At 39.4% G+C, this 57,671-nt stretch carries 52 protein-coding genes and 1 riboswitch (2 of these 53 running past the window's edge); of the genes, 29 read left to right on the top strand and 23 right to left on the bottom strand.

Translation table 11 applies throughout. The annotated features are described in order from the left end of the window. The 4 genes from BSO02S_RS03885 to BSO02S_RS03870 all read right to left on the bottom strand — a co-directional run. Positions 1-792 carry the 5' portion of a PhnE/PtxC family ABC transporter permease gene (locus BSO02S_RS03885; protein WP_096190871.1) on the bottom strand. 846 nt of this gene lie to the left of the window's left edge, so only the first 792 of its 1,638 coding nucleotides appear in the window; it begins with the start codon at positions 790-792; its stop codon lies beyond the left edge, outside the window. Beyond that, a complete protein-coding gene (locus tag BSO02S_RS03880; RefSeq protein WP_066062715.1) occupies positions 789-1,547 on the bottom strand; it encodes a phosphonate ABC transporter ATP-binding protein in 759 nt (252 codons plus the stop codon). Before BSO02S_RS03880 ends, BSO02S_RS03885 begins: the two co-directional genes overlap by 4 nt. A gap of 14 nt (positions 1,548-1,561) precedes the next feature. Continuing rightward, positions 1,562-2,461 (bottom strand): putative selenate ABC transporter substrate-binding protein, encoded by a 900-nt coding sequence (locus tag BSO02S_RS03875; RefSeq protein WP_066062711.1) that lies wholly within the window; start codon positions 2,459-2,461, stop codon positions 1,562-1,564. 203 nt (positions 2,462-2,664) lie between these two features. Next, on the bottom strand, positions 2,665-4,218 hold the full coding sequence (locus tag BSO02S_RS03870) for an ABC-F family ATP-binding cassette domain-containing protein (RefSeq protein WP_066062708.1): 1,554 nt from the start codon (positions 4,216-4,218) through the stop codon (positions 2,665-2,667). A gap of 206 nt (positions 4,219-4,424) precedes the next feature. Here BSO02S_RS03870 and BSO02S_RS03865 point away from each other — a divergent pair, with 206 nt between their 5' ends. Further along, entirely contained in the window at positions 4,425-4,895 is a 471-nt protein-coding gene (locus BSO02S_RS03865; protein ID WP_066062705.1) for a hypothetical protein, read from the top strand. 145 nt (positions 4,896-5,040) lie between these two features. After that, positions 5,041-5,262, top strand: coding sequence for a spore germination protein (locus BSO02S_RS03860; RefSeq protein ID WP_066062703.1), 222 nt, complete (start codon positions 5,041-5,043; stop codon positions 5,260-5,262). A 20-nt stretch (positions 5,263-5,282) separates the two neighbouring features. On the opposite strand, the gene BSO02S_RS03855 is transcribed toward BSO02S_RS03860, so the two are convergent. Beyond that, positions 5,283-6,587 carry a nucleobase:cation symporter-2 family protein gene (locus BSO02S_RS03855; protein ID WP_066062700.1) on the bottom strand — a complete coding sequence of 435 codons (1,305 nt, stop codon included), beginning with the start codon at positions 6,585-6,587 and terminating at the stop codon, positions 5,283-5,285. After that, the gene (locus tag BSO02S_RS03850) at positions 6,584-7,180 is read right to left on the bottom strand and encodes a xanthine phosphoribosyltransferase (RefSeq protein ID WP_066062696.1); all 597 of its coding nucleotides are present in this window, start codon (positions 7,178-7,180) and stop codon (positions 6,584-6,586) included. Before BSO02S_RS03850 ends, BSO02S_RS03855 begins: the two co-directional genes overlap by 4 nt. Before the next feature lie 129 nt (positions 7,181-7,309). Continuing rightward, positions 7,310-7,411, bottom strand: a riboswitch (purine riboswitch). A 210-nt stretch (positions 7,412-7,621) separates the two neighbouring features. On the opposite strand from BSO02S_RS03850, the gene BSO02S_RS03845 reads away from it, so the two are divergent. The 3 genes from BSO02S_RS03845 to BSO02S_RS03835 all read left to right on the top strand — a co-directional run bounded on the left by BSO02S_RS03845 (position 7,622) and on the right by BSO02S_RS03835 (position 11,201). Next, positions 7,622-8,620 (top strand): NAD(P)H-dependent flavin oxidoreductase, encoded by a 999-nt coding sequence (locus tag BSO02S_RS03845; RefSeq protein ID WP_066062693.1) that lies wholly within the window; start codon positions 7,622-7,624, stop codon positions 8,618-8,620. 354 nt (positions 8,621-8,974) lie between these two features. After that, the gene (locus BSO02S_RS03840) at positions 8,975-10,165 is read left to right on the top strand and encodes a glycine C-acetyltransferase (RefSeq protein WP_066062689.1); all 1,191 of its coding nucleotides are present in this window, start codon (positions 8,975-8,977) and stop codon (positions 10,163-10,165) included. 91 nt (positions 10,166-10,256) lie between these two features. Continuing rightward, positions 10,257-11,201 (top strand): L-threonine 3-dehydrogenase, encoded by a 945-nt coding sequence (locus tag BSO02S_RS03835; RefSeq protein ID WP_066062686.1) that lies wholly within the window; start codon positions 10,257-10,259, stop codon positions 11,199-11,201. A gap of 96 nt (positions 11,202-11,297) precedes the next feature. Here the strand turns inward: BSO02S_RS03835 and selD are convergent, their stop codons facing one another. Further along, positions 11,298-12,356, bottom strand: coding sequence for a selenide, water dikinase SelD (gene selD, locus BSO02S_RS03830; protein ID WP_425320378.1), 1,059 nt, complete (start codon positions 12,354-12,356; stop codon positions 11,298-11,300). Positions 12,357-12,497: 141 nt separating this feature from the next. Here selD and BSO02S_RS28430 point away from each other — a divergent pair, with 141 nt between their 5' ends. Continuing rightward, positions 12,498-12,737, top strand: coding sequence for an Rdx family protein (locus BSO02S_RS28430; RefSeq protein ID WP_342351992.1), 240 nt, complete (start codon positions 12,498-12,500; stop codon positions 12,735-12,737). Between the two features lie 87 nt (positions 12,738-12,824). On the opposite strand, the gene BSO02S_RS03820 is transcribed toward BSO02S_RS28430, so the two are convergent. Further along, positions 12,825-13,229 carry an Hsp20/alpha crystallin family protein gene (locus tag BSO02S_RS03820; RefSeq protein ID WP_066062677.1) on the bottom strand — a complete coding sequence of 135 codons (405 nt, stop codon included), beginning with the start codon at positions 13,227-13,229 and terminating at the stop codon, positions 12,825-12,827. A 103-nt stretch (positions 13,230-13,332) separates the two neighbouring features. Here BSO02S_RS03820 and selA point away from each other — a divergent pair, with 103 nt between their 5' ends. Continuing rightward, positions 13,333-14,748 (top strand): L-seryl-tRNA(Sec) selenium transferase, encoded by a 1,416-nt coding sequence (gene selA / locus BSO02S_RS03815; protein ID WP_066062673.1) that lies wholly within the window; start codon positions 13,333-13,335, stop codon positions 14,746-14,748. A gap of 21 nt (positions 14,749-14,769) precedes the next feature. Here selA and BSO02S_RS03810 read toward each other — a convergent pair whose 3' ends face one another. Continuing rightward, complete coding sequence (locus tag BSO02S_RS03810; protein WP_066062670.1) at positions 14,770-14,907, bottom strand: small acid-soluble spore protein P; 138 nt, start codon at positions 14,905-14,907, stop codon at positions 14,770-14,772. Between the two features lie 110 nt (positions 14,908-15,017). Here BSO02S_RS03810 and BSO02S_RS03805 point away from each other — a divergent pair, with 110 nt between their 5' ends. Continuing rightward, positions 15,018-15,287, top strand: a complete 270-nt coding sequence (locus tag BSO02S_RS03805; protein WP_066062667.1) for a hypothetical protein — start codon at positions 15,018-15,020, stop codon at positions 15,285-15,287. Positions 15,288-15,319: 32 nt separating this feature from the next. On the opposite strand, the gene sspO is transcribed toward BSO02S_RS03805, so the two are convergent. After that, on the bottom strand, positions 15,320-15,472 hold the full coding sequence (gene sspO, locus BSO02S_RS03800; RefSeq protein WP_066062664.1) for a small acid-soluble spore protein SspO: 153 nt from the start codon (positions 15,470-15,472) through the stop codon (positions 15,320-15,322). 325 nt (positions 15,473-15,797) lie between these two features. Between sspO and acnA the strand changes: the two genes are divergently transcribed. Both acnA and abc-f read left to right on the top strand, forming a co-directional pair. Next, positions 15,798-18,506 (top strand): aconitate hydratase AcnA, encoded by a 2,709-nt coding sequence (gene acnA, locus BSO02S_RS03795; RefSeq protein ID WP_066062661.1) that lies wholly within the window; start codon positions 15,798-15,800, stop codon positions 18,504-18,506. A 331-nt stretch (positions 18,507-18,837) separates the two neighbouring features. Beyond that, positions 18,838-20,577, top strand: coding sequence for a ribosomal protection-like ABC-F family protein (abc-f, locus tag BSO02S_RS03790; RefSeq protein WP_066062658.1), 1,740 nt, complete (start codon positions 18,838-18,840; stop codon positions 20,575-20,577). A gap of 58 nt (positions 20,578-20,635) precedes the next feature. On the opposite strand, the gene BSO02S_RS03785 is transcribed toward abc-f, so the two are convergent. After that, the gene (locus BSO02S_RS03785; RefSeq protein ID WP_066062655.1) at positions 20,636-21,667 is read right to left on the bottom strand and encodes an NAD-dependent epimerase/dehydratase family protein; all 1,032 of its coding nucleotides are present in this window, start codon (positions 21,665-21,667) and stop codon (positions 20,636-20,638) included. 185 nt (positions 21,668-21,852) lie between these two features. On the opposite strand from BSO02S_RS03785, the gene mtnA reads away from it, so the two are divergent. The 9 genes from mtnA to BSO02S_RS03740 all read left to right on the top strand — a co-directional run bounded on the left by mtnA (position 21,853) and on the right by BSO02S_RS03740 (position 28,709). Then, positions 21,853-22,902: an S-methyl-5-thioribose-1-phosphate isomerase gene (gene mtnA / locus BSO02S_RS03780; protein WP_066062651.1), complete on the top strand. Its 1,050-nt coding sequence runs from the start codon at positions 21,853-21,855 to the stop codon at positions 22,900-22,902. Positions 22,903-22,923: 21 nt separating this feature from the next. Further along, positions 22,924-23,718 (top strand): class II aldolase/adducin family protein, encoded by a 795-nt coding sequence (locus BSO02S_RS03775; RefSeq protein WP_066062647.1) that lies wholly within the window; start codon positions 22,924-22,926, stop codon positions 23,716-23,718. Between the two features lie 152 nt (positions 23,719-23,870). Continuing rightward, complete coding sequence (locus BSO02S_RS03770; RefSeq protein ID WP_066062644.1) at positions 23,871-24,407, top strand: TlpA disulfide reductase family protein; 537 nt, start codon at positions 23,871-23,873, stop codon at positions 24,405-24,407. 306 nt (positions 24,408-24,713) lie between these two features. Continuing rightward, entirely contained in the window at positions 24,714-24,845 is a 132-nt protein-coding gene (locus BSO02S_RS03765; RefSeq protein ID WP_066062641.1) for an FbpB family small basic protein, read from the top strand. Between the two features lie 71 nt (positions 24,846-24,916). Further along, positions 24,917-25,060, top strand: coding sequence for an acid-soluble spore protein N (locus tag BSO02S_RS03760; protein WP_066062638.1), 144 nt, complete (start codon positions 24,917-24,919; stop codon positions 25,058-25,060). Positions 25,061-25,203: 143 nt separating this feature from the next. After that, positions 25,204-25,419 carry a small acid-soluble spore protein Tlp gene (gene tlp / locus BSO02S_RS03755; protein WP_066062635.1) on the top strand — a complete coding sequence of 72 codons (216 nt, stop codon included), beginning with the start codon at positions 25,204-25,206 and terminating at the stop codon, positions 25,417-25,419. 131 nt (positions 25,420-25,550) lie between these two features. Next, positions 25,551-27,875, top strand: a complete 2,325-nt coding sequence (locus BSO02S_RS03750) for an AAA family ATPase (protein ID WP_066062812.1) — start codon at positions 25,551-25,553, stop codon at positions 27,873-27,875. 12 nt (positions 27,876-27,887) lie between these two features. After that, on the top strand, positions 27,888-28,334 hold the full coding sequence (locus tag BSO02S_RS03745) for an acyl-CoA thioesterase (protein WP_066062632.1): 447 nt from the start codon (positions 27,888-27,890) through the stop codon (positions 28,332-28,334). 57 nt (positions 28,335-28,391) lie between these two features. Then, positions 28,392-28,709 carry a hypothetical protein gene (locus tag BSO02S_RS03740; RefSeq protein ID WP_066062628.1) on the top strand — a complete coding sequence of 106 codons (318 nt, stop codon included), beginning with the start codon at positions 28,392-28,394 and terminating at the stop codon, positions 28,707-28,709. Positions 28,710-28,757: 48 nt separating this feature from the next. On the opposite strand, the gene BSO02S_RS03735 is transcribed toward BSO02S_RS03740, so the two are convergent. Both BSO02S_RS03735 and plsY read right to left on the bottom strand, forming a co-directional pair. Then, positions 28,758-29,915 (bottom strand): CapA family protein, encoded by a 1,158-nt coding sequence (locus BSO02S_RS03735; RefSeq protein ID WP_066062625.1) that lies wholly within the window; start codon positions 29,913-29,915, stop codon positions 28,758-28,760. A 119-nt stretch (positions 29,916-30,034) separates the two neighbouring features. Beyond that, a complete protein-coding gene (gene plsY / locus BSO02S_RS03730) occupies positions 30,035-30,619 on the bottom strand; it encodes a glycerol-3-phosphate 1-O-acyltransferase PlsY (protein WP_066062622.1) in 585 nt (194 codons plus the stop codon). A 181-nt stretch (positions 30,620-30,800) separates the two neighbouring features. On the opposite strand from plsY, the gene BSO02S_RS03725 reads away from it, so the two are divergent. The 8 genes from BSO02S_RS03725 (at position 30,801) to BSO02S_RS03690 (ending at position 43,984) form a co-directional block, all read left to right on the top strand. Then, positions 30,801-32,540: a glycosyl hydrolase family 18 protein gene (locus BSO02S_RS03725; RefSeq protein ID WP_066062619.1), complete on the top strand. Its 1,740-nt coding sequence runs from the start codon at positions 30,801-30,803 to the stop codon at positions 32,538-32,540. Between the two features lie 337 nt (positions 32,541-32,877). Further along, complete coding sequence (locus BSO02S_RS03720; protein WP_142303719.1) at positions 32,878-34,083, top strand: PAS domain-containing sensor histidine kinase; 1,206 nt, start codon at positions 32,878-32,880, stop codon at positions 34,081-34,083. A gap of 117 nt (positions 34,084-34,200) precedes the next feature. Next, complete coding sequence (locus BSO02S_RS03715; RefSeq protein ID WP_066062613.1) at positions 34,201-34,614, top strand: CoA-binding protein; 414 nt, start codon at positions 34,201-34,203, stop codon at positions 34,612-34,614. A 301-nt stretch (positions 34,615-34,915) separates the two neighbouring features. Beyond that, complete coding sequence (gene parE / locus BSO02S_RS03710) at positions 34,916-36,895, top strand: DNA topoisomerase IV subunit B (RefSeq protein WP_066062610.1); 1,980 nt, start codon at positions 34,916-34,918, stop codon at positions 36,893-36,895. Then, the gene (gene parC / locus BSO02S_RS03705) at positions 36,892-39,330 is read left to right on the top strand and encodes a DNA topoisomerase IV subunit A (RefSeq protein ID WP_066062607.1); all 2,439 of its coding nucleotides are present in this window, start codon (positions 36,892-36,894) and stop codon (positions 39,328-39,330) included. Before parE ends, parC begins: the two co-directional genes overlap by 4 nt. 99 nt (positions 39,331-39,429) lie before the next feature. Continuing rightward, positions 39,430-40,188 carry a YybI family spore inner coat protein gene (locus BSO02S_RS03700; RefSeq protein ID WP_066062604.1) on the top strand — a complete coding sequence of 253 codons (759 nt, stop codon included), beginning with the start codon at positions 39,430-39,432 and terminating at the stop codon, positions 40,186-40,188. Positions 40,189-40,361: 173 nt separating this feature from the next. Beyond that, positions 40,362-42,089: an ABC transporter ATP-binding protein gene (locus BSO02S_RS03695; RefSeq protein ID WP_066062602.1), complete on the top strand. Its 1,728-nt coding sequence runs from the start codon at positions 40,362-40,364 to the stop codon at positions 42,087-42,089. Next, positions 42,086-43,984: an ABC transporter ATP-binding protein gene (locus BSO02S_RS03690; RefSeq protein WP_066062599.1), complete on the top strand. Its 1,899-nt coding sequence runs from the start codon at positions 42,086-42,088 to the stop codon at positions 43,982-43,984. Before BSO02S_RS03695 ends, BSO02S_RS03690 begins: the two co-directional genes overlap by 4 nt. A 648-nt stretch (positions 43,985-44,632) precedes the next feature. Here BSO02S_RS03690 and xerS read toward each other — a convergent pair. From xerS to pdxS, 4 genes are all read right to left on the bottom strand, one after another. Further along, positions 44,633-45,718: a tyrosine recombinase XerS gene (gene xerS, locus BSO02S_RS03685; protein ID WP_066062597.1), complete on the bottom strand. Its 1,086-nt coding sequence runs from the start codon at positions 45,716-45,718 to the stop codon at positions 44,633-44,635. Positions 45,719-45,805: 87 nt separating this feature from the next. Further along, positions 45,806-46,636 (bottom strand): hypothetical protein, encoded by an 831-nt coding sequence (locus BSO02S_RS03680; RefSeq protein ID WP_066062594.1) that lies wholly within the window; start codon positions 46,634-46,636, stop codon positions 45,806-45,808. A 562-nt stretch (positions 46,637-47,198) separates the two neighbouring features. Beyond that, a complete protein-coding gene (gene pdxT, locus BSO02S_RS03675) occupies positions 47,199-47,789 on the bottom strand; it encodes a pyridoxal 5'-phosphate synthase glutaminase subunit PdxT (RefSeq protein ID WP_066062591.1) in 591 nt (196 codons plus the stop codon). Between the two features lies 1 nt (position 47,790). Further along, entirely contained in the window at positions 47,791-48,675 is an 885-nt protein-coding gene (gene pdxS / locus BSO02S_RS03670) for a pyridoxal 5'-phosphate synthase lyase subunit PdxS (protein ID WP_066062588.1), read from the bottom strand. A gap of 105 nt (positions 48,676-48,780) precedes the next feature. Between pdxS and pdxR the strand changes: the two genes are divergently transcribed. Next, a complete protein-coding gene (pdxR, locus tag BSO02S_RS03665; protein WP_096190870.1) occupies positions 48,781-50,172 on the top strand; it encodes a MocR-like pyridoxine biosynthesis transcription factor PdxR in 1,392 nt (463 codons plus the stop codon). Positions 50,173-50,295: 123 nt separating this feature from the next. On the opposite strand, the gene BSO02S_RS03660 is transcribed toward pdxR, so the two are convergent. Continuing rightward, the gene (locus tag BSO02S_RS03660) at positions 50,296-51,159 is read right to left on the bottom strand and encodes a D-alanyl-D-alanine carboxypeptidase family protein (protein WP_066062584.1); all 864 of its coding nucleotides are present in this window, start codon (positions 51,157-51,159) and stop codon (positions 50,296-50,298) included. Between the two features lie 179 nt (positions 51,160-51,338). Continuing rightward, the gene (locus BSO02S_RS26090; RefSeq protein WP_235846856.1) at positions 51,339-52,172 is read right to left on the bottom strand and encodes a peroxiredoxin family protein; all 834 of its coding nucleotides are present in this window, start codon (positions 52,170-52,172) and stop codon (positions 51,339-51,341) included. 781 nt (positions 52,173-52,953) lie between these two features. Here BSO02S_RS26090 and BSO02S_RS03650 point away from each other — a divergent pair. Beyond that, positions 52,954-53,211, top strand: a complete 258-nt coding sequence (locus BSO02S_RS03650; protein WP_066062581.1) for a DUF2533 family protein — start codon at positions 52,954-52,956, stop codon at positions 53,209-53,211. Positions 53,212-53,534: 323 nt separating this feature from the next. Here BSO02S_RS03650 and ftsH read toward each other — a convergent pair whose 3' ends face one another. From ftsH to BSO02S_RS03630, 4 genes are all read right to left on the bottom strand, one after another. Beyond that, on the bottom strand, positions 53,535-55,385 hold the full coding sequence (ftsH, locus tag BSO02S_RS03645) for an ATP-dependent zinc metalloprotease FtsH (RefSeq protein WP_066062578.1): 1,851 nt from the start codon (positions 55,383-55,385) through the stop codon (positions 53,535-53,537). 51 nt (positions 55,386-55,436) lie between these two features. Next, complete coding sequence (locus BSO02S_RS03640) at positions 55,437-56,045, bottom strand: TetR/AcrR family transcriptional regulator (protein WP_066062573.1); 609 nt, start codon at positions 56,043-56,045, stop codon at positions 55,437-55,439. A 295-nt stretch (positions 56,046-56,340) separates the two neighbouring features. Continuing rightward, entirely contained in the window at positions 56,341-56,775 is a 435-nt protein-coding gene (locus tag BSO02S_RS03635) for a DUF6526 family protein (RefSeq protein ID WP_066062570.1), read from the bottom strand. 17 nt (positions 56,776-56,792) lie between these two features. Beyond that, positions 56,793-57,671: the 3' portion of an ABC transporter permease gene (locus BSO02S_RS03630; protein WP_066062567.1), read on the bottom strand. 222 nt of this gene lie beyond the right edge of the window; only the last 879 of its 1,101 coding nucleotides appear in the window; its start codon lies off the right edge, out of view; its stop codon occupies positions 56,793-56,795.

Raw genomic sequence — 57,671 nt, 5'->3', positions numbered from 1 at the left:
TAAGCCTTTTCGGACAAAATTACTCCAAATATCGACGAACAGGACGAGGCCAATTAGAAAAAATATATATGTCCAGACTTGATTATATCTCAAATCGGCAAGCGATAATTGAATTTGGTATCCAAGACCGCCAAGACCGACAAAGCTCATAATTGCCGAAGAACGAATTGAACATTCAAAGCGGTACATGGTATAGCTGATCATATCTGCCCAAATCAATGGAAGATAACCGTAAATAAGTGTTTGTATCCTTGTTGCACCTGCTGATTTTAAGGCTTTGATGGGCGGGTCGGGTACATCATTTAACATATCAGCAAAAATCCGACCAAGGATTCCTCCATATGGAATTGCAAGGGCTAAAATAGCCGCATAGGGGGAAAGTCCGACGGCGGCAACGAACAGCCATGCCCAAATGAGCTCGTGAATGGACCGAGTCAACCCTAATATACCTCTAAAAAACACTTTAGACGATAGCCGGGCAAGCCTGCTGGAAGTTAATGTACCAGAAGCGAGAATTCCAACGATAAATGCATAAATAACGGCCAGTGACATACCAGCAACGGCATAAGCTAACGTTATCCAAGCGGAGGAAAGTCCTTTACCCAAAACATCTGCTGACAGGTCAGGGTGAATAAGACCCTCAAGAATTTGCAGCATTGTCGGAATTCCGCCAGCATGGAAAACGTCCGCATTCCATTTGATTGAAAACAAGCTCCACACAAAAACGGCCAGCAACAGTAATGTAAGGAAGAAACGGTTATGCAAGCGGAATACGGGTAATTGTTTCATCATCTTGAGCTTGCTCCTTCTAGCTGATATAACTCTGCTAAGAGGTCATCGGTTACCTTTTCTGTCGGTAAATCAAAAAATATTTCACCATTTTTTAAAGAAATAATCCTGGTAAAATATTTACGAGCATATTCTACGGAATGCAAACTAGCAATTAACGTTTGTTTTTCCTCAAGCACAATTTTGATTAACATGGCTAACACATCATCGGCTCTTGCCGGGTCAAGGGAGGCGACAGGTTCATCTGCTAGAATCATTTCCGGTTTTTGCACCATTAATCGGGCCATTGCCACGCGCTGTTGTTCGCCTCCAGATAAAGAGGAGGTAATTTCAAACGTTTTATCCGTAAGCCCAACTCTTTCAAGAGCCTTAATAGCTATTTCTTTGTCCCGTGGCAGAAGCAAGGAGAATAACGCTTTTATTACACCCCAGTCAGCCAATTTGCCAGCCAAAACATTATGAATAACGGCAAGTGGACCAATCAAATCAAATTGCTGGCGGATGACACCGACTTTTTTCGCAAAGAGTTTGCCTTTTTTATAGGAGGAAAGGGGCTTTTCATCAATTAGAAGTTCTCCGCTTTGAAGAGGAATTAAACCGGCAATGGAATTTAACAATGAGGTTTTACCTGCACCGCTCGGTCCTATCAACGCCACCAATTCCCCTTGCTTTATAGAAAAAGAAAGGGAAGATAGGGCTATCTTCCGCTCATAGTGTTTCGTTATGTTTTTTGCCTCAAGCATTGTTTTTGACGACATTTCTACGTCACCTACTACTTAATGATCTTTAGTTCTTTCGCTACTTCTTCAATCTTTTTGTAATTATCGTTTTTCGTTTCAACAAAGCTGTCGGTTTGGAATAGATTTGCTATTTCTTTTTGATCGCCAGTAATTGATAGAAGTGCGTCTTTTACTTTTTGCTTCGTACCTTTTCCAAAAACATCTTCGACATTGCTGTTAATGGTCCAGTTATAGTCGTAATAAGCTGGTGTAGTGTAGAATACCTTTACCTTCTTCGTGTCAACTTTTCTTTCTTTTACAGCTGATTCCCAAACGGCTTCATTTAATGCTCCTGCCTTGAAAGCACCTGATTCAATTAATTTGTAAGTTGTATCATGGGAGCCCGAGAAGTTAGGTTTACCATCAAAGTCTTTATTAGGGTCAATTCCAGCTTCTGTTAAAAAATAACGTGGCATTAAGTGCCCAGAAGTAGAGCTTTCGCTGCCGAATGTAAATGATTTCCCTTTTAAGTCTTCGAGTTTATTGATTTTAGAGCCGGCTTGGGTAATAAAGACAGAATGGAACTCAGCATCGCGCGGTCGCTGTACAATCGATTCTGCCTCTGGGACAAGGTTTCTTGCTTGTACACTTGTTAAACCGCCGAACCAAGCCATATGGATTTCCCCGCGTTGAAAACCGGTTACTAGTGCTGCATAATCAACGGAGGGTACAAATTCAACCTTCATACCTGTTTTTTCGCTTAGATAGTTAGCGACCGCCGTCATTCCTTTATCAAGATCAGCAGCATTCTGGTCAGGAATCGCTCCGATTTTAAATACTTCTTTCGTTGTTGAATCTTTTTTTCCCTCACCCGTTTTTTCATCCTTTTGTCCACATGCAGCCAGTGAAAACACAAGCATAACAAGAATAAGGGCAGAAAGCCATTTCTTCATTAATTTAGCACCTCGTTAGAATAATTTGTTAACAGTAGAAAAACTCAGACTTTCATATTATAAATAAAAGTTATCGTAAAATAAATTCAATTTATCTATTTGATCAATGAAAGGTAATCGGTTTTTTATATAGGTAAATATTGGGCGTTCCATAATAAAATAAAACCCCTGCAATTAACAGGGGCGGTAGTGCGTGTTTTCACTTAAACGGTCTGTTGCGACCATTCTTCAACATTCCATACTTTGGTAATCCAACCATCGTAAAAATCAGGTTCGTGGCATACTAGAACAACAGTACCCTTGTATTCTTGTAAGGCACGCTTTAACTCTTCCTTTGCGACGACATCCAAATGGTTTGTCGGCTCATCGAATAAAATCCAGTTACTCTCATTCATCATCAGCTTGCAAAGGCGAACCTTTGCTTGTTCTCCACCGCTCAGCTGATTCATTGGGCGGGAGATGTGCTCATTTTTTAATCCACAGCGGGCAAGTGCGGCACGAACTTGGTGCTGATCCAACGAAGGAAAGGCATTCCAAACATCATCAATCGGCGTAATTCCTGCAGCTTTTACTTCTTGTTCGAAATAAGAAGGGTAGAGGAAATCACCCCGTTCAACCTTACCATTCAGAGGCTCAATTTTACCAAGCATCGTTTTAAGGAGCGTTGATTTTCCGACCCCATTACAACCGATGATGGCAACCTTTTCTCCACGCTCTAATGTCATATTCATTTTCGGCAGAAGCGGGTGATCATAGCCAATTTCTAATTCTTTTGCTTCAAAAACATAACGGCTGCTGCTGCGTGACTCTTTAAAACCGAAGACAGGCTTCATTGCCGTTTCTGGCCGGTCAATCCGTTCGATTCGATCTAATTGCTTTTGACGGCTCTTTGCGCGACCTGTCGTCGAATAACGAGCCTTGTTTTTGGCAATAAAATCTTCTTGTTTTTTGATGAATTCCATCTGTTTTTCATAGGCATTAATATGTTGATTTTTATTAATCTCCGCAAGTTCCAAGAATTTTTCATAGCTTGCAGTGTAGCGGGTTAGCTTAGAGAATTCTAATTGAAAAATAACATTTGATACAGGATTCATAAACTCTGTATCATGGGAAATAAGAATAAACGCATATGGATACTCTTTTAAATAGTTAGTTAACCAACGAATATGCTCCACGTCTAAATAGTTTGTCGGCTCATCGAGCAGCAGAACCTTTGGTTGTTCTAAAAGGAGCTTAGCCAAGAGAACCTTGGTACGCTGGCCGCCGCTAAGTGCTGCCACGTCACGGTCTAAACCGACCGCATCAAGACCTAATCCGCGCGCTGATTCTTCAATTTTGATATCTAAAGAATAGAAGCCACCTGCGTCAAGTGCGTCTTGGATTTCACCCATTTTTTCCAATAGGACTTCGAGTTCTTCCGGCGTGGCGTCAGCCATTTGCGCAGTTACTTCATTTAATTCCTTTTCTTTTTCAAAAAGGGGCAGGAAGGCGTCGCGGAGCACATCACGCATTGTTCTACCCGGAGTCAATACGGTATGTTGGTCCAAATAGCCATAATGAACACCCGGTGTCCATTCAACACGGCCGCTATCGTGAATCAATTGCCCAGTAATAATATTCATTAAAGTAGATTTACCGACGCCATTTGCACCGACAAGTCCAACATGGTCTTCTGCTAATAATCGAAAGGAAACGTCCTTAAATAACGTGCGGTCCCCAAAGGTATGACTTAAATTTTCTACATTGAGTAAGCTCATTTTTTCGTAATCCTCGCTTTGTTCAAGAATTAATACATTAGTGCATCATACTAGATTTTTGAGGTTTCGACTAGATTTTTATTGATATTATTACTGTAAAATATTTGGGAACTTTTTTGTGATAGAGTAGTTTTTTCTTAGTTGCATAATGGAATGTATTGATGCTAATAAGAATGGACAATTTAATGAAAAAAAGGATAAGATTAATGATAGGACTCCTAATTGCCATTTTCACATTTAATTATATCGCTTTTAAAAAAAATAAAAGACTCTCGTCCAATCAAATCGTTCATATTTGGACATTTACGATTGCTTTTCAGTCATTGTTTGATACTTTTATTGAATTTAAATACCACGGGTACTGGTATTTTACAAAAGATATTGATTGGACAGGCTTGCTTCCGCATATATTCATCGTTCCAGCAGCTAATATGATTTTTTTAAATTGGTTTCCTTTTAAAACAAAAGTCATAAAACAAATTTCTTATCTCATCGTTTTCGTGATTGTTATTTTGATTTATGAAGTTATCACCTTGCTTCCCGAGCCATGGGGCTTCTTTCATTATGGCTGGTGGAAGCTGTGGCATGCAGCAATTTTAGATCCTTTTCTGTTGATGATTGTCCTAGGATATTATAAATGGATATGCAGGCTGGAAAAGATAGCCTGTAGGCAGTAAAAGACAAATATAAAAACCTATTGGGCCGTAGAAGCGGCTCTTTTTGCTGTTATATTGTAATATTTCATCCTATTACTATAGAAGCATAAACAAGCTAACCAGCTTGGACATACATTAATAGAGAGGATAGGAAGGAGGGGATTTTTTGGCGGCCAATCAAAATGGAATTAATATTGGTACCATTTCGGGTGGTATTGTTAACTTTGGCGGGGCTGTTTATATTTCACCGATATCGGTCACGAAAACTGCCGCTGGTTCTGGTGGGGAAAATCAGGGAGCTGCTGTTACAACAGCCTCAGGATTAAGTGCATCTAATCAGACAAGTATTGCGGACTTAATTGATTTAATCAGACGGAGAATTGAATAACTCCGGCTGATTAAACGATCTTATGATGCTTTTAATTCTTGTGAAATTTGGCTTTGTTTAACTGGTTTTGCTGCATTGAAAACGATATTTAGGAATATCGCCGTCAAGCTTCCCGCAACAATCCCGCTATTTGTGAATATTTTTATGCTTTCCGGAAGCTGAGCAAATAAATTCGGGACAGTCGTGACGCCTAAACCTACACCAACGGAACAGGCGATGATTAACAGATTTTCTTGGGAGGAAAAATCTACTTTACTTAGCATTTTAATTCCGGAAGCAATCACCATCCCAAACATCGCAATCATGGCACCGCCAAGGACTGAGGTAGGGATAACCGTTGTTAAAGCAGCGATTTTCGGCACAAATCCTAGCAAAATCAGAATACCAGCTGCTGTATAAATAACATTCTTCCCTTTTACGCCTGAAAACTGGACGAGCCCGACATTTTGCGAGTAAGTCGTATAAGGGAAAGAATTAAATAGGGAGCCAATCACACTCGCCAGACCTTCGGAGCGATATCCTTTTACTAAATCCTTTTCTGTCAGTTTTCTTCCCGTGATGTCACTGAGCGCAAAATATACGCCTGATGATTCAACTAGACTTACAATCGCGACAAGGGTCATAGTAATAATTGGTGCAAGTTCAAATGAGGGTGTCGCGAAATGTAATGGACTTAGCATATGGAACCACGAAGCTTCCCCGACAGGAGAAAAGTTTACTTTTCCCATGAATAAAGCAACAATTGTTCCGGCGATTAATCCTAATAAAATCGAAATGGCACGAATAAACCCCTTAAAGAAACGGTAAAGAATAATGATGAACAGTAACGTCCCAAATGCAAGTGCAATATTAGCTCCCGCCCCAAATTCAGGACTTCCTTGACCACCTGCAACGTTATTCATAGCAACAGGGATAAGGGTAGTCCCAATAATCGTTACAACGGAACCAGTAACGACAGGAGGGAAGAACCGAATCAGCTTTCCAAAGAATGTTGCAATAAGCATGACGATGATTCCTGAAATAAGAATAGATCCGTAGATAGCTGAAAGACCATACTGCCCGCCAATCGCAATGATTGGACTGACGGCTGTAAACGTGCAGCCAAGCACAATTGGCAGGCCAATACCGAAATAGCGATTCTGCCAAACTTGTAAAAGAGTGGCGATCCCGCTCGTTAGAATATCCAGAGATACCAAATAGGCTAATTGTTTATCGGAAAAATGAAGCGCCCCGCCAATAATCAGCGGTACGATGACAGCCCCTGCATACATGGCTAACACATGCTGTATTCCTAAAGAAGCAGTTTTTATTGGATGTTGGTTCATTGGACAGTTTCCTCCATTTTTTCACTTTTAAATGTAACTTTTCCATTTGAAAGGGAGGCAATCCTTGCTAAGGATTCAACCCTAAATCCCATTTCCTGCAACGTATCTGCCCCAGGCTGAAAAGACTTTTCGATAACAATCCCAATCCCATTAACCTCGGCACCGCTTTTTTGAACAATCTTTACTAAACCCAATGCAGCTTCTCCGTTAGCAAGGAAATCATCAATGATGAGGACACGATCATTTTCATGAATATATTTTTTTGAAATGGAGATTTCATTTGTTTCGTTTTTGGTAAATGAATGAACGCTGGCACTAACTAAATCTTCCGTTAATGTCAACGATTTTCTTTTTCTCGCAAAAATAACAGGAATATTCATATAAAGTCCTGCCATGACAGCAGGGGCAATCCCTGAAGATTCAATCGTCACAATTTTTGTAATGCCTTCACCTGCAAAAATTGTTGCAAACTCTTTCCCGATTTCAAGCATTAACTGCGGGTCAATTTGGTGGTTCAAGAATGAATCAACTTTTAAAACATTTTCCGATAAAACCATTCCATCTGCAGCGATTTTTTCCTCGAGTAATCTCATGTTTGTTTCTCCTTTTTTAAAAAATAAAAGCCCAAAGGTCATTGCCTCACATCAAAAATTGAGTGAGGCAATGACCTTTGGGCTACTTGTCCGAAAGGATTGGAAGAAGTCCCTCTAAATTAAAGAGCGATTTTCCCATTACCCACCCATAGTCAGATTGTTAACGGCAATCCGGTAGAAACTTGCGGGCCATATCCCCGCGATTATATGAGTGAAACCTTATGAATTTATTCACATTATACGCATAAAAAAATTGTAAATCAACCTTTTTTTATAAAAAGACGAACGTTTGATGTCTGAAGTTTAAAATTGTTCGTTGTTTGAAGGCGTTTTAATTAGCTAAAATAAAAGGGGATTCCCATTATTGAATAACCATTCATTTTCAGGTACTATTATAACGAGTGACTTATTCAGAAAATTCCAAAATGGAGTGTGGACCGTTTGAGAAAATCAATTCCTGAAAGCTGGTGGGCACAGCTGAAGTTACCTGTAATTTCGGCGCCGATGTTTCTAGTATCTGGACCAGAGTTAGTAAAAAATTGCTGTTTGAATGGGGTGATTGGCTCGTTTCCTGCCCCTAACGCCAGGCTGATTGAGGTACTTGATCATTGGATGAGTCAATTAAATGAAGAGCTTGAACATGCCAGGGTAAATGATCCTAACAGCAAAATTGCTCCATGGGCATTGAATATGGTGGTACATAGTTCCTATAGCCGGCTTCAGGATGAGCTATCCTTGATCAAAAAACATCAGCCGCAATTAGTAATCACTTCATTGGGAAGTCCGAAACTAGTAGTTGATATTGTCCATGAATATGGAGGTTTAGTATTCTCGGATGTCAGTGATTTGAAGTTTGCTAAAAAAGCTGCCGAAGCAGGTGTCGATGGTTTGATTTTGGTTGCAAGCGGTGCGGGTGGTCATGCTGGCCAAATCAATAGTTTTGCTTTTGTAGATATGGTCAGAACCTTCTGGGATGGAATTATCGTCCTTGCCGGTTCGATTTCAACGGGAAAAGGGGTTTTAGCTGCACAAGCTGCCGGAGCAGATCTTGCCTATATGGGAACACGATTTATTGTTGCCACAGAAAGTATGGCTAATGATGAATACCGGGAAATGCTGGTTGAAGCAACACAGGAAGATATCCTTTTAACAGATGCCTTTTCAGGAGTAAGCGCAAACATGCTCAAACCAAGTATTAAGAAAGCAGGACTTGACCCCGATCAATTGGTTAAGAAATCCAAAGTAGACTTTGACGATATGCAAAAGGAAACAAATGCAAAAGCTTGGCGTGATATTTGGTCCGCTGGCCATGGTGTTGGTTCAATCGATAAAATTGAATCGACGGCAGCGATTGTTGCTAGACTAGAAGTGGAATATAACGAAGCACTTCAAAACATCAATCGAAATGCAGGGAAATTGAGTACGGAAAAGGTAAACTAATCGATAAAATGTTAGAAACCCATAATAATGAGAAAAGGAACCGTTCTAAGGAATCGGTTCCTTTTTGTTGACCATTAACTTAAAGATTTCTTGCCCTATCTAATATTTCAATAATAACGTAAATATGTTGCAATAACCTAATTTCATTTAGGGTATCCTAAGAGGGTATAAAAATTTTTTTGAATTTTGTCCGTTTGATATGAACAATGAACTGAAAATGTGATACAGTATATTATAGAAATCCTTACATACTGCTGTTTTCCAAAGGCATTAGTGTCCGCTCGGGGTGGACAATTGTCTTTTTTAAAAAATACCGACACTTTTATATTTAAATAATTTTAGGGGGAATTGGACATGTCCAGTAATGTTCTAGAGCAATTTTTAAATGAAAATCTTGATGAGTTAAAGGGAAAAGGCTTGTACAATGTTATCGACCCGTTAGAAAGCCCGAATGGACCCGTCATTACGGTTAATGGCAGAGAGCTGATTAATCTTTCTTCGAATAACTATTTGGGCTTAGCAACGGATGATCGCTTAAAAAAAGCCGCTGCTGAGGCGATTGAAAAATATGGAGTTGGAGCAGGTGCCGTTCGAACCATCAATGGGACGCTTAAACTCCATGTCGAATTAGAAGAGAAATTGGCCGAATTCAAACATACAGAAGCAGCGATTGCCTACCAATCCGGCTTTAATTGTAATATGGCGGCTATTTCCGCTGTAATGGATAAAAATGATGCAATTCTTTCAGATGAATTAAACCATGCCTCGATAATCGATGGCTGTCGCCTTTCAAAGGCAAAGATTATCCGTGTGAACCATTCTGATATGGAAGATTTACGTGCAAAGGCAAAAGCGGCTAAAGAATCAGGCCTCTACAATAAAATTATGGTCATTACCGATGGCGTGTTTTCGATGGACGGTGATATTGCCTTACTACCTGAAATTGTCAAGATTGCTGAGGAATTCGATTTAATTACCTATGTAGACGATGCCCATGGCTCAGGTGTTTTAGGTGATGGTGCCGGTACAGTCAAGCATTTTGGACTTTCTGATAAAATTGATTTTCAAATTGGTACGTTATCAAAGGCAATTGGTGTAGTCGGCGGCTATGTCGCTGGGAAAAGAAATCTGATTGACTGGTTAAAGGTTCGCAGCCGCCCATTCCTATTCTCAACTTCGTTAACACCCGCAGATGTAGCGGCAAGTAAAAAATCGATTGAAATACTAATGGAAAGCAATGAACTTAATAAAAAGCTTTGGGAAAATGGCAACTATCTGAAAAAGGGCTTAAAGGAGTTAGGGTTTAATATCGGCAACAGCGAAACCCCAATCACGCCATGTATCATTGGCGACGAATCGCTAACCCAGCAATTTAGCAAACGTCTGAATGATGAGGGTGTTTATGCTAAGGCGATTGTCTTCCCAACCGTTCCACAAGGGACCGGTCGTGTCCGCAATATGCCAACCGCTGCCCATACTAAAGAAATGCTCGATCAAGCTATTTCTATTTATGAAAAAGTGGGTAAGGATATGGGCGTTATTTAACAGATAAAGAGGAAGCACTCATGTAGATATAGTGCGTAATTTATAAGGAAAAGCAGAATCAATAAGCATATGTGAAGAGGACGGAGAAACAATGAAACGTATTTTAATAACCGGAGCTTTGGGACAGATTGGGTCAGAATTAACGTTGAAACTAAGAGATATCTATGGCGCGGATAATGTTATTGCCACAGATATTAAACAAAATGACAGTGAAGCAGCGCAAAGTGGTCCGTTTGAGACTGTGGATGTGACGGATTTAAACAAGATGGTTGAGGTTGCCAAAAAGTACAAGGTTGATACAGTGATGCATTTGGCCGCACTTTTATCGGCTACTGCCGAAGCGAAGCCAGTCTTTGCGTGGAATTTAAATATGGGCGGGCTTATGAATAGCCTTGAAACCGCAAGGGAACTCAATGCGCAATTTTTCACTCCTAGCTCAATCGGGGCTTTTGGGCCATCCACGCCAAAGGATCTCACCCCGCAGGATACCATTATGCGTCCAACGACCATGTATGGGGTGAACAAAGTAGCTGGGGAGTTATTGTCTAATTACTATTTTCAAAAGTTTGGTGTCGATACGCGCGGCTTGCGTTTCCCTGGGCTAATTTCCTATGTTGCTCTACCGGGCGGAGGAACAACTGATTATGCGGTCGAAATTTATTATGAAGCAGTAAAAACAGGTAAATATACTTCGTACATTGATAAAGGCACATACATGGACATGATGTATATGCCGGATGCCTTACATGCTATTATTGATCTAATGGAAGCAGACCCATCGCGATTAATTCACCGCAATGCGTTCAACGTGACAGCGATGAGCTTTGATCCCGAAGAAATTGCCTCAAGTATTGCTAAGTTTGTCCCAGGTTTTGAGATTTCTTATGCTGTCGATCCAGACCGACAGAAAATTGCTGATAGCTGGCCGAATTCGATTGATGCTTCTGCTGCAAAAGCGGAATGGGGCTTTAAGTACGAGTACGATTTGGACAGAATGACGAAGGATATGATTGAAAAGCTGCGTGCAAAACTATAAATGGATGAATCCCGGGCCAAAATGGTTCGGGACTTTTTAATAATAAAGGCTGAAACTACCTTAAAAAAAACAGCGAAGCATCTGCAGCTTCGCTGTTTAACGTGTGACATATATAAATTTGTCTTTTTTCTCGGTAACTTTTCCGATTATGGACGCCTGAACTAATCCACTTGTTTGAAGCTTTTCGACATATTCTGCAGCTTCCTCTTCTTTTAATGAGACGAGAAGGCCGCCAGAAGTGATTGCGTCACACAAGACGAGCTGTTCTTCGGGAAGAATAGCTTCGTCATAAACGACATCATCTGTTAACCATTTATGATTAGACTTTGAGCCTCCAGGAACGACACCATTTTTCGCTAATTCAACGGAGCCATTTAACATCGGCACCTGTGAAAATGAGATTTCAAAACTGACATCGCTGCCTTTAGCCATTTCACTGCCATGGCCAAGCAGCCCGAATCCAGTTACATCCGTGACAGCGTGAGGGTGATAATTGGTTAAAACCTCAGCAGCCGTCTTATTTAACATCGCCATTGTTTCTGTTACCATTTGTTCTTGCTCAGGTGTTACCACGCTTCTTTTTATTCCTGTGGTGAGGATGCCGACACCAATTGGCTTCGTCAGTACAAGGACATCACCTGGTTTTGCACCAACATTTTTCCATACTTTATCCGGATGTACAATTCCCGTAACGGACAAACCAAATTTAGGTTCTTGATCATCAATAGAATGACCGCCGACCGTTATCGCGCCTGCTTCTTTCACCTTATCCGCGGCACCGCGAAGAATTTCAGAAAGCATTTCGGCACCGAGCTTCTTAATCGGAAAGCCGACAATATTTAAGACTGTTTTTGGCTCTCCTCCCATGGCATAAACATCGCTTAATGCGTTAGCAGCTGTAATTTGGCCAAACATATACGGGTCATCGACAATCGGGGTAAAATAATCGACTGTTTGGATAAGTGCAATGGAGTCTGTTAATCGATAGACCCCTGCATCATCAGACGTATCAAGTCCCACTAATAATTCAGGAACAGGTTCTTGTTTCGGTAATAGACGCAAAACTTGCGCCAGGTCCTCAGGACCAATTTTGCAGCCTCAACCAGCTTTTGTGGATAAAGAGGTCAGGCGAATTTTTTCTTGCTCACTCAACATGTCCACCTCCATTTTATTAGTATAACTCTTTCTTTTTCAATTCGCATCAATAGTGCAGAACATTTGCGGAACAACAGGGGATAGGATAAACTGTTTTTACTATCTTTGTGTAGGAAAGTAATGTGATTAGGGGGTATTTTGATGAAGAACTATCATGTCATTGTTGAATTTTGTATGCAATGAAATTATGCACCAAAAGCCGCGAGTTTCGCGGAGGACTTGTTTAACCATTTTTATAGGGATATCAAAAAATTAGAACTTATTTCAAGTTCCGGCGGCGCTTTCGAGGTGACTGTCAATGGAGAAAAGATCTACTCAAAGCTTGAAACAGGGGTTTTTCCTGATTCCGAAGAAATGATTGAAATAATCGCTTCAAAATAGAATGTACCCTCATATCGTTTCGATATGAGGGTTTTAAATTACCAACTGATAATCTCATTATGTTAATTGATGCAAAAAAATGAAACCTTAAGGTAAGGTAACAAATCGATTTTTGCCTAATCCCTTTTCTGTTTTTGAGATAAACACCTCTAATATGCCATTCGAAAAGGCTGCTGATACTTCTTGGTTAATGACCAAAAAGGGGAAATCAATGGAACGAATCCGTTTGGGCAAGGTTTCGGAAGGGGGGAATTTTGATGCAGAAATGATTAATTTTTTTTCATCAATAAATACCTTAATTTCAGAAGCTTCATATTCGGTTAAAATGGCCTCGACAATCCATTCCTTATCTGTCTCATAAAGATCAATTTGAAATTGTGTTGCATCCAAATAAGAGGTTAGCGGGTCAAGAAAATAGTTTTCCAACCATTTTTCCACCAAATCAAAATCAAAAGCTAAACTCTGATTTTGTTGATGCTTCTTTTTTTTCATATCCAATCCCCCTTGCTCGTTTCATTTTATTCATCCAAACTTAAAAGGTGAAACTGATATGATATAATAGGACAAAAGAAGGATTAGTGAGGGAGTTTTTATCGTGAAAGAATGGCTACGTTCAATTCCAGCCGTCCATGAGCTTCAGAATCATGGTAAGTTTTTAACACTTCTTAATGAAAGTCAGCTAGATCCGATCCAGCTTACTAAACAATTGAAAGATGAATTGGATCGGATAAGGGAATCAATTCTCAATGATAAATGGTCGGGCGGAATCCCAGGAACCAACCATTTTATTGAAGACTTGTTTGCCATCCTGGAAGCCAATTTAAAAAAACAGTATTCCTACACCTTAGAAAAAGTAATCAATGCGACGGGGACGATATTACATACCAATCTTGGCAGGGCCCGGTTAAGCGAGAATGCGATTAATCATGTTGTTGAAACGGCAAGAAGCTATTCGAATCTTGAGTACAAGTTAATAGAAGGTGAGAGAGGTTCAAGACATAGTCATGTGGAGGCACTTCTTAAAGAAATCACCGGTGCTGAAGCGGTCATGGTTGTCAATAACAATGCATCCGCTGTTTATCTTGTTTTAAGGGCATTAGCTAAAAATAAAGAAGTCATTGTTTCTAGGGGACAGCTGGTAGAAATCGGCGGTTCATTTCGGATTTCCTCCATCATGGAGGAAAGTGGGGCAGCCCTTAAAGAAGTGGGAACAACTAATAAGACACATCTTTACGATTACGAAAAAGCAGTGACACCGGAAACGGCTATTGTGATGAAGGTCCACACGAGTAACTTTAAGGTTATCGGGTTCACAAAATCAGTCGACACAAAGGAGCTTGTTGATTTAGCTAAAAGGCTGGATCATGTCATTTTTTATGAAGATCTTGGCAGCGGCGCCCTCTATGATTTCAGAAAGCATGGAATTGGTGAAGAACCGGTCGTGAAAGAGGTCATCGAAATGGGGGCAGATGTTGTTACCTTTAGTGGTGACAAGCTCCTCGGCGGTCCGCAGGCAGGGATTATCGTTGGAAAGAAAGAAATCATTGATTGTTTAAAAAAACACCAGTTAGCCAGGGTGGTACGTGTTGATAAAATGACGTTAGCAGCGCTCGAGGGGACGTTAATCGATTATGCCCGCGGCGAGAGTGCCATGAGAAATATCCCAACCATCCGTGATTTATTAGTACCTATTAATGTATTAGACGAAAGGTCAAATTCATTCGTTACAAACTTGTTACAAAGAACAAGCAGTTTTCAGGTAAAAGTTTTTCAGGATACAAGCCAGGTAGGTGGTGGGACAATGCCAGACGTTGTTCTGCCAACAATGGTCATTGCACTACAGCATCATTTATTAACTGCGGAACAGCTTGGAAGAAAATTACGAACGGAATCTAAGCCAGCTATCATTGCACGAATCCAAAAGGACGAGTTTATTATTGATTTGAGAACAGTTACACCTGAAGATGAAGTATCTTTGCTTGAAGCATTGATAAAAGTGAACCCCTCTTAAAATAAGAGGGGTTTTTGTCTCTTACATATCATGACTAGAATTATGTTTTTGGCGTGTATGGTTGCGATTCTTTACTTTGTGGGAACCGCTCAAGGGTTCTGGCTGTCCTGACTGCTTTGGTGCATTTTTACGCATATCTTTTCCATCATTTTTGTTCATGTGTCATCCCTCCTACTTGTTAGGATGCGGTCATTAAGTCCTTTTATGCTGAATAATTTTTTTTAATCTGTGCAATTTAACGGTAAGCAAAATGAAGGAGTGAGAATTATATGCAAAAATATCCTTACAACAAGGATAAGCAGCAGGCTTTTCAAGCAGCGCAACAAGGATATGAGGAAGCTCAAGGCCTTTTTGAGACAATCGTCAATGACAGTGCCAGCTATGGACATCAACTAAAGCATTTAAAGAACGAAGTAAATGAAGCATACCAACAAATAGAAAACGCACTTGAGGTCGCTTCAGAAAAGCAAAAATCTCAATTGGAACGGTTCCAGCAGGACCTAAAAAGCATGGTTTCCGAGGTAAATCAAACGGAATAGGTAAAGCAGGCGGAGGGAATCCCCGCCTGCTTTTATTGATTTTTCTTACGCTTTTTATTGTTCATTCTTTCTTTTACTGTTAATTCTGGTTCACTTGCCATTTCCTCATTGAACCCGGCACCATTTCCCTGTGCCTTAGCAGCATTCGCACCAGGTATCACATGGTTTGCTTTACGTTTTGCCAAACACTCACCCCCTTCCATGTTAATATTTCCTTTTTGATTAAAAAAATGACAAGGAAATATTTTTTTGAGATAATAAAAAGGAAAATAAAGATTTTCCCGTCACGGATTTTCACAAAGCATTCATAAGATTTTCAAAATATTCCGAACAAATTACATAAAAAACATAAGGAAAACTTATCAAGCACAATAACTTTCTTGTTATTTACTTATGTATTTAGTTGGTTTAAGATTAGAATTGTGAGAAAAGTGAAGCTGGATGGGAAAATTCAAACTTTTCAACTTTTCGTTAATTTTACTATGATGACGAATGAGGGGGATTTTACAAATGGTAAAAAACGACGTATTTAACGCACGGACGTCCTTTGAAGTAAACGGTAAACGCTACCACTATTACCGTTTAAGTGCACTTGAAGAGGCAGGCATTGGCAAGGTATCCAAATTGCCTTATTCCGTAAAAGTACTACTTGAATCAGTACTTCGCCAATATGATGGCCGCATGATTGGGAAAGAGCATATTGAAAACTTAGCAAAATGGGGTACAGCTGAGCTTAAAGAAGTGGACGTTCCATTTAAGCCGGCACGTGTTATCCTTCAAGACTTTACTGGTGTACCAGCGGTAGTTGACCTTGCTTCTTTAAGAAAAGCAATGGCAGACCTTGGCGGCGACCCAGACAAAATCAATCCAGAAAAAACGGTTGACCTTGTTATTGATCACTCCGTACAGGTTGATGCCTATGGATCAGCAGATTCATTACGAATTAACATGGATTATGAATTCGAACGTAATGCTGAGCGCTACCAGTTCTTAAGCTGGGCACAAAAATCATTTAATAACTACCGTGCCGTGCCGCCTGCAACAGGTATCGTTCACCAAGTAAACCTTGAATACTTGGCCGATGTTGTTCATGTGGCAGAAAATGCTGACGGTGAGCTTGAAGCATATCCTGATACATTGGTAGGTACAGATTCACATACGACAATGATCAACGGTCTTGGGGTACTTGGATGGGGCGTAGGCGGTATTGAAGCAGAAGCTGGCATGCTTGGGCAGCCATCATACTTCCCAGTGCCTGAAGTAGTCGGTGTTAAATTACTGGGCGAACTTCCAAACGGCTCAACTGCAACAGACCTTGCCTTAAAAGTAACGCAAGTCCTTCGTAGTAATGGGGTAGTTGGAAAATTCGTTGAATTCTTCGGACCTGGTGTATCCGTACTACCACTTGCTGACCGTGCGACAATTGCCAACATGGCTCCTGAATACGGCGCAACTTGTGGATTCTTCCCTGTTGACGAAGAAGCAATTGCCTACTTACGTTTAACTGGACGCGATGAAGAACAAATCAATGTTGTTGAACAATATTGCAAAGAAAACGGCTTATTCTTCAATCCGAGTGAAGAGCCAGTTTATACAAATGTCGTTGAAATTGACCTTTCTGCGATTGAAGCAAATCTTTCTGGTCCAAAACGTCCACAAGATTTGATTCCACTTTCAAAAATGAAAACAGAATTTAATAAAGCGATTTCTGCACCACAAGGGAACCAAGGTTTCGGCATGAAATCTGAGGAACTTGAAAAGTCAGCGACCGTTAAATTCCAAAACGGTGACGAAACAACGATTAAGACTGGTGCGATTGCCATTGCTTCCATTACAAGCTGTACAAACACATCGAATCCGTATGTAATGGCTGGAGCAGGACTTGTTGCGAAAAAAGCAGTTGAATTAGGAATGGAAGTTCCAAAATTCGTTAAAACTTCCTTAGCACCGGGTTCAAAAGTTGTAACTGGCTATCTTCGTGATTCTGGATTGCTACCATATCTTGAGCAAATCGGTTTCAACCTTGTAGGTTACGGCTGTACCACCTGTATCGGAAACTCCGGTCCATTAAAAGAAGAAATTGAAAAAACAATCGCTGAAAACGATCTATTAGTTACATCCGTACTTTCCGGAAACCGTAACTTTGAAGGACGGATTCATCCGCTTGTAAAAGCAAACTATCTTGCTTCACCACCGCTTGTTGTTGCCTATGCGCTTGCTGGTACAGTGAATATCGATTTCGCTACTGAAGCAATTGGTAAAGATAAAGACGGTAACGATGTCTTCTTCAAGGATATTTGGCCATCTACTGCAGAAGTCAATGATGTGGTTAAACGCACTGTTACACCTGAGCTATTCCGTAAAGAGTACGAGAACGTTTTTGGTGACAACGAGCGTTGGAATGAAATCAAAACAAGTAATGAGCCTTTATATACTTGGGATGAAGATTCTACTTACATTGCAAACCCGCCGTTCTTTGAAGGCTTATCACCTGAACCAGGTGAAGTTGAGCCATTAAATGGACTACGTGTGGTTGGTAAGTTTGGGGATTCCGTAACAACTGACCATATTTCACCAGCAGGTGCTATTGGTAAAAATACTCCAGCCGGAAAATATTTACTTGAAAAAGGCGTGGCGATCCGCGACTTTAACTCGTACGGATCTCGCCGTGGTAACCACGAAGTGATGATGCGCGGAACATTTGCAAACATTCGTATTCGTAACCAAATCGCTCCAGGTACAGAAGGCGGCGTAACTACTTACTGGCCGACAGGCGAAGTAACGTCTATCTACGATGCGTGCATGAAGTACAAAGAAAACGGCACTGGCTTGATTGTTCTTGCTGGTAAAGACTACGGAATGGGCTCTTCACGTGACTGGGCTGCGAAAGGTACCAACCTTCTAGGTATCAAAACAGTTCTAGCTGAAAGCTTTGAACGTATTCACCGTTCAAACCTTGTGTTGATGGGTGTGCTGCCACTTCAATTTAAAGCCGGCGAAAGCGCAGAAACACTAGGTTTAACTGGTAAAGAAACGATCGATGTTCAAGTGGACGAAAATGTAAAACCCCGTGACCTGCTAAAAGTAACAGCTACTGACGAAGCTGGCAACAAGAAAGAATTCGAAGTGCTTGTCCGCTTTGATTCTGAAGTTGAAATTGATTACTACCGTCACGGCGGCATCCTGCAAATGGTACTACGTGAAAAATTACAAGCTTAATTCTTTAATGAAAACACCATGCCTTTTAGGTCATGGTGTTTTCTGCTTTTGATTGACAATGTTAAGGGTCCTCCATTAAAATATTATTAACAAACGAAAAGGAATGATTAAGGGTCAATGAAATTATAATCTTATTTTTCAGCGCATGATTCGAATACTCGAAAAATGAAGAACCTGAAGAATAGGATTAGTCTGTCCTTTTTTATGTCCTAATCGTAAAAACCATGGCAAACAAACCTTTATAGGTTTATTTGTTGAGCAGCATTTATGGTAGATATATGATTACTATACGGCATAGACTCTCTTCAGGTTCATATGAAGGGGTTTTTTTATGTTTAAAAAACAAACATCAAGCAGAGTGATTATTAACGTAAAGGGTTTAGAAAAAAGCTTTCATCTACAAAAAATCTTGGACAATATTCAGTTTGAGATAAAAAACGGCGAGAGAATTGGACTTGTTGGCCTAAATGGAACGGGTAAAACCACGTTGGCCAATCTCCTGTTTGGCAAACTTTATCCGGACAAAGGTGTAATTGAGAAACCAAGTGATTTAAGAATAGGATATCTTTCACAATCGATTGATTATGAAGTAAGCGATTTTCATCAATCCCTGTTAGGTAATATAGAAAATGATCTATTTCGGCATGCTAGCGAACTGGGTCTCAAAAAGGTTTACGAATGGGAGGAAAATCAACTAACCCATTTAAGCGGCGGTGAAAAGCTGAAGCTCGCACTATCGATGGTTTGGGCATCAAAGCCAGATTTTCTAATCTTGGATGAACCAACAAATCATTTAGATTTTACAGGCATTGAGTGGTTGATTTCCGAATTAAAGAGGTTCGATGGACCTGTCTTGATTATTTCGCATGACCGCCATTTCTTGGATAAAACCGTCAATCGGATATTTGAAATGGAAAATGGCAACATCCATTTTTACAATGGGAACTACAGTGACTATCGAAAGAAGAAACAACAGCAGATAGAGGATCAGCGACACCAATATAATGTTCAGCAGCGTCAAATAGAAATGGTTGAATCGCAAATGGAGCAATTAAAGTCCTGGTCTGAAAAAGCACATCGTGATTCAACGAAAAAGGGAAAAGGTCCTTCGAAAAGGCAAAATGGCATAAAGGAATTTCACAGGAAGAAGGCAAAAAAGCGTGACAATCAAGTGAAATCGAAAATGAAACGGCTACAAAATGAACTTGAAAAACAAAGGGTTGATCAACCACTGGAAGAGACAAAAGTCCGTTTCCAATTTGATAGCACGGGAAAGAGGGGCAAACGGATTATTGAGGCAAAGCAGCTTGGTAAAACATTCGAGAATAGGACTCTTTTTCGGAGTTCCCAGTTTTACATTAATCACGGGGAACGAATTGGACTGTTCGGTGAAAATGGCTGCGGGAAAACGACCTTAATTAAAATGATTCTAGGGGAACAGGCGTATTCAGAAGGGGAACTGTGGAAGAGCGATTCAATAAAAATTGCTTACTTAAGCCAGGATGTAGCTGATTTACCAGCAGATAAGAATGCAATTGATGCTTTAGGGTTTATGGACAGAGAGGACATTCACCAAGCAAGGACATTATTTGCAAATTTAGGATTAAAGGAAGAACATATTACGAAGCCAATTGGGACATTAAGTCTAGGCGAACGAACGAGAGTAAAGCTGGTTGATATGTTAATGAAGGAATACGATGTTCTTATTCTAGACGAACCAACCAATCATCTGGATTTGCCGAGCAGGGAACAGCTTGAAAAAACATTAACTGAGTTTACCGGTACCATCATTACTGTTTCTCATGATTATTATTTCCTCAATAAACTTTGTGAGCGGCTGCTTGTGTTTGAAAATCAAACAATAAGAAGAGTAGAAATGAAACCAGAGGAATATTTTAATAAAGATAAAAAGCGTGAGGATTCCAGCAAAGAAAGGCTGTTAGTCATTGAAAACCAGCTATCTACAATTCTTGGTGAGCTATCACTAATAGATCAAATGGATCCCAAATATGAATTTTTAGATAAAGAATTTAACAAGCTTCTCATGCAAAAAAGGAATCTTATCGAATGAATGAAGAGAGAGAGCAGGATTTCCTGCTCTCTTTGGTTACTAGATATCTTCGCTATTTTTAGGACAATAAATTAAGAAGCTCTTTTTCTTTATCCTCTCGCATACCGGATTTCCAGTCTTCCAGAGGAAGATTACGCCCTTTTTCCCATTCGTAAATTTCAGCAAGGCTCTCCTCCAACGGCCTAAAGGTAAGCCCGCTATTAACAGCTTTATCAATATTAATGGAGAAGGCACCTCTCCATGGCTCTTTAAGTTCAGGAGATAATGGGGTGGTTTCAGGTACCCAAAGAGGCATTTCTGTCCATGGAGTCACTTTTTGATCTAAAAGAAACGTTTCATCTGCCCAAACCAACTCGGCATTCGAGCCTGTCACTTTTATACAGGCAGCGAGGAGTTCTTTCATGGTTAGAGAATAATCAGGTCCCGTCGCATTAAATGTTCCTGTTGCTTGCGTTTCCATCATTCTTAGCATCCAATTTGCCAGGTCTTTATTATCAATGACCTGTACACGGCGATTAGGGTTGCCTGGAACCAATACCTTCCCACCTTTCGCGATTCGATGGACCCAATAAGGAATCCGGTCCGTATAATCATTCGGCCCAATTAACTGTCCGGCCCGAACATTTAGCACATGGCCGGGCATATTTTTTTCAGCAATCCGTTCACATAAGGCTTTAAAATGTCCATAATAATCATAAATGGGACCATTGGCATCATTTGAAAGTTGATTGGCTTCATCGAGAGACATTTCTAAAACAGGATAGTCTTCAGCTAAATTTTCGAGGACCCAGTCTTTATAAACGGAAATACTTGAAATAAAGGTATAATGATTGACGCGGTCCTTCAATAAATCAGTTGAATTTTGGACTGTGTAAGGGATAAAGCCACTCGTATCCAAAACCGCATCCCAATAACGGTTTTGAAGGGCCTTTAAATTACCAAACCGATTGCCAGCAAGGATTTCAACATCCTTTATGCCATTATTTTGTATTCCACGATTAAAAATTGTCACTTCATGATTTCGTGTGAGTGCCTCTTCTACAAACGTTCTTCCTAAAAATCGGCTCCCGCCCAAGACAAGAATCTTCATATGCATCCCCCCATTTCATACTATAATCATATCAAACTTTTGAACAATTGCGTTAATATTGGAAAATCTAATTATCAGAATTGAAAAGTATTGCATATGCCATAGATATTGTTAAAATTACATTGGTAGCATGAAGGATTATATGAAAAATTATTAGGTTGTATATAGAAGTGGAGATGATTTACATGAATGATTCTTTTTTACAATCCGTTTCCTATGAAAACGGTGTATTAAAAATTCTCGATCAAACGAAAATACCGAATCTAACCGAATTCCTTGAAATCACGAAAATTGAAGATGCCTGGGAGGCGATTAAACAATTAAAGGTGCGCGGTGCCCCGGCGATAGGAATTGCTGCAGCCTATGGGTTAGTGGTTGGAATGAAGAAGGCACCAGAAAATTCCTTTGCTGATTTTTATACCTTTTTTAAAAAACAGGCCGATTATTTAGCAGCTTCACGTCCAACAGCCGTCAATTTATTTTGGGCTTTAAAGAGGATGGACGAGCGCGTACAAAAAGAAAAAGATCAACCCATTTCTAAAATCAAAGCAGCTTTAGAGAGTGAAGCCCATAAAATCCGCAATGAAGATGAAGAAGTCTGCCGTACCATTGGTGAGCATGCCTTAACTCTTTTAAACGACGGGATGGGCATTCTCACCCATTGCAATGCGGGCGGTATTGCCACGGCAAGATATGGGACAGCACTTGCTCCGCTCTATTTAGCGAAAGAAAAAGGCTGGGACATTAAGGTGTTTGCTGATGAAACGAGACCGCTTTTACAGGGCGCACGCTTGACCGCCTGGGAACTAATGCAAGCCGGAATTGATGTGACGCTTATTACCGACAATATGGCGGCTATGGTCATGCAAAAGGGCTGGGTGCAGGCAGTTATTGTCGGCTGTGACCGGGTAGCAGCAAACGGTGACGTTGCTAATAAAATCGGGACATATGGTGTGGCCTTACTGGCTAAAGCACATAATATTCCTTTTTATGTAGCCGCACCACGGTCCACCGTTGATCTGGAAACAAAAACAGGTGCTGATATTCCAATCGAGGAACGAGATGCCGCGGAAATTACCGAAGGTTTTGGAAAAAGAACGGCCCCTGAAGGCGTCAAAGTATTTAATCCAGCCTTTGATGTCACGCCACATGAGCTTGTTACGGCTATTATCACTGAAAAGGGAATACTAACAGGTAATTACCAAGAAGAGCTTCCAAAACTTTTTGAAATATAAGGAATGGAAGGCGGGTTACGGATGATATCTGAAATAAAATATAAAAAACAAATATGCGAAATTGGCAAAAGAATTTATGAAAAAGGATTGGTTGCCGCAAATGACGGAAATATTTCGATTCGGCTTGGTGATAATGAATTTTTGATTACGCCAACAGGCGTTAGTAAGGGCTTTATGACACCTGAAATGATTCTGAAGATTGATGGGCAGGGGAATGTTCTCGATGGTGATTACCGGCCAACCTCAGAAATGAAAATGCACCTGCTAGTTTACCAAGAGCGTCGAGATGTACAAGCGATTGTCCATGTCCATCCACCCTATGCAACCGCTTTTGCCATTGCCGGTATCCCCTTAGATCAGGCAATCATGCCGGAAGCAGTAGTTTACGTTGGGACAATACCTATTGCTGAATATGGGACACCATCAACGGAAGAAGTACCAAATGCCGTAAAAAAGTTTGTTCATCATCATCAAGGGGTGTTATTGGAAAACCACGGTGCCTTAACCTGGGGTAAGGACCTGGAACACGCCTATTACTTAATGGAGTCATTAGAATTTACAGCAAAGATCAATTGGATTTCCAAACAATTGAATGGTGATCGGGACCTTTCTAAAAAACATGTGCAAACGCTGGTCAAGATGAAATCAAAAATGGGGATTGAAGGGAACACACCGTTGGGGGCGGACACTTCTGAGGGAATCCATGCAAAAAAAATAACACCTCCTCTTGAAAGCTCGTTATCGGAAAATGACCTCAACATGATTGTTGACAGAGTCACAAAAAATGTGTTGGATGAATTTAAGAAATTGTTTTAAAGGCAAGCGTGTTTACGCTTGCTTTTTACATGCACTCATTTTTTAAAAGAATTCGTAAATTGTCACAGATTCGGCATAGACAAGTTTTGTTTCAACTAAGTTTATAGTGTAAAATCGATATAGCAGATAATGAATAAAGGAGGTTTTCGGGGATGATAAAAAAAGTGATCGCTGCCGTTGTCTTAGTTTCCCTGCTAACAGTAGCGATTGTTCAGGCGATGGATAAAAAGACAGAAGCACCCGAAACGACAAATCAGGCAACAGCAACTAAAGAAGGCCTTACTATTGGGGCAATGGCGCCTAATTTTGAACTAAAGACATTGACTGGCGATAAAGTAAAGCTCTCAGATTTAAAGGGAAAAAAAGTTATGCTTAATTTTTGGGCAACTTGGTGTGGTCCATGTAAGGCAGAAATGCCTGAAATGGAGAAGTTCTCCAAACATAAAGAAGATGATGTCGTGATTTTAGCGGTTAACATTGATCCTCAATTAGATGTCCAAGGTTTTGTCGATGAAAATAAAATTACCTTTCCTATTCTTCTTGACGCAGATGACATAGTCAATGAAAAATATCAAATTATATCAATTCCTACTACTTATTTTATTGACAGCAAGGGGATCATTCAAGATAAATTTATTGGATCAATGAAGCTCGATGTCATGAAAGACAATACGAAGAAGTTAAAGTAAATAAACAAAAGACGTTGGATTGTCCAATGTCTTTTTTGTTTTTAAAAAAAGTATAAAACTTTGAACTTTGATAACAGTCTAGCTCCAGCGCCAAACGGCTAGTGGACTTCGCTCTTCTCCCTATGATAAGTCAACATCGAATCGACTTGAGCTCCGTGTTTCCTTTATCTCAGTCGAAGCGCTCCTGTCCATACGCCGCGCAAAGGAAGCTTCCGCTTTCTTATTTAATTTTCAAAAAGTTGTAATAATTACAACCGTTTCCGGGCATACTAACTGTTACAATAGGAATTAAGGAAGGTGATACCAATGAGAAAACCTAGAAAACGCTCTTTTGCTGAGCTTGTATCCGAAAATAAATCTCAACTATTAAAAGATCGTGATGCAATAGAAAAGATTGAACAGCGCTTAGAAAATAAACGTTTGGGTAAAGCTGAATAATCAATCACATTGTTTTCCAATCATGATTTTCCATCCTTTTGGACAAAATGTAAATAAGGAGGGATCATCATATGAGTAATCCAAAACGAAACAGTAAACCTTTTGTACCCAACCATATTGGAACACAGCCACGTGGATTCAGTGGAAATAAGGGTAAAAAAATGAATGATAAATCAGGGCAGCATGCCCAGGTAATGCAAACTAAAGGTGAATAACTTATATAAGACCCAACAGACAATAGTCCTAGGGTCTTTTTTGTGTCGTGATTAATTTAGAATCCCACATATTTCTGGATATTTTTTTCCCCCCGTAACAAACTATATCTGTACCAAGTACATTCTCAAGGAGGACTAACCCTATGACCTTTAATAACCAACCAAAACCAGATGATCGCAGTGACAATGCGGAAAAGCTTCAGTCAATGATTCAGGATACAACAGAAAACATTGAAAAAGCGGAAGAATCAATGCAATTTACGGATAGTCAACAGCAACGCGAACAGATTGAAGCTAAGAATCAGCGCAGACGGGAGAGCATCGAATCCTTCCAAGCTGAGCTTCAGGATGAAACTTAATATGATTGCTTAATTTGAACATGGACCTGGGCATTGTGACAGGTCCTTTTTCTATTCAAATCCTTTATTTAGTGTAACGATAAGGGTTTATGGTAAGATATAAGGGAAATTTTAAAAAAGAAGTGATCATTTTGAAACAACAAGAAAATAAGCGTGTTGCATACAATCAGAAAATAAAGCAATGGGAAATAGAACTAAATGATACGGGGATTATTACAGACGAAGGTGAGTTAATAACTGCGATTAGTCATGAATCCAATCCTATTACGTTATCAAAGCTATTAACGCTAGCCTCATTATCAAGGCTTGAACGTAAGAAAGAAAACTCCTTAGCCGCTGTTTGGCTTGAAAAGGCATTAAAATTAGATCCCAACAACCAACGGGCAAAGGAATTTATGCTGCAGTTTGATTTAATAAAGTTCAAAGACCTTCTAGTTCCACTTTCGTTCCCGCCAATAAGGGAAACGGATAACCGTACAGCAAAGAAGAAAACGGCTGAACAGTACATAGAGGTATGTCAACATTTTTTAACAGGTGCGGATGAGCATTTGCACGATCTAGAAGCTATTGTAGGTATGTGCTCAACTATGGCTAAGAAAGTGCATTTTCTAAAGTATCAGACACTTGCCGATTTGCTTTCATCGGTAATCGAGGAAACAGGGAATCTGTTAAAAGCGGCAGAAGAATATGATCAATCGATTACTGGGGTTTTCCATACATCCACCTTTTATGAAGATTTACAATTGCATTTATCAAATGTGGGGGAAATGAAACATCAGTGGCAGCTGCAGTTTCTTGAAGCCAATGAAAACATTACCCCAACAATAGAAAATGCCTTGAATCAGTTGAATGAGATGATTGGGATGGATTTGGTGAAGGAGCGTGTCAATGCATATTACCGATTTTTAAAATACCAAAAACAGCGGAGGGAAATGGGCTTTCAAATTAAAGATGAGCTAAGCCTTCACATGATTTTAACCGGAAACCCTGGGACAGGAAAAACAACACTTGCCCGGTTAATGGCAAAGATCTATCATGAGCTCGGGGTCCTGCCTCGCGAGGAAGTCATTGAGACAGACCGGTCCCAGCTTGTAGGCTCCTTTGTCGGACAAACGGAAGAAAATGTCCGTGGAATCGTTGAACGTTCGATCGGCGGTGTGTTATTTATTGACGAAGCCTATAGCCTAAAACGGGAGGGGCAAACAGGGAATGATTATGGCCAAACCGCGATTGATACGCTTGTTTCGCTTATGACAGGAAACGAGTACGGTGGACAATTCGCGGTTATTTTGGCAGGCTATCCCGAAGAAATGCGGTCCTTTTTAGATGCAAATCCTGGTTTGCGCAGTCGTTTTCCGCAATCAAATTTTATCCATTTACCCAATTATTCAAATGAAGAATTAGTCAAGATTGCAGAGATGGTGGCTTCTGATAATGATTATTTCATGACGGAAGAGGCAAAAATCGAAATAAACCATCGTCTTGATCAGGAACGGGTTGATGATACGTTTGGAAATGCCAGGACTGTCCGCAATATCGTGTTAGATGCGATTTTTAAGAAGGGTGCAGAGAACCAAGCGACTGAAGAGGATATCTTAGAATTTATGCTGTTAAATAGGGAAGATTTTCGTTTGGATAGGGTGGATCTGGTGGAATCGCCGCAATCTAAACTTGATCACTTAATTGGTTTAGAATCCTTAAAAGTAGAAATGAAGTCGTTGATTTCATTTGTGAAAATGCAGCAGTATAGGAGAAAAAAAGGACTCCCAACGGTACCAATCCAACTACATTCTGTTTTCACGGGAAATCCTGGTACAGGGAAAACAACCGTTGCAAAAATTTATGCGGAATTTTTAAAAGAATGTGGGATTTTAAAAAGAGGTCATCTAATTGTCGCCAGCAGAGCTGATTTTGTCGCTGGCTATGTTGGGCAAACGGCGGGGAAAACAAAGAAAAAAATTAAGGAAGCACTTGGTGGTGTCCTATTTATTGATGAAGCTTACTCACTGCTCGGTCACACGTCTGGTGATTTTGGAAAAGAAGTTATTGATACGCTTGTCGATGAAATGACAAAGCACAATGAAAACTTGGTGGTAGTATTGGCCGGGTATCCAACTGAAATGGAACAACTTCTTGATAGTAATCCAGGTCTTCGCTCCAGGTTTAAAAAGTTCTTTTTATTCCCTGACTATTCTTCGGAAGAATTGCTCGAAATCATGGCGGCATACTCTGAAAGCTTCCAATACCAACTGACAGAAGAAGCTAAAAAACTGCTGCTGCAGACGATTGAGGCAGAAGAATTTAAAGGAAATGGCCGCTTTTCCGCAAATTTGGCAGATGAAATGATTCAAGCGCAAGCCTTGAGATTAATGGATGCGGATGAGGACGAAAGTCTATTTGAAAGGTCCATGCTCCTAGAAGTAGAGGATGTCATAAAAGCCTTAAGTAAAATGTAATGAATTCAGAGGATGAAAGGAACGTTACCCGTGGATAATCTATTTATTTCGACCAGAGAAATTCAGCTTTACTATGCAGATACTGATATGATGGGTGTCATTTATCATGCAAATTATTTGAAATTTTTCGAGCTTGGCAGAACAGGTTTGATTGAGGATCTCGGCTATAGCTATCTATCGATGGAGGAGGCAGGTTATTTTGCTCCTGTCTATGATATTCAAATTACTTACAAAAAACCACTTCGGTATGGGGATAAAGCCTTTGTAAAAACATGGGTAGAATTAAATGATGGCATCAAGACCATTTATGGTTATACGATTGTTAATGCGGACGATGAAATATGTGCCGTGGGGACATCAACGCACATCATTGTCAAAAAGGAAAATTTCAGACCTGCGGCTTTCAAAAAGGCCTTTCCTGAATGGTATTTAAAATACGAGGAAATCAAGAAAAAATAGTCCAAAGAGGTACCTCTTATAAATGTACTAGATTGACTAGTGGACTGGAGTGATTCGGTGGCATTTGGAATAAAAAGATGGGAAATTATCGACTGGAAAAGAAAGATTGATGGCGGCGAACTGGCCTTTTTAACACATTATTGGCTCGATGACCGCTTTCCCGGATGCAATACAGTAACTAAAGTCGGATGCCTTGACCTTGAAAAATTAGCCGATTGGGGTAAAAAACACGGGTTAAAAAAGGAATGGATTCATCATAGAAAGGATGGCTATTCCCATTTTGACTTGATTGGCGAAAGGCAAAAGGAGATTTTACAGAAGGAAGGCTTAATCGAACACATTTGGGAAAATAAGACTGAAAGACTTGAAAAATAATCATTTTTTCAAGTCTTTCTTTTTATAAAAGCAAAAAAAAGCCCCATGTTAGCGGAGCCATTGTGTCATATGTGCTTGTATTTCCTTATACTTAGCATCGGCATTTTTAAGCCCGAATGCTCCAGCATTTTCTAATGGGACAACCCGGAACTGATGATACTTGTGATTTGTAACATAGGTTGGGTAAAAGACTGGGTTGGAAAACTCAATCGAATTACCTTTTTCGGATAAATGCTTGGTAATATCAATTGTCGCCATTCCGCCGATGTCCTTATAATCATTATATTGGGCGGAAATAAAATTCCCTAAAGAATAAATGACAAATGTTTTCCTGCCATCAGCTGTATTAATCCATTCCATCGGCTGCAAAACATGCGGATGTGAACCAAAGATAATGTCGGCTCCTTCATTTGCCAAAAAGCTAGCTAAGTCCTTTTGCTCTGTTGTCGGGATACGCTGGTATTCGATTCCCCAATGGATGCTCATGACGACTACATCCGCTTCTTTTTTTGCCCGATGAATTTCATCTTTCATGCTTTCACGATCAATGAGGTTGACGAGAAAATCCTTCCCATTTGGAACAGGAATTCCGTTCGTTCCGTAAGTATAGGAGAGAAAGGCAATCTTGATGCCATTTTTATTCAAAATCCGCAACTGTTGGCGGTCTTTTCCGTTAAGGAAGCTTCCTACATGCGGTAAACCAATATGATCTAAATATGATGCTTCCGATTTGATTCCTTTTTCGCCCTTGTCTAAGGTATGATTATTAGCGGTTGAGACAATATCGACTCCTGCATGAACAAGAGCATCCGCAACCTCGTGCGGGCTATTGAACGTTGGATAACCGGAAAGCCCTAGTTCTAGGCCCCCTAACATGCTTTCTTGATTAGCCGTCAGAAGGTCTGGTTTTTCTAATAAAGTTTTCACATTTTCTAACATAGGTTCAAAGGTATATTTGGTACCGTTAAAAGCATCTTGATAGACCACATCATGAATTAATATGTCGCCTATGGCGCCTATCGTTATTTTTTCTGTCATCTGTCGATTCACATTCAATGATGGACGTTGTTTATGATTTTTCGTAGAATAAACGTTATCACTCTTACCGTTATTTGCACTCTGTTGCTGCTGAATTAGGATAACAGAAGCCAACACGATACAAACAATTATAATTAGAATAGAAGGCATAATGACTTTCTTTTTCATAAAATCTCCTAATGGATTCAAAGGATCAAGCAAAATTATTTTATGCTTGTCTAGAATACTATACTATATTTATGTGCATTTCTTCTAGAACCTGGAATGCAGAAGAACCGATAGGTCCTTTAAAGCCATTTGATTTTAGGTTCTGTTTTATTAATAATTCTTTTAATATTTGCCCGATGCCGGTAAATTACAAAAGACGCTAGTAAGGCGACTACAATCAGCAGGGGGAGATCGCGAATAATAATAGCATAAATAACGGCACAGACGCCGGCGAGCATGGAGGATAAGGATACATATTTTGTTATGTAAAGACTTATAAAAAAGATGACGAGGACAGTCAGAAACATAAATGGTGCACAGAGCAGCACGACACCGCCTGAAGTCGCAACGGCTTTCCCACCGCGAAAACCGGCAAAGATTGGATAAGTATGTCCAATAACTGCGAAAATTCCAGCCAACAACGGATTCATATCCATATTGAAGAGGATGGGCAGTGAAGCTGCCAATGTCCCTTTCAGGATATCTGCCATCGTAACCGCCAGCCCCGCTTTGACACCAAGTGTACGAAAGGTATTGGTTCCGCCTAAATTTCCACTCCCATGCTCGCGAATATCCGTTTTATAAAAAACCTTTCCGATAACTAAGCCGGATGGGATGGAACCAAGCAAATAGGCAAGGATCAAGACTAAAATAATTTGAAACATAATAATTTCCCCTTTAATAAAAAGATCCAGTTCTCCTATTTTACCATGTATTTGCGAAAAAACACTAATGCTTTATTCAATCTTTTTAAAATGGGAAAGGGTTAAGTGACTACAAGATTGTAAAAATACCTTCTCAATTCCAATAAGATACTTTACGATAGAATGGAGGGGGAACGGATTCATGGCACGTATTGAATACCATAGCAATAAAAAAATCTCAACGAAGTGGATTTTTGGGGGAATATTTTGTGCATTATTACTCATTTTATCTTCCATTCTTCTATTTTTATATCCTTTTGCATCAACGGATAAAAAAGTATATTTTCAAGGCAAAAACCCGATTCTTTTTAAAGGCAGTCAGCAAGGGAATGCCCTATTCGAGGGAAAAAAATTGTTTGTTCCTCTATCATTTTTGAAACAACAAATTGACAGCACGATCACTTACGACGAAAAGTCTAAATCGGTTATCATTACTACCAAAGATAAGGTTGTCCAACTGCCAACCGATTCATTGACCTATTTTGTCAATCAAAAGGCAGTAAAACTGCAGCTGTCACCAATCATCTCGAAAGATGGAGAAATCTTTGTTGCTCTGGACCCACTGCTCTCCTTTTACCCAATTCAATATAAACGGATGGCTGAAAGTAATGCCATCTGGATTCAAAAGGATGGCGAGGAATATGCGAAGGGGCGGATAACCGAAAAGGATGTTAACGAAGAAAAGCTTAGGCTGCGAACAGAGCCCACATGGCAAGCTCCATATGTTGCGCGAACAGGCAAAAAAGAAGCTGTGACAATCGAAGCTCAAAAGGATGGATTTTATCTTGTCCGGAAAGCAAATGGGATAAGCGGCTATATCAAAAAAGACTATGTTCATAAGGATGAAGCCGTAAAAATTAAGATTACCCGCGAAACCAAATCATTTAAGATGCCAAAAATAAACGGATCGATTCAATTAACATGGGAAGCCGTTTATAACAAAAACCCTGATTCTTCCAAAATATCAACTATGGCCGGCGTAAATGTTGTGTCGCCAACATGGTTCTCTCTTGCCGGCAGCGATGGCTCGATTAAGGACCTTGCATCGCTCGATTATAGTAAATGGGCACAATCAAAAGGCTATCAAGTCTGGGGAGTGTTTTCTAATTCATTTGATCCATTGCTAACTCATGATGCCTTAAAAGATTTTGATACTAGAAAAAATATTATTCGGCAATTGCTGCATTTTAGCCAAATGTATCAATTGCAGGGAATTAACTTTGATATCGAAAATGTAAATCAAGAAGATGGACCACTTGTTACGCAATTCATGAGAGAAGCGGCCCCCTATTTGCATAATGCCAGCTTAGTAATCACGATGGATATTACTTTTTCCGCAGGAGATAACAACAACTGGTCTTCTTTCTATGAACGGACCAAACTGGCACAAATAGCTGATTACCTCATTGTCATGGCCTATGATGAACATACAGGTGCTGCTTCTGGTGCAGGAAGTGTTGCAAGCTTGCCGTGGGTCGAGAGAAATCTGGAAAATTTGCTTACAGAGGTTCCAAACGAACGGTTAATCCTTGGTGTTCCTTTGTACGCAAGGCTTTGGAAGGAACAAACAAATAGCGATGGCTCGACGAAGGTGACCGCTAAGGCGCTTGCCATGGATCGGGTGAAAGAATGGCTAACCGAAAAAAGGCTAAAACCTACTTATGACAAGGAAAGCGGTCAGAATTATGCTGAATTTTTTTCTGCCAATGAAAAAGCCACCTATCGAATATGGATTGAGGATGAATTTTCATTAAAGAAACGGGCAGACCTTGCATCAAAATATCAATTAGCTGGAATTGGAACGTGGTCAAGATTTTTTGGTGATCAAACAGCCTGGACGGCGTTGGATTTAAACTCAGGTAGGGCCGTGACAAAAAAATAAGTAGATCGAGGACCGGCAATCTGCTGGTCCTTTGTTTTTGCTTCGCTTTTCTTTTTCGTCAAAACTAAGAACAAATAAAGTCAAATTTATTACAAAAATATGGAGAATTTTCAAACGATTTGTTAATTTATTGAAAGCCATGGATGGAGCAAATATAATTTAGATAAAATCAATCACACAAGTCATTCAAAAGGTAAAGACCGTAATTGTGAAACGATATACCACGAAGATTGTTAAGAAGGTGGTTTAAGTGGTTTTCTTGTATATTTCCTTAACCTTTGTTACTGGTTATCTTGTTTTTGTAATTTCCCAATCCATTTATAAGGGAAGTGTGCTTATGAAGAAGCTAAAGGAAAGTGAAGTGAGCTATCGAGATTTAGCAGAAAAGTATGAAGCAGTTGTCAGCAATATTCGCGAAATTATTTTTCAACTTGATCAGGATGGAAAAATATTATATGTGAATAATTCGTGGGAAAAGATAACGGGGTTTGAAGTCCAAGAGTCTCTTGGTAAATACATTTTAGAGTTTTTAAAGGAGGGTGAAGTTAGAGGGATCAATAGTCAAATTCATGCCAAATTGCTAAATGGTGAGTTTTACTTTATTACGAAGGATTTAAAAACAAAAATTGTTGAATTTTCCATGCTCCCTTTATTTGATAAGAAAGGAAAAATGTATGGTTACGCTGGTTCCATAAACGATATAACCGAACGAAAGCAACAGGAGTTATTAATCAAAGCCGGCAAGCAATATGTTGAGTCCTTGAATTGGAAATTAGAAAAACGAATTAAGGAAGAAGTAACAAAAAACAGGGAGAAGGACCATATTTTAATACAGCATTCCAGACTTGCTGCCATGGGAGAAATGATAGCAAGTATTGGCCATCAATGGCGTCAACCGTTAAACAGTTTATCTCTTTTAATACAGGATGTAAGTGAAGCACTAGAGTTTGGGGAAATTGACGACCAATATATTGACCGTTTTACAAAAGAAAGTATGATACAAATCAAGCATATGTCGCGGACAATTAACGATTTTCGAAAATTCTATAAACCAAACAAAGAAAAAAGCCCCTTTTCTGTTGGAAATTCGATTGAAGATGCCTTGTCTATTTTTTCGTCCAGCTTAAAAAACCATGCGATTGCGGTGGAATTCGTCTACAGGGGTCAACAAATGGCCTATGGATTTCCAAATGAATATAGCCAGGTTGTGCTAAATATATTGACCAATGCTAGGGATGCTTTTATTCAAAAAGATGTAAAAGACCGAAAAATGATCATTAAAATAGTCGAAAAAGGAGAATATACAACAGCCGAATTCACCGATAATGCTGGTGGAATTGAGCCGGCACTGTTGAATAAGGTATTTGAACCCTATTTTACGACAAGGAATCACGGCACCGGTTTAGGGCTTTATATGACGAAGATGATTCTCGAGAATATGAACGGAAGTGTTTCCGTCGATAATATCGGAGATGGTGCAAGATTCTGTATTTCTGTTCCGAAAAAAACGGCAGCAATTAAACCTGAACTCATTTCCGTTTAAGAATGTTTCTAGTGTGCTCTAAATAAAAACCGGGAGTTTAGTTATTAAGGACGTTTTATTATGTTTTTCTTGGAAGAATAGGTAAACTAAAGATAAATGATCCTAGGAGTGAGACGTATGACCATTGAAAATCCAAGTCGCGAAGAAATTGGTGCGATCCTAAAAAAGGCAAAAAGGATCGCTGTCGTCGGTTTAAGTAATAAGTCTGACCGCACTTCCTATCAAGTTTCAGCAGTCATGCAAAAAGCGGGCTATGAAATCATCCCTGTTAATCCCAGCATCGACGAGGCGCTTGGTGTGAAGGCGGTAGCATCCTTAAAGGATATTAACGGACATGTGGACATTGTCAATGTTTTCCGCCGTTCGGAGCAATTATTAGATGTCGCGAAGGAATTTGATGAAATCGATGCCGACGTCTTTTGGGCACAGCTTGGCCTCGAAAATCAGGAAGCTTACGATTTCCTAAAGGAAAAGGGTTATACGGTTGTCATGGACCGCTGTATTAAAGTCGAACATTCGTTAACCAAGTAGAAATATTCACTTTAAAAGTTGCTAATAATTAGCAGCTTTTTTCTTTTTTTTTCTGAAAAAGCGTGAGAATAATATTACAAAAATAGGTTGTTTCAAATTACGTATTTGCCAAATTGAAATAAATCGCTACAATTAGTCATAGATGTCGCAAGATATGTGATAAGATAAAAGCGGCAAACATTAGTTCCATTTTATTTTTTTAAAGGATTAATTACTCTTTTAAACGAATGATTAAATTAAATAGTTCATAAAGCAATGAGAAGGATGTTTCTTTTTGAAGGGAATGAAAGGGGTATTTTAGGTGGCAAGAAATCAGCAAGCATTTGATTATAATGATGATGCCATACAGGTACTAGAAGGACTTGAGGCGGTTAGAAAGCGCCCAGGAATGTACATTGGCAGTACCGACTCACGCGGTCTCCACCATCTCGTTTATGAGATTGTCGACAACGCTGTCGATGAAGCACTTGGCGGCTTTGGTGATCACATCATTGTAAAAATACACAAAGATAATTCAATTAGCGTTATTGATAGAGGACGCGGAATGCCGACCGGCATGCATAAAACGGGGAAACCGACACCTGAGGTCATTTTAACGGTTTTGCATGCTGGCGGAAAGTTTGGTCAGGGCGGTTATAAAACAAGCGGCGGTTTGCACGGTGTTGGTGCTTCTGTTGTCAACGCCTTATCTGAATTGTTAATCGTCACCATTAAAAGAGATGGTTTTGTCTATGAACAACGCTTTGAAAATGGCGGTAAACCGGCAACGACACTCGAAAAAATTGGCAAAACCAACCAAACGGGAACAACGATTCATTTTAAACCCGATCCAACGATTTTTTCGGTAACCACTTATAATTTTGAAACATTATGTGAGAGGTTAAGAGAGTCGGCCTTCTTGTTAAAAGGATTAAAAATTGAAATCATCGATGACCGCAATAGCCTTCATGAAACATTTCATTATGAAAATGGCATTGAAGCGTTTGTTGAATATTTAAATGAAGAGAAGGATATCCTTAGTCCTGTAATCAGTCTCGAAGGTGCTCAAAATGGGATTGAAGTGGATTTTGCCTTTCAATTTAATGATGGCTATTCAGAAAATGTCCTCTCGTTTGTTAACAATGTCCGCACAAGAGATGGCGGTACACATGAAGCTGGGGCAAAAACAGCGATGACGAGGGTATTTAACGACTATGCCCGTAAGGTTTCCTTCCTAAAAGACAAAGATAAAAACCTTGATGGCACCGATATTCGTGAAGGTTTATCGGCGATTATCTCCGTCAGAATCCCTGAAGAAATGCTCCAATTTGAAGGGCAAACGAAAGGTAAATTGGGAACAAGTGAGGCGAGATCAGCCGTCGATGCGGTTGTCTCCGAGCATCTCACTTATTTTCTAGAGGAGAATCCTGATATTAGCTCGCTGCTCATTAAAAAATCGATAAAAGCCTATCAAGCAAGAGAGGCTGCTAGAAAAGCGCGGGAGGACGCGCGAAGCGGGAAAAAGCGGAAACGCTCTGATGCGGTCCTTTCGGGGAAGCTTACACCGGCTCAATCAAGGAATCCACAAAAAAATGAACTTTATTTGGTGGAGGGAGATTCTGCTGGCGGCTCTGCTAAACAGGGGCGGGACCGCCGCTTTCAAGCTGTGCTGCCACTACGAGGTAAAGTAATTAACACGGAAAAAGCCAAGCTGGCCGATATTTTTAAAAATGAAGAAATCAATACGATTATCCATGCGATTGGCGGCGGAGTCGGGACAGATTTTAATGTCGACGATATCAACTACGATAAAATCGTGATTATGACCGATGCCGATACAGATGGAGCACATATTCAGGTCTTATTACTAACGTTCTTTTATCGGTATATGAAACCGCTACTAGAAGCAGGAAAAGTATTTATTGCCCTGCCGCCACTTTATAAAGTGAGCAAAGGGACGGGGAAGAAAGAAGTCATTGAGTATTCTTGGAATGATGATGATTTGCAGGGTGCAATCGATAAGGTTGGCAGAGGCTATATCATCCAACGCTATAAAGGACTGGGCGAAATGAACGCCGACCAACTTTGGGATACAACCATGGATCCAGAAACACGTACGCTGATTCGTGTAAAAATCGATGATGTGGCAAGGGCAGAACGTCGAGTAACCACCCTGATGGGCGATAAGGTCGAACCACGCCGGAAGTGGATTGAAAATAATGTCGCCTTTGGTTTAGAAGAGGATGACACTATTTTAGAAAATGAAAATATTACAGTCACCGAGGAGGGTTCTGAAGGATGAGTGCAAATGAAAAATTCCGCGACTTACCTCTAGAAGAAGTCATTGGTGATCGTTTTGGCAGATATAGTAAGTATATTATTCAAGAACGTGCGCTTCCTGATGCTCGTGACGGATTAAAGCCAGTCCAACGAAGAATTCTTTATGCGATGCATTACGAGGGAAATACCTTTGATAAAGGCTTTCGTAAATCAGCTAAAACCGTCGGTAACGTAATCGGTAACTACCATCCGCATGGTGATTCGTCAGTATACGAGGCAATGGTACGAATGAGTCAAGACTGGAAGGTTAGAAATGTCCTCGTCCAAATGCACGGTAACAACGGCAGCGTCGATGGTGACCCGCCAGCTGCGATGCGTTATACAGAAGCCAGATTATCAGCGATTTCAGCAGAACTTTTACGAGATATCGAGAAAAATACCGTTGAATTTATTCCAAACTTTGATGATACATCGAAGGAACCAACAGTTTTGCCAGCAATGTTCCCGAACCTGCTTGTAAACGGGTCGACGGGAATTTCTGCTGGTTATGCTACGGATATCCCACCACATCATCTGGGAGAAGCCATTGAAGGAGTAATTATGAGAATGGACAACCCGGATGCCTCTGTCGATGAACTGATGACAATCGTCAAAGGTCCAGATTTCCCGACAGGTGGTATCATTCAAGGGATTGATGGCATTAAGAAAGCCTATGAAACTGGTAAAGGCAAAATCATTATTCGCAGCAAAGCAGACATTGAAGAGTTGCGGGGCGGGAAGCAGCAAATTGTCATCACGGAAATTCCATATGAAGTCAATAAAGCAAATCTCGTCAGAAAAATGGATGAGTTTCGTCTCGACCGTAAAGTTGAAGGAATTTCTGAGGTCCGTGATGAAACGGACAGAACAGGGCTCAGAATTGTCATTGAGTTAAAAAAGGATGCCGATGCAGAAGGTGTCTTAAATTATTTATATAAAAATAGTGATCTTCAAGTGGCTTACAACTTTAATATGGTTGCCATCCATAAAAAGCGTCCGAAATTAATGGGCCTTCGTGAATTACTTGATGCTTATATCGAGCACCAAAAAGAAGTGGTGACAAAAAGAACGGAATTTGAGCTAAGTAAAGCGAAGGAACGCCAGCACATTGTTGAAGGATTAATGAAAGCTTTATCCATCCTTGATGAGGTCATTGCCACCATCCGTGCTTCAAAGGACAAACGCGATGCTAAGAACAATTTAATAGCTAAATTCGCGTTTACTGAGCCGCAGGCTGAAGCTATTGTCTCTTTACAGCTTTATCGCTTAACAAACACTGATATTACAGCGTTAAGACAGGAATCGGAAGAATTAGCGAAGAAAATTGAAGAGTGGACTAGCATTTTAGGTAGTGAGAAAAAGCTCTTCTCCGTTATAAAGAAAGAATTAAAAGACGTGAAAAAGCGCTTTGCTGATCAGCGCAGATCCAAGATTGAAGCTGAAATTGAAGAATTAAAAATAAATCTCGAAGTGACGGTCCCTAGTGAAGATGTGATTGTCACCGTAACGAAACAAGGTTACGTGAAAAGGACTAGTCAGCGTTCGTTTGCTGCATCCAATGGTCAGGACACAGCAATGAAGGAATCTGATCGTCTGTTAGCACAGCTCGATATGAATACAAAGGATGTACTTCTCCTGTTTACAAATAAGGGAAATTATCTATTCTGCCCTGTTCATGAACTGCCGGATATCCGCTGGAAGGATCTTGGCCAGCATGTGGCGAATATCATTCCAATTGAACGCGATGAAGAAATCATCCAAGCAATCCCTGTAAAGGATTTTGAAACGGAAGCCTTCTTGGTTTTTGTTACAAAAAATGGAATGGTTAAGAAAACGGAGCTAAAAGCTTATAAAGCACAGCGCTACTCTAAACCACTTGTCGGGGTTAATCTTAAAGATGAGGATCAAGTCGTTGATGTCCATCTAACAGATGGTTCAAAGGAAGTTTTCATCATCTCAAACTTTGGTTATTCACTCTGGTTCCATGAAGAAGAAATTAGTATTGTTGGGCAGCGTGCTGCTGGTGTAAAAGGGATTAACTTAAAAGATGGCGACTTTGTGATTGGCGGTAAACTCCTTAGCAATGACAGTAAGGAATCAATCGTGATTACCACGCAGCGCGGGGCAATGAAGAGGATGAAATTGAAGGAATTTGAAATAGCTACGCGGGCCAAGCGTGGTGTGGTAATCTTAAGGGAGTTAAAATCCAATCCACACCGGATCACGGGCTTTGTTGCAGCCAATGATCAGGACGTTATTTTTGTCCAGACAGAAAAAGGATCCACAGAATCGTTTATAACAGCAGATATACGCTTTAGTGACCGCTATTCTAACGGATCTTTTATCTTTGATGAAGGGGAGAATGGAAAGATAACAACGGTTTGGAAAGTGCCAGCACCAGACAAAGTAAATGAATAAATTTTTGAATGAGACTCTCTAGAAAATAGGGAGTCTTTTTTTCATCTTTTTACCATTAATGGACATACTAGCTAGCAACAGAGTATGGAGGGGAAACTGATGAAAAAAGAGATGCTGTTGGTTATTGTTTCATTTTTTCTTATGTCACTTACCGCAATCACAGGTGTGTACGCCATTGAAAAAAATGATTCAACAATCATCATTTCAAAAGAGGAAGCAGATATAACAGGCGACGGAAGAGCGGAGCACATCCTTCTACAGGGTGTCCCCTATCAGGGCAAAGAATCTTTTTTGAAGAAGATATTTATTAAAGTGGCAGCATCTAATGGTAAAACCTATACCTTTCCGTTAGAAAGCGGGGCGAAAGCGGCCCTTCAGCTTAGGGACTTAAATCATGATGGTGTGAAGGATATATTTACCTGTGTTTTGACAGGAGGGAGCGGAGGAATTACCATCAACTCGTTATTTTCTTTAAAGAATTTTGTCCACACGGAGTTACACGTTCCCGAACCGCTGGAAATGGAAAGTAAATTTTCAGATGGTTATAAAGCAGAAATAAAATTGACGGAAATAGGGAAGACCTATTTATTTGATCTAAAGGATCGGAAGAACTATTATAAAAAACTAGGTCTTTACTATAAGGGAAAGTTGAATGAGCCTATGGAATTAACGGTGAACCCGTATAGCAGCCTGCAGCCAATTCAATTAGAAAATGAAAAATTGGGCTTAAAAGGTCTTCAAAGAATAACAGGAATTGCTAATGCCGATACGATTGCGTTAGTTGAATCGACCTGGAATTATGAAAATGGTCATTGGAACCTTTTTAGTACCGAAGTTAGGCAGGAAAGAGCTCAGTAATGCTACGCCATAAGAAACCGAGCAAACACATCCATTTTTATAAAAATGGATGTGTTTTTTAATGAATTTCACTCGAGGTATTTGGTAGTAGTAGCTAGTTTAATGTTCATATTTAGTTCATAATTATATTGTATAGTTTACTCTTAAACAATTAAAAACGGAGTTGAAGCATCTTGACTAAATTGATCAAATACTTAAAACCCTTTCAAATCCCCATTTACCTTGTTTTAGCGCTTGTCCTCCTTCAGTCATTATCAGAACTTTATTTACCAACATTGATGGCCGATATTGTTGACAAGGGAGTGGTGACAGGTGATACGGACTACATTTGGAAAATCGGCGGTTTTATGCTACTCGTAGCGGCTGGCGGGATGGTTTGTTCGATTGCTGCCAGTTTTTATTCAGCAAAAGCAGCATCGGGTTTCGGTAAATTGTTGCGTACCAAGGTTTTTTCCCATGTTGGTGACTTTTCGTTACATGAATTCGATAAACTTGGAACTGCCTCTTTAATCACTAGAACAACCAATGATATTACTCAAATCCAGCAGGTACTAGTGATGATGCTGCGAATGATGGCTATGGCCCCGATGATGTGTATTGGCGGCATCATCATGGCTTATTCCAAAGATTCCAAATTAACCTTAGTTCTTGCCGTGGCATTACCCGTTCTAGTGCTTGCCATTGTGATTATCGCCAAAAAAGGAATACCGCTTTTTAAAGCGATGCAAGTAAAATTGGATAATCTAAATCGTGTGTTAAGAGAAAATTTAACGGGTATTCGTGTTATTCGTTCATTTAATCGTGTCGAGCATGAGAAAAAACGATTCGACGCAGCAAACTGGGATTTAACGCAAACAGCTATTAAAGTAAATAAATTAATGGCAGCAATGATGCCGATTATGATGGTCGTTCTAAACCTTTCTACTGTTGCGATTATTTGGTTTGGCGGGATTCGTATTAGCAATGGTCATATGCAGGTCGGCGATATGATGGCATTTATTCAATATGCGATGCAAATTATGTTCTCGTTCATCATGTTATCAATGATGTTCGTGATGATTCCAAGAGCATCCGTTTCTGCTGTTAGAATTAACGAAGTCATTGAGACTGTGGCAGACATCAAGAATCCGGCTAAGCCTGTTTCAGGAAAAGGTACAAGAGGGCAGGTAGAATTTAGAAATGTAACCTTTAGCTATCCTGGAGCTGAAATGCCGGCGATTTCAAATATTTCGTTTTCCATGAATCCCGGTGAGGTAACGGCCATTATTGGTGGAACCGGTTCCGGAAAATCGACCCTCATTAATTTAATCCCGCGTTTTTATGATGTAGACAGCGGGAATGTCCTTGTTGACGGTGTCGATGTTCGTGAAATGACGCAAGAGCAGCTTAGAGAAAAGATAGGCTTTGTTCCTCAGCAAGCAGTTCTATTTACTGGGACGATTGCGGAAAATATCCGCTACGGCAAAGAGGATGCTACCGATGAAGAAGTGAAGCATGCTGCTGAAATTGCCCAAGCAAATGAGTTTATTTCTGGCATGCCTGATGGTTTTGATGCCACGATTGCCCAAGGGGGAACAAATGTTTCTGGTGGGCAAAAGCAGCGATTGTCTATTGCCCGAGCGCTCGTTCGGAAGCCGGAAATTTATATATTTGATGACAGCTTTTCTGCATTGGATTTTAAAACAGATGCCAAGCTTCGTGCCGCATTAAAAGGGGAAACGGTTGATTCAACTGTACTTATCGTGGCACAACGAGTGAGTACAATTATCGATGCAGATCAGATTCTTGTCTTAGATAATGGGGAAATCACGGGAATTGGCAACCATAAGGAACTGATGGAATCGAGTGCGGTTTATCGCGAGATTGTCATGTCACAGCTGTCAGAGGAGGAAATCGCATGAGTAAAGATTCTAATAACCAAAGACATGAACAAAAAGAGGGTGTGCGGAAAGGTGGACCCGGCGGGGGATTTGGCCCAATGGGCATGGGCATGCCTGTTCAAAAAGCCAAGGATTTTAAAGGAACATTAAAAAGACTGATAAGCTATTTAAAACCGTATAAATTACAGCTATTTGCTGTTTTAATTACAGCGATCATCAGTACCGTGTTTTCGATTGTCAGCCCGAAAATTATGGGCCATGCAACAACCAAGCTGTTTGAAGGTTTGATGATGAAGCTTAAGGGTGTTCCCGGAGCAAAAATAGACTTTGACTACATCGGTCAAATAATTATTTTACTAATTGGACTTTATATTATTAGTGCGATATTTGCTTATTTACAAGGGTATATTATGGCCGGGGTAGCGCAAAAGACGGTCTACAATCTGCGTAAAGAAGTCGAGGTAAAACTAAACCGGCTGCCGCTAAAGTACTTTGATTCGCGTACACATGGTGAAATTCTCAGCCGTGCGGTAAATGATGTCGATAATATCAGCACGACCTTGCAGCAAAGCTTAACCCAGCTGATTACATCAGTTGTTACGATCATTGGCGTTATTGTCATGATGCTATCCATTAGTCCATTAATGACACTCATTGTCATCTTGACACTGCCACTTAGCGGTGTAGCGATTGCAAAAATCGCCAAGAAGTCACAACAGTTTTTTAAAGGACAGCAAAAATCACTTGGCCAGTTAAACGGGCATGTCGAAGAAATGTATACGGGTCATAAGGTCATCAAAGTATTTGGACATGAGCAGAAATCAATTGAGCAATTCGAGGAAATCAATGAAACGTTATTCCAATCAGGCTGGAAGGCCCAATTCGTTTCCGGGATGATCATGCCATTAATGTCGTTTATTAATAATATTGGCTATGTCCTTATCTCAGTTGTTGGCGGTATATTAGTGACAAAAAACGCGATTAAAATTGGTGATATTCAGGCATTTATCCAATATGCAAGGCAATTTTCTCAACCAATTGCACAAACAGCATCTATCGCAAACGTAATTCAGTCAACTATTGCCAGTGCAGAACGCGTTTTTGAAATATTGGATGAAACAGATGAGGTTCCTGAAGCAGTTGCTGCGAAGGAGATTGTTGATCCAAAGGGAGAAGTAACCTTCGATCATGTTTCCTTCGGTTATGAGGAAAACGAATTATTAATCACCGACATGAATATCGACGTAAAACCAGGGCAGAAGGTAGCGATTGTCGGTCCAACAGGTGCTGGTAAAACGACTCTCATTAATTTATTGATGCGTTTCTATGAAATCAATTCGGGGAACATTTTCATTGATGGAATTGAGACTAGAGATTTAAAAAGAGAGCATCTCAGAGGCTTGTTTGGAATGGTGCTGCAGGACACATGGCTTTTCAATAGTACGATTCGTGATAATATTGCCTATGGCAGGGAAGGCGCTTCAGAGGAAGAAATTGTCGCCGCGTCTATAGCAGCTAATGCTGACCATTTCATTCGAACACTACCTGACGGATATGACACCATTTTGAACGAGGAAGCTTCCAACATATCACAGGGTCAAAAGCAATTGCTAACGATTGCGAGGGCGATTCTGGCCAACCCGGCGATATTAATTCTCGATGAAGCGACAAGCAGTGTTGACACACGGACAGAGATTCAGATTCAAAAGGCAATGGATCATTTAATGAAAGGGCGCACGAGCTTTGTCATTGCCCACCGGCTTTCAACGATTCGTGATGCTGATCTGATTCTTGTAATGAATCATGGCAGTGTCATCGAAAAAGGAAATCATCTGGAATTACTAGAAAGAGGCGGTTTTTATGCAGATTTGTATAATAGCCAGTTTACCGGAGGAAACATTAAAAATGAAGGGTAGTAAAAGACCCTGAATCTATTAAAATTTTATGAGTTGCAAACAACCCATTGCTTAGAAGGAATTCCTCTTTCTAAGCTCTTTTATTTGGTCATATTTGTCAATCTAGCCGCCGCTTATAGCAGCAATAATAGTGTTTTCAATAATTCGCTCATTGGATCCTAAAATTCGCTCATTGACATGTTAAATTCGCCCATTGAGGCGGGCTTAACACGGGTCGGAAGGGAGGGGAGATATCCTTATCGCTATTCTGGTATGTGGTTTCACTAGCACATTCGTTATTTGGTGCTGGTTTGGATCGTATTATGAAATAAGTGGGAATTAATTAAAGATAGTTGGGGGACATTTCGTTAAAAAGTTGACATTTTGACAATAATATTAGAAAACCCGAAATCCATTTTCAAGTCAGGCATTATCATGAACCGATTAGAGCACTTATATGGCAGATGGAGTCCGATCCTGAACACTCATTAAAAATGAGGAACAATTTGTGAAACTTTGAAGCAAATAATCAATTAAAGTTAAAATTTTTCCAATATCTCATTATCTTAAGTATACTTGCGATTTGAGACAATAGTGATTTTTCCACACATAATAATATTATGTAAACTGATAAAATAAAAATAAACTGCCACGATGGTGACAGTGTTTTTACATTTCTTCTTTTGGCATATCCATCTTATCAACAGCAATTTTTAGATCATCATTCTTAATATGCGTGTAAATCATCGTGGTTTGAATCGAGGAATGCCCTAATTGCCTTCTTAATTTAGGTACATCATTGATTTCCGCATGGTATCTGGTAGCAAATGAATGACGCAGCTTATGTACGGATAACGAGGGTTTCCCAAATGCAGTAGCATATTTTTCTATCAGGTTTTCAACTGCTCTAACTTTTAATCTTCGTGATTTTACTTTAGGACCTGTTGGTCCACTAACAAATAATGCCTTTTCATTTTTATCAACATTGTATTTTGCAGTTCTGACTGCTAAATATTCTTGGAGGTCAGCCATAGCTACTTGACTAAAATAAACGAATTGTTCTTTATTTCCTTTGCGGATAACTCGTACACAATATTTGTTATAATCAATATCATCCAAATCAATTCCGACCAGCTCTGAAAGGCGAAGTCCAGATCCTAGTATTAAAGACACAATTGCAGTATCACGTTCTTTATTTAATTGATAAAAGTAGGATAATCTCTTGTTTTCTTTGTTCAATTCACCATAATCATTGGCAATAAATAAGCGGAATTTCTCGTATTCATCCCCAAGCAGGATCTTTCCTTCCATTTTCGTAGCCTTCGTTTCCATGCTTTCTTTAACTTCATTAAAATCAATTTTTGCCATGATATTCCGATTAATATAAGGTTTTAATTCCGATGTCTCAGCAATATTTTGAAGATAGTTGAACAAGGATTTTAACGCGGATAATTTACGATTTACGGTCAGTTCTTTATTATTTAATTGGTAGTGCAAAAAGTTAAGAAATGCATCAATCTCTATCACAGTCAATTTTTCTAGGCGATCTAACGGAATATCGTCAATTCTACCTTCAAATAGGCCTTCACTAAGCATCCAATTAAAAAAGATTTTGTAATCATGGCAGTAATTATACAGGGATGCGGTCGAAAGATTTCGTAATTTATGATTTATGTATTCTTCAACATACCACGGCAATTCCCGGAGCAAGTCTTGAAGTTTTTTAAATTTTTCTTGTTTTGCCTGATTCACCATATTAACACCTCCTTCAATATTTTACTTCATAGTATAAACTGCGTCAAATTTATATTTTACGCAGTTTATATGTTTAAGATTAAAGAATTAAAATAAATCTAACGCTAATTGTTCATTAAACTCCCTGTTATCCCAGCGGCTCTTGAATTCAAGAAACTGTTCTAACGTATTATTTTTTCTACCATATATTTTATGAAACAAAATATGAACTTGTTTTCTTAGGGGTATACCAATAATTTCATCGTGTTTTTGTTCTAATCTGCTAAAAATGAGTTGCAATTCATCATTAGTATAATCTTTTTTATTTTTTCTTTTGTTAAAATTTAATTCTTTTAATACCTCATCACGTAAAGTAGCGAATGATTCGGTATGATGTATTTGCAGATCATTTGCTCTTTCACCAGTAACCGCACATCTATACTCATATTTAATCAATGTTTGAAACTTCCAATTTTTTGTACTCTCTCTTAATGCTATGTTTAGAGATGTAATGCCGCCGTTCCAATTAGGATTTTCCCTCCCACTGTACCATTTACTTTTAATCTCGTTATAACATTGCGGGCAACTATTTCCATTAAGTAAAGCATAAAATTCTATCTTGTTAATTTTATCTGGATGTTTCGGGCATTTATATCTCATTTTTGTCCTACTATTAATGTATGTAGTTTCTAATAGTTGATAGCCTTTTTTTTCAAATTCTATTCTAACTTCATCAATTGAATGTTTTTTGCCAGAACAACATACACAGCCTGTTTTTCCTCTTAAAAAATTATCAAGAGTGGTACTCTGTTCATCATTAGGATGAATTGTGCAGCGAAAACGCATTTTCACACGGGTGCTGACATATTCCTGCTCCAACAATTGATAACCTCTTTCTTCAAACGCTAACTGCACTTCTTCATAAGTAAACTTCCTCATTCTATATTTCACCCCATTTTATATCGTATTAAATTTTTATCGACTGCTAAAATCAATACATCTGATTTAAATATTTGTCCTTTGTGATTGAGGTTGGACTAGACAAAGATGGTCCGCATTTATACCGCACCTAAAATTTGGGTTTTTCTTTGAAGAATGAGATTGATTTTTAGTGTTTGAAAGGCAAAATCCTTTGAACGATTATACCAAAGAAGTGAATGAGAAATAGCCACCACACCCTTTTCATTTATCAAATACCTTTTTACAGAACGTTTGTTTGCGTAACTTTATTTTAACATATCGACAAATGTCTGACTACTTTTTGCTTTCAGCAAATTCAGCTATTTTTAATAAAGCTTGATTATGGTCAATTACTTCAGGTTGAGATCTTCCCATAAAGTTTCTGAATTCCCTTCTTCATATTTCTTCTTTTCAACATTTTCCGCTTAGGAAACCATTTCCTTGCGGACTGTAAGCGACAAAAGAAGCCCTTAACGCTTCACAAATTAACCCCAAAAAAACGCCGACTGGTCTTTAATACCAATCGGCGTCCCCTCAGCACCTAATGAGCTAAAACATTTGTATTCTCTCGCACCATCTCAATAAAATACTTCATAATTCTAAAATCCTCTGTTAATTCCGGATGAAAGGAACATCCCAAAAATTGACCATACCGCGCTAAAACAATGCGCTCTTCATGTTTTGCCAGAATTTCAACATTCTCACCTGCCGCCGCGATATGCGGCGCGCGAATGAAAACAGCGGGAATATCCTCTCCTACTCCACTGATACGCATCTCGGCTTCAAAACTATCAACTTGGCGACCAAATGAATTCCGCTCGACCACGATGTCCATCACCCCCAGATGTGGCGTATCATAGCCAACGATTTCTTTTGCCAGTAAGATCAGGCCTGCACATGTTCCAAACATCAGAACTCCGCCGGCGGCTGAAGCACGAATGGGTTCAAGCAACTCGTATCGGTCCAGCAGTTTCCGCATTGTTGTACTTTCTCCGCCAGGCAGTACAAGACCATTCAATTCTTTTAGATCTTTAGCCGATTTAACTGAAATGGCCCTACAGCCAAGCTCTTCAATTTGTCTTATATGCTCTCTGACTGCACCTTGTAATGCAAGTACCCCAATTTTCAGCATATTACCAACCACGTTCCTGCATACGGTCTTTTGCATCCAGCGTGGAAATTTCAATACCTTTCATCGGTGTCCCCAGCTCTTTTGAAATTTCAGCAATCAATTTGTAATCTCGGTAGTTTGTTGTTGCTTCTACTATGGCCCGTGCGAATTTTTCTGGATTATCGGACTTGAAAATACCTGATCCAACAAATACACCATCAGCTCCAAGTTCCATCATTAAAGCGGCATCTGCAGGTGTCGCCACCCCGCCGGCAGCAAAATTGACAACAGGAAGCCTACCCAACTTTTTAATTTCCAGCAATAATTCAAATGGTGCTCCTAAATTCTTTGCATCCGTCATTAATTCATCCGTATTCATACCGACAACGCGTCTTACCTGGGCATTTACTTTGCGAATATGACGAACTGCCTCGACAATATTTCCGGTTCCCGGCTCCCCCTTTGTTCGTAACATCGATGCTCCTTCGCCAATACGACGTGCAGCTTCCCCTAAATCGCGGCACCCGCAAACAAAAGGTACGGTATAGTCGCTTTTTAATAAATGGTATTCCTCATCCGCAGGCGTTAATACTTCACTTTCATCTATGTAATCGACGCCCATTGCTTCCAATACACGTGCTTCGACAATGTGGCCGATCCGTGCTTTTGCCATTACTGGAATGGTTACAGCGTTCATTACTTCTTCCATTATCCGAGGATCTGCCATCCTGGCAACGCCCCCTGCTGCGCGAATATCGGAAGGTACCCGCTCCAACGCCATAACCGCAACCGCACCGGCAGCCTCCGCTATTTTTGCCTGCTCGGCATTAATGACATCCATAATAACGCCGCCTTTTTGCATTTCAGCCATTCCGCGTTTTACTCTTTCGGTTCCTACTAGTTTCATAAAATAACCTCCATTCATTTGATGATTACTAGTATAATAGAAATTGACTATATGAAAAGGTTCAGTTTTATGAAAAACAATGTGGTCAGTTGGGAGGAATTTCGGATGGATATGCTAATGTTTAAGTTGGATAATGGTACAGAAAAACCATTGTATGAACAGCTTTATACTGGGATCAAAGATGCCATTATTCAAAAACAAATTGAAGTGGGAACCAAATTGCCATCTAAGAAAAAATTAGCAGAATTTTTAAATATCAGCCAAACTACCATTGAAATTGCCTATGCCCAGCTCATGGCAGAAGGCTATGTGGCATCCAAACCCCGTATCGGTTTTTTCGTGGAAGAGATTGACGAATTACCCTATATTGAAAAAGAACTCCTAAACATGCCTGTAGGAAAAGTCGAGAAAAAAATCGTTCAATTTGACTTCCATCCTGGAAAAATTGATGCAGACTCCTTCCCTTTTTCACTTTGGCGAAAATATGCAAAAAATGTATATGATAGCAGTTCAAAAGAATTGTTGGAAATTGGAGACCCGCAAGGAGAATTCGCTTTAAGAGTGGAAATTGCCAAATATCTATATCAATCAAGGGGGATTGTCTGCGGCCCCGAACAGATTGTCATTGGTTCTGGAACGGAACAGCTGCTTCCAATGATTCTACGGTTAGTTGGTAATGATTTAAAATTTGCACTTGAAAATCCTGGATATTCGGCCATACCTAAAATACAAATGCAAAATAGAGCCATCCCTATTCCGGTGGATGAAAATGGTTTAATCGTGGATGAACTGGAAAAAACAAAAGCCAATATTGTTTACATTACCCCTTCCCACCAGTTCCCTACGGGCGCGGTCCTATCCGCAACGAGAAGAACACAGCTATTAAACTGGGCAGCAAAAGATAAAAGCCGCTACATCATTGAAGACGATTATGATAGCGAGTTTCGTTATATCGGAAAACCTATTCCCGCCTTACAAGGGTTAGACCAAAACGAAAAGGTTATTTATTTGAGCACGTTTACCAAGTCATTAATGCCTTCCTTACGTGTTGCGTATTTTGTCTTACCTTCAACCTTACTGCAAAAATATGAGGAGACATTCAATTTTTACTCATCAACCGTACCGAGATTCGATCAGCATATTTTAGCTGACTTTTTGAGAGATGGCTTTTTTTCCAAACACTTAAACAAGATGCGGAAAATTTATCGCAAAAAACATGAAAAATTAACCCGGATATTAGAAACGAATTATCCGGATGTCATGATTACAGGAGACCTGGCAGGAATGCACATTTTAATTTCCGTCCCCCTGCCAAAAGGGGAAGATCAATTAAAACAAATGGCGTCAAAGAACCAAATTGCCATCTATCCAGTAAGCGATTATTTGTTGAGTCCTATTGACTATCAATATCCAACTTTTTTATTAGGCTTCGGCGGCATTCCATTGGAGCAAATTGAAAAAGGCATACACCAATTAATGAAATGTTGGAACCACTAGATGCAGGGAGAACGGTTCTAATGGCTTTTTGTGCCACTAGAACCGTCCCCCCTCCTTTAGAATGTGCCTTTTATCATTTTGTACATGAATGCAAAGTTAAACGGTTAATTTTTGTTATGTTTTTTAAGGGAAATTTATATCGCCTTCGAAAACAGGTTTTGTTTTTTGCATATGATTAAATGAATAATTTGCCATCGTTTGAACATCATTGTATTTTGATCGTTTATCCGACTTCATGACTACTGAGATAACCTCTTTATTATCCTTTTTTAAATATTCTACCAGCGTATGATGAGCTGCATTTGTAAAGCCGGGTTTACCAGCAATGACGTTCGGCATGGTGTGAAGGTTAATTAGGTTGCTAATGTTTTTTTCTTGCATGCTTGTTTTAATTCTAGCATCCTGCGTGGACATGATCTCTAGTACGTTCGGATGTTGAACGGCTTCTTTTGTGATGAGAGCCATATCATATGGAGTTGTATAATGGTTGGGATCATGCATGCCACTTGGAGTAACGAAATGGGTGTTTTTGAGACCTAATTCTTTTACCTTCTGATTCATAAGTTCAGCAAATCCTTTTTCGCTGCCACCTACATTTTCTGCAATCGTAACGGCCACATCATTAGCACTTACTAATAATAAAGCTTTCATAGCATCTTGTTTAGAAATCTTCTCTCCAGCTCTTAACCCCAAACAGATGCATTCTTGACCTGCGGCATTTGGGCTAACCGTTAATATTTCGCCATCATCCATTCGTTCATCTAAAATAGTGGCCGTTAACACTTTAGTCATACTCGCAGGATACGCTTTAGAATGGGCATTTTTGTTGTAAAGAATCTTCCCAGTCCCAACATCTATGGCCACTCCAAACTCTCCCGCTATTTGTGGTACTATTGTTTCCGCCGGACTTATTCCCACTGAATCCATTCCACTCACTATAATAAGGACTAATAGTGTTGCCGGAACTACCTTCCAGATGTTCGCCATGATGTACCCCCAGTTTATTGGACCATTCGGTTTCTCCTTTTTATTTTTCTCCATTTTTCCAGAAATATTTTATTATTTTGCGTTCCAACTCTTTTAAAATTCGGACTAAAAAAAGAGATTGGAAAGTCCAACCTCTTTAATATATGCGCCGGCAAAAGTTAAAGCTGGCTTCTCAACTATCAATCAACATTTTCCATTAATTGGTTCATCATTTCTTTATCCATCGGCCCTACTATTTTCTTGCGGACAATACCTTTAGAATCAATCAGATAACTTGTTGGAATCGTAATTGCTTGAAAACGGCTGCCTATGTCACCATCTTGGTCGAGTAAAACAGGAAAAGTTAAATTACGTTCTTTTACAAATTCCTTAACGCTTTGTGTATTTTTTTCTGATGAAGTTAGATTTATCGCCAGTAGTTCAACCATATTTTTATCCTGGGCCTCATAAAAATCCTGCATGTGTGGGATCTCTGCTTTACATGGCGGACACCAGGTTGCCCAAAAATTTAAAATAACCTTTTTTCCTCTCATATCAGACAGTTTGATTACTGTGCCGTCAATCGTCATTAATTGAAAATCAGGCACGGTATTTCCTTCTTCAAGTCCAATTTTTCCAGCCTGCATTGTGCTTGAAGGACTTACTTTCGGATGTTTTTCAGTTAAAACAAGGTTCAATAAAAAATACCCACTCATAACAGCAAACAAAAAAATAAGAGTGGGCTGCAGGATCATAAAGTTAGTTAACTTTAGCTTCCTTGCTTTAAAAAAGAAGTAAATGATTGCTCCAAGTATCCCTAAAATTAATCCCTTAGTCCCTCCGGTAAAATACAATAACGATAAGGGACTATCAATAACTAATTTTGGCTCTAACAGCAATAAACTGCCTTTCCAAATTAGAAAGCCCCAAAAAACACTATTTACTACTGCATCAAATATTTTTTTACCTAATTCTTTACTTTGCGAACGCAGCAGCCATATCTTTAGAAAAATAAATCCCAACACAAAAGCCATTCCGAGAATAACCCATCTCATCATGATAGTGAAAGAACCAATTTGGATAACGTCGATATTCGCTCCCACCTTCATAAATTATTCGAGTCTTTGGCCGACAAATTGAATGACATGAACTAAGCCAGCGTGTAATTCTCCCACTTGGCGAATGACTTTTTTCTCCTTTTTGGTAGTATTCAAAGATGTGAAAAAAGGGCTAAACGTCCTTAAAAAATTAAACTCGAAGGACAGTAAACTGCCCGCCTCCGAATAATGTCTTGATATAATCGATTTTTACATTATTAAAATAAACCTGATCTCTCTCATTCACTAAAAATCCGATTCCATCTTGCTCGGTGATTTCATCATTTTTTAAAGCTGACTCCTCCAGAGTCAGACGAAGCTGTGGGCCCCCTCAGCCAATTCCCATCGATAAGCGGATTAGCGGCTGTTTACCCTCATCAATTACATCTTGAACTTCGCTAGTAACTTTAGAAATTGCGGCATGTGTTATTTTGACCATTACGATACCCCCATTAGTATTAATAAAAGTATTTCCATGCTTACTTAGATTAAAATGCCCCTATAGGTATAGGTTAATGAATAAAATTATTCCTGTCAAAGTTTTTGGTTTAACAGATGACCATTTTATTTGAACTTGCCCTGGTACCCTATTCTGTCATATGAATAATGTTTTTTTTTAACTCATTTTCCTTCGTCTTATTTTTAAAAAATTATTGAATTTCCTACTTTGTTAATTATGGTATGATAAAAGCAGTTAACCATTTTTAGGAGTGAAATCATGAGTGTACATAAAGATTTAATCAAACATGCAGCTATTCAGAACAAAACATATCAAGAGTTTCAGGCTCTCGATCAACAGCGTGAAAGCTTTATTGAAGAAGCAATTGAGTTATGTAAACAGGGTAATCCCTTTTCAACAGAAAAAATCAATCAAGTAACGAATAAAATAAATAAAATTAACCTGCGATTTATACCGACAAGAAGTAATGTTACCGTTCAGATGGTTCAAGATTACGTAAAATCAATTACAAAATAATAATTACTGGTGGTGGATGCTACGATTTCATTAACGAAAAGAAGACGGGAATTTTTAAACGAGATTTGGCATCAGTATCAGACTACCAATCTTCCTGTACATTATTCGGACGTAGCAGAAGCGATTGATGTAAGTAAATGGACTGCCTATGATGTATTAAAGAGCCCTTCCTGTGCTGGAATAGGAATCACTAACAGAGGTTTTGGGAGGAATTCATCGTCATCCGAAGCCGCTCGCCCATTATATTTTCACTACAAATAAAAAAAGCTCATCTTATGTTTTTTAAGATGAGCTGCACCTAATATTATTATTTGCTATAAATTCTATTTATCTAGGATCACAGTAGGATCTTGTTTCCCTGATAAAATCGCCATAAATTCCTCACCACTGATTGTTTCCTTTTCTAAAAGGTACTTTGTCAGCTCGTGTAATTTATCTTTATTTTCCTCTAAAATTTGAATGGCTTTTCGATGGCAGGACTTGATAATTTTGAGAATCTCGGCATCTACCTTGGAAGCAGTCTCTGCCGACACCATCAGCGAGGTATCCCCACCTAAATAGGGGTTATTGACTGTTTCTAGTCCCATCATATCGAATTCTTCACTCATCCCAAACCTTGTCACCATGGCTCTGGCAATCTTTGTTGCTTGTTCAATATCATTGGAGGCACCAGAGGTAATTGTTTTAAAAATGACTTCCTCCGCGGCACGTCCACCCATATAGGTCGTGATTTTATCCAAAGCCTGTTCTTTTGTCATCAGGACCGTTTCCTGCTCATCCACCTGCATCGTGTACCCTAAGGCCCCGGAAGTTCTAGGAATAATCGTGATTTTATGAACAGGTGCAGAATAACTTTGTTTCGCAGCCACCAAGGCATGGCCAATCTCATGATAAGAAATCGTTAATTTATCCTTCATCGAGATCACAGCATTTTTCCGTTGATAGCCGGCGATAACCACTTCAACAGATTCTTCCAAATCATTTTGGACGACCTTGTTGCGGCCCAGTCTTACCGCCCTTAGTGCGGCCTCATTGATAATATTCGCCAAATCCGCCCCTGATGCTCCAGATGTAGCCCTAGCAATCATATTAAAATCAATATCATCTGCCAATTTTACGTGTTTGGCATGCACTTTGAGAATCGATTCCCGCCCTTTTAAGTCAGGTAATTCGACCGGGACTCTTCGATCAAATCGGCCTGGTCTGAGCAATGCTTTATCAAGGGTTTCAGGTCGATTGGTTGCGGCTAAAATAACGATGCCTTTATCAGCTTCAAATCCATCCATTTCCGTTAAAAGCTGATTTAATGTTTGTTCCCTTTCATCATTGCCGCCGGGCATTCCAGAATTACGGCTTTTTCCAATGGCGTCGATTTCATCAATAAAGACAATACACGGTGCCTTTTCTTGTGCTTGTTTAAATAAATCTCTCACCCTTTTCGCACCCATCCCAACAAACATCTCAACAAATTCAGAACCCGAAATTGAAAAGAATGGAACCTTAGATTCCCCTGCCACCGCTTTCGCCAGCAGTGTTTTCCCAGTGCCCGGCGGCCCCACTAACAAAGCACCTTTTGGAATATTCGCACCGATATCTTTATATTTTTTCGGATTATGGAGGAAGTCGACGATTTCCTGCAAGGCCTCTTTCGCTTCATCCTGACCGGCTACATCTTTAAAGGTGAGCCCTGTTTCGGTTTCCACATAAACCTTTGCATTACTTTTGCCAAAGGATAAAGGACCTCCGCCTCCGCCCATCATTTTATTTTGCATTTTTCTTGTCAGCCATTGACCAATCGCAATAAAGACCAGCAAGGGAAGAATCCAAGTTAAAATAAAATTTAAAAGTGGCGATGTTTCTTTTGGGATAATTTTTGTAAATTTAACATTCGCTTTATGCAAGCGATCAACCAATTTAGGATCATCAATTGATCCAGTCTTGTAGAGCTTGGCCGCACTTTTTTCAACTGGTTTAAAGACAATCGTGTTATTTTCAATTTCCACCTGTTTTACTTTACCTTCTTCTACCATTGTTAAAAATGTCCCGTAATCAACTTCTTTTACAGAATGATTTGTTATTGCAGGAAAAATAAAAGAATTTAGCAGTAAAATGACAACTAATGTAACACCATAGTAAAATAGGAGCGGTTTTTTTGGCGGTTTTATTTGCTTCATTTTTGTTCCTCCACGTTGCTAGTTTCGAATAGGGCATGTTAAATAAATCCATTATTTATTACAAGTAAGTCCATTTTTCAAAAGATTGATTTCTATTATATAGTTCCCCAATGCCTCTTGTTTTGACAGGTCTTTCGCATATTTTTCAACAACATTACGAAAGGTTACGGTTGAAATAATCTGCATGAGATGAAACAACTCTCTGTCATTTGAAATATTCAAGAGGCTGGTATTGATTAATGGTGTAATAACTTTAAAATTATTATTACTATCATGATTCCTAAAAATATTTGAAAAGGTAGTTTCTATTTTATAGGTCATATTTAAAAAGGCATTTCTCAAGAACTGAACGTTTTCTTCTTCTTCAATGATCAATTGATAAAATTCAATCATTGTCTCAAATAAGTCCCCTTCATATTTTTTTAGAAGGAAAACAAAATTGCTATTTATGTTGACGACAAAGTCATTAAGTAAGAAGAAAAAGGCATCCTCTTTGTCTTCAAAGTATTGATAAAAGCTGCCACGCGGTATCCCAGCTGATTTTACGATATGTGAAATCGAAGCATCATATAAAGGCACTCTGGAAAATTCCTTTTTTGCCGCAAGAATTAATTTATGCTTTTTATCCTCTGGTAAATTAAAAAAGGTGATTTTCGGCAATTATTTGCCCTCCTATATTCATCTTTTAAGATGTGACATCGTGTCACAATATAATTATAATAAATGACAAGGTGTCATTTGTCAATAATATCGATTTCTATAATATGATTACTGAAGCTATGTACGTAGCTAATATAAAACCATTTATCTCAATGGTTGCTGAAAACCTTAAAGAACGATTTGAATTCTATTTGAACTTTTTAGATTAATACAATAAACCAGTTAGTGATTATTTTGTAAGATAAATTTTTTTAAAAAACACGTCTGAGATAAAATCAAACGTGTTTTTCTTAATTTATATCCGATTATAGTCTGCTCGCCAATTTTGAATCGCTTTCTTAATTTCATCCGGTTTTAAATTTTCCGCTGCTGCCCGCATACTTAACTCTGGAAATTCTTTGTCGTCTGCAAAACGTAAAGCTGCCACTTGAGCGAAACTGAGTTGATAATTCAACAACTCCCCCGTTAATACATAGTAACGAAGATTCTCTTCTGCCCGGATTGCACGGTCTTGTGCCTTTAATGGATAGAATCGTAAAAGTACTGCGATGATTACAATGATTACCATCATTAGAAAAAGGATTATCGATAGAAATATGTTCTCCTCCTGGATGATGGAACGAACCATATAGACAATTGTAGTTACTAACGTTCCTAATAATAATAACTGCAAAACATAATGATAAATCGGATGTACTCGTACATGTGATTGATAATCTTGCTTCCTCATTTTTTTTCCTCCTCTTCCTATTCCCATTTAAACGTAAAGCTGGCAATGATAAATGCACCTACGAGCCAACCACCTAAAATCAACGCCTCTGTCCCTAAGCTCATAAACGATGCTCCAACATTCATTGTTTCTCTTAAGGCATGGCTAAGATGGGCAATGGGTAAAATCTGAATGATTGGCTGCAGAAATTCAGGCATGTTTTTAATCGGGAAAAACACACCGCCCAAAAAGAGCATCGGAAAAGAGAGAAAACCGGCAATTGGCGCAGCACTTTCTGGCGTTTTAGCAATGCCTGCAATAATAAATCCAATCGCCATAAATGCGAGTATCCCTAATATGACAAAACTGATTAGAGTAAACCACGACCCGCGGACTTCAACACCAAATATCAAATGTCCTACCCCTAGAACAATAAGTGCTTGCATGCCATTCAATACAAGGCGGGCAGTAATTTGCGCCGCAATAAAAGTAGAAGCTTTTAAAGTGGTTCCTTGCATCCTTCTTAATATTCCCCGCTCTCTCCAGGCAGCAATTTGACCAGCAACGCCATTCATGTTGTTACTCATAATCATCATCGCAACAATCCCAGGTATTAAGAAGTCAATATACTTTAAATTTAGCGTTTCGACCCCTTTCATATCCATTACAACTACAGGATGATAATCGAGCTTTTCTTTACTTATTCCATCAACTAAATTATTGACCACTTGAAGACCGACTTGTGTAACAGCAATGTTCGTTTCATTAAAGTAAACAGGAAGTAAATAGGGGGCATTTTTTGCTGGTGGCCTACTTAAGCTTGCACCGTATCCTTTTGGGATGACGACAACTAGCTGTAAATCATCTTTTTTCAATTTGTTTAAAGCTTTATTTTCACTCTTTTCTATTTGTACAGT

Origin of the sequence: Neobacillus soli NBRC 102451 (genome assembly GCF_001591665.1) — a bacterium.
GTDB lineage: Bacteria > Bacillota > Bacilli > Bacillales > Cytobacillaceae > Neobacillus > Neobacillus soli.
This window is presented reverse-complemented; position numbering and strand designations above follow the sequence as displayed.

Bases quoted from the DNA above. Each gene is read 5' to 3' on its own strand.
- BSO02S_RS03850 (WP_066062696.1), bottom strand. From the start codon at position 7,180: ATGAGATTACTCGAGGAAAAAATCGCTGCAGATGGAATGGTTTTATCG.
- BSO02S_RS03725 (WP_066062619.1), top strand. From the start codon at position 30,801: ATGGCACGTATTGAATACCATAGCAATAAAAAAATCTCAACGAAGTGG.
- BSO02S_RS03870 (WP_066062708.1), bottom strand. From the start codon at position 4,218: ATGAGCTTACTCAATGTAGAAAATTTAAGTCATACCTTTGGGGACCGC.
- BSO02S_RS03690 (WP_066062599.1), top strand. From the start codon at position 42,086: ATGAGTAAAGATTCTAATAACCAAAGACATGAACAAAAAGAGGGTGTG.
- BSO02S_RS03770 (WP_066062644.1), top strand. From the start codon at position 23,871: ATGATAAAAAAAGTGATCGCTGCCGTTGTCTTAGTTTCCCTGCTAACA.
- BSO02S_RS03700 (WP_066062604.1), top strand. From the start codon at position 39,430: ATGAAAAAAGAGATGCTGTTGGTTATTGTTTCATTTTTTCTTATGTCA.
- BSO02S_RS03855 (WP_066062700.1), bottom strand. From the start codon at position 6,587: ATGAACCAACATCCAATAAAAACTGCTTCTTTAGGAATACAGCATGTG.
- BSO02S_RS03805 (WP_066062667.1), top strand. From the start codon at position 15,018: ATGCAAAAATATCCTTACAACAAGGATAAGCAGCAGGCTTTTCAAGCA.
- BSO02S_RS03835 (WP_066062686.1), top strand. From the start codon at position 10,257: ATGAAACGTATTTTAATAACCGGAGCTTTGGGACAGATTGGGTCAGAA.
- BSO02S_RS03735 (WP_066062625.1), bottom strand. From the start codon at position 29,915: ATGAAAAAGAAAGTCATTATGCCTTCTATTCTAATTATAATTGTTTGT.
- BSO02S_RS03680 (WP_066062594.1), bottom strand. From the start codon at position 46,636: ATGAGGAAGTTTACTTATGAAGAAGTGCAGTTAGCGTTTGAAGAAAGA.
- BSO02S_RS03785 (WP_066062655.1), bottom strand. From the start codon at position 21,667: ATGAAGATTCTTGTCTTGGGCGGGAGCCGATTTTTAGGAAGAACGTTT.
- BSO02S_RS03635 (WP_066062570.1), bottom strand. From the start codon at position 56,775: ATGAGGAAGCAAGATTATCAATCACATGTACGAGTACATCCGATTTAT.
- parC (WP_066062607.1), top strand. From the start codon at position 36,892: ATGAGTGCAAATGAAAAATTCCGCGACTTACCTCTAGAAGAAGTCATT.
- tlp (WP_066062635.1), top strand. From the start codon at position 25,204: ATGACCTTTAATAACCAACCAAAACCAGATGATCGCAGTGACAATGCG.
- BSO02S_RS26090 (WP_235846856.1), bottom strand. From the start codon at position 52,172: ATGGCTTTTGTGTTGGGATTTATTTTTCTAAAGATATGGCTGCTGCGT.
- plsY (WP_066062622.1), bottom strand. From the start codon at position 30,619: ATGTTTCAAATTATTTTAGTCTTGATCCTTGCCTATTTGCTTGGTTCC.
- BSO02S_RS03765 (WP_066062641.1), top strand. From the start codon at position 24,714: ATGAGAAAACCTAGAAAACGCTCTTTTGCTGAGCTTGTATCCGAAAAT.
- acnA (WP_066062661.1), top strand. From the start codon at position 15,798: ATGGTAAAAAACGACGTATTTAACGCACGGACGTCCTTTGAAGTAAAC.
- BSO02S_RS03865 (WP_066062705.1), top strand. From the start codon at position 4,425: ATGATAGGACTCCTAATTGCCATTTTCACATTTAATTATATCGCTTTT.
- pdxS (WP_066062588.1), bottom strand. From the start codon at position 48,675: ATGAAACTAGTAGGAACCGAAAGAGTAAAACGCGGAATGGCTGAAATG.
- abc-f (WP_066062658.1), top strand. From the start codon at position 18,838: ATGTTTAAAAAACAAACATCAAGCAGAGTGATTATTAACGTAAAGGGT.
- BSO02S_RS03745 (WP_066062632.1), top strand. From the start codon at position 27,888: ATGAAAGGAACGTTACCCGTGGATAATCTATTTATTTCGACCAGAGAA.
- BSO02S_RS03810 (WP_066062670.1), bottom strand. From the start codon at position 14,907: ATGAACAAAAATGATGGAAAAGATATGCGTAAAAATGCACCAAAGCAG.
- BSO02S_RS03840 (WP_066062689.1), top strand. From the start codon at position 8,975: ATGTCCAGTAATGTTCTAGAGCAATTTTTAAATGAAAATCTTGATGAG.
- BSO02S_RS03775 (WP_066062647.1), top strand. From the start codon at position 22,924: ATGATATCTGAAATAAAATATAAAAAACAAATATGCGAAATTGGCAAA.
- BSO02S_RS03875 (WP_066062711.1), bottom strand. From the start codon at position 2,461: ATGAAGAAATGGCTTTCTGCCCTTATTCTTGTTATGCTTGTGTTTTCA.
- xerS (WP_066062597.1), bottom strand. From the start codon at position 45,718: ATGGTGAATCAGGCAAAACAAGAAAAATTTAAAAAACTTCAAGACTTG.
- ftsH (WP_066062578.1), bottom strand. From the start codon at position 55,385: ATGAAGCAAATAAAACCGCCAAAAAAACCGCTCCTATTTTACTATGGT.
- BSO02S_RS03650 (WP_066062581.1), top strand. From the start codon at position 52,954: ATGAGTGTACATAAAGATTTAATCAAACATGCAGCTATTCAGAACAAA.
- BSO02S_RS03660 (WP_066062584.1), bottom strand. From the start codon at position 51,159: ATGGCGAACATCTGGAAGGTAGTTCCGGCAACACTATTAGTCCTTATT.
- BSO02S_RS03715 (WP_066062613.1), top strand. From the start codon at position 34,201: ATGACCATTGAAAATCCAAGTCGCGAAGAAATTGGTGCGATCCTAAAA.
- mtnA (WP_066062651.1), top strand. From the start codon at position 21,853: ATGAATGATTCTTTTTTACAATCCGTTTCCTATGAAAACGGTGTATTA.
- BSO02S_RS03820 (WP_066062677.1), bottom strand. From the start codon at position 13,229: ATGAAAAAAAAGAAGCATCAACAAAATCAGAGTTTAGCTTTTGATTTT.
- BSO02S_RS03880 (WP_066062715.1), bottom strand. From the start codon at position 1,547: ATGTCGTCAAAAACAATGCTTGAGGCAAAAAACATAACGAAACACTAT.
- pdxR (WP_096190870.1), top strand. From the start codon at position 48,781: ATGGATATGCTAATGTTTAAGTTGGATAATGGTACAGAAAAACCATTG.
- pdxT (WP_066062591.1), bottom strand. From the start codon at position 47,789: ATGCTGAAAATTGGGGTACTTGCATTACAAGGTGCAGTCAGAGAGCAT.
- BSO02S_RS03720 (WP_142303719.1), top strand. From the start codon at position 32,878: ATGAAGAAGCTAAAGGAAAGTGAAGTGAGCTATCGAGATTTAGCAGAA.
- BSO02S_RS03760 (WP_066062638.1), top strand. From the start codon at position 24,917: ATGAGTAATCCAAAACGAAACAGTAAACCTTTTGTACCCAACCATATT.